The sequence below is a fragment of the Phyllobacterium zundukense genome (assembly GCF_025452195.1).
GTDB lineage: Bacteria > Pseudomonadota > Alphaproteobacteria > Rhizobiales > Rhizobiaceae > Phyllobacterium > Phyllobacterium zundukense_A.
On the sequence record NZ_CP104973.1, the window covers coordinates 2,988,977 to 3,045,807 of the forward strand.

Consider the following 56,831-nt stretch of genomic DNA (forward strand, 5'->3'; position numbering starts at 1 on the left):
TTGACCTTGGTATTCTGTCACGCAAGGGATCGCTTTATCTGACACGGCCGACATTGTTTGTTTACGTTGCAGCGCGCGAGGCACTGGTGAGCGGCGCAAGCGAACTCTTCGATCTGGTTTCGAAGGGCATCATCCGCATAGAGATCGGTCAGACCTACGCGCTGAAGGACGTTGCAACGGCTCATCGCGATCTGGAAGGACGGAGAACCACCGGCACGACAGTGCTCATTCCTTAAGCCACCGTCGCTGATGCCCGAATATTGTGCGCAAATGACCGCTACCGTACGTTTTGCACTTTCCAAATTTGGTGAGGCTGACATAGGATCGAAAAACGGTCTTGGCCGCGGGGAATTATGACAGGCATAACGACAATAAATGGCTCCGAAATACCGCTCCTGGAAGCTAGCAAGCTCACCAAAGTTTTCGGCACACTCAAGGCTTGTGATGCGATTAATCTGAAAATCGGGACCGGCGAAATTCATGCGCTCCTGGGCGAGAACGGCGCGGGCAAATCCACCCTCGTCAAAATGTTGTTCGGTGCATTGCAGCCAACCGCAGGGGACATCGCATGGAAGGGTGAGACTGTTACCGTGATCAGCCCCGCTATGGGAAGAGCGCTGGGTATCGGTATGGTTTTCCAGCATTTTTCTTTGTTCGATGCGCTCACCGCTGCGGAGAATATTGCCCTGTCGCTGGACGAGAAGTCGCCACTCGACACGATCGCCGCACGTGCCCGCGAAATCGGCCAGACCTATGGCTTGCCGGTCGATCCTGACGCACTTGTCGGTGATCTTTCGGTTGGCGAACGGCAACGTATCGAGATCATTCGCTGCCTGTTGCAAAACCCTGATCTGATCATCCTGGACGAGCCGACATCAGTGCTCACGCCGCAGGAAGCCGATCTTCTGTTTGTGACACTGGAGCGTTTGCGCTCGGAAGGAAAATCCATCCTTTACATCAGTCACAGGCTGGAGGAAGTGCGCAGACTTTGCGACCGCGCAACGGTACTCAGGCACGGAAAGGTTGTCGGCCAATGTGATCCACGTACGCAGACTGCAGCTTCATTGGCGCGGATGATGGTCGGCAATGACATCCATGTCATTGAAAGGCTTCCGGCAGAATGGACGGAGCGGATACCGCTTATTGAGGTGAACGGCCTGTCGCAGAGGCCGCGCGGGCCGTTCTCGGTGGCGCTTCATGATATTTCTCTGTCGATCAATGGCGGAGAAATTCTCGGTATTGCCGGGGTTGCCGGCAATGGCCAAGGTGAACTCTTCGAGGCGATTTCCGGCGAAGTATTGCAAGAACGCCCTCAAGTTGTGCGCATTCGCGGCACAGATGCCGGCAGAATCGGCATATCGGCCCGGCGCAGGCTTGGCGCGGCTTTTGTGCCCGAGGAGAGGCTCGGACACGGCGCAGTACCCGACATGTCTTTAACCAATAATTTGCTGCTGTCGCGCCATTCAACGGATCGTAAAATGTTCCTGACCGGCGGCGTGCTGAAGCTTGTATCGGAATCCAGCCTTGCATCTGCGGCGAAACGTATCGTCACGCAGATGGATGTACGCAAGAGTGCAGAAAATCCCGATGCATCAGCTCTTTCCGGCGGCAACCTGCAGAAGTTTCTCATCGGTCGGGAACTTGATCGCAACCCGTCCGTGATAGTCGTCAACCAGCCGACATGGGGCGTCGACGCCGGCGCGGCAGCGCATATCCGCCAGGCATTGGTCGACCTTGCCCGCAGTGGATCGGCTGTGATCGTGATCAGCCAGGATCTCGACGAACTGTTCGAAATCTCCGACCGCATCGCGGCGATGGTGCATGGCCGTCTTTCCGAATCTGTGCCAATCGAGGCAATGACGATGGAACGCGTTGGTTTGATGATGGGCGGCGCCGACGCTACGGCGGGGGCCGCATGATGCGGATCGAAATCGTCAAACGTCCGCAGCACTCAGCTTTGTTCAGCGCCCTGTCGCCATTCATCGCGCTGTTCCTGACGTTGATTGCTGGCGCGATCCTGTTTTCCATACTCGGCAAGAACCCGATTTCGGCACATTATTCGTATTTTATCGAGCCGTTGACCGAGGTCTGGTCGATCCATGAATTGCTGGTGAAAGCAGCGCCGTTGATCCTCATTGCGGTAGGGCTTTCCGTTTGTTTTCTTTCCAACAATTGGAATATTGGCGCCGAGGGACAGTTCATCGCAGGCGGTATTGCCGGCTCGATCCTGCCGGTGGTTTTCCCGGACTTTCACGGCTGGTACGTATTGCCAGTTATGCTCCTGTTAGGAATGGCGGGAGGGATGGCCTACGCGACAATACCGGCATTTCTGAAAGTCCGCTTCAATACGAACGAGATTCTCACCAGCCTGATGCTGGTTTACGTCGCGCAGCTCTTTCTAGACTGGTTGGTGCGGGGCCCGTGGCGCAATCCTCAAGGGTATAATTTCCCCGAGACGGTACAGTTCAGCGATAGCGCCATCCTGCCGGCGATATGGCCAGATTCGGGCCGGGCGCACTGGGGTTTTGCTCTCGCCATAATCGCTGCGGTGGTTGTGTGGTTCATGCTGTCACGCACGTTGAATGGCTTCGAGATCAAGGTGCTTGGCCGTAGTTCCAGGGCAGGGCGGTTTGCCGGTTTCAGCGCCGGCCGGCTGACCTTTTTTGCTTTTCTGGTATCGGGAGCGTTGGCGGGACTGGCGGGTATCGCCGAGGTCTCGGGCGCCGTGGGGCAGCTGCGGACGAGCATTTCACCGGGTTATGGATTCACTGCAATCATCGTCGCATTCCTCGGAAGGCTCAATCCGTTGGGGATAATTGCCGCGGGACTGGTCTTGGCTTTGTCTTATTTGGGAGGCGAGGCAGCACAGATTTCATTGGGTATTTCGGAAAAATCGGCGCGTATCTTCCAAGGCATCATCCTGTTTTTTGTCCTCGCCAGTGACAGTCTGATTTATTATCGCATCCGGATTGTGTCGCGCTTGAGCGACACAGCGTTGAAGGGCGCGTGATGACAATGTTCGAGGCCATACTTCTGACAGTGGCAACAGCGGCGACACCGCTGCTCATTGCCGCGTTGGGCGAACTCGTCGTCGAGCGCTCCGGTGTGCTCAATCTGGGTGTTGAAGGCATGATGGTCATGGGCGCCGTGACCGGGTTTGCGGTCGCGCAATACACCGGTTCGGCCTGGCTAGGCATGTTCGCGGCGATCCTCGCCGGAGCTGCCTTTTCATTGCTGTTCGGTTTCCTGACCCTGACGCTGATCACCAATCAGGTGGCGACCGGCCTCGCACTCACGCTGCTTGGCCTTGGCGCTTCGGCCATGATTGGTGAAAGCTTTGTCGGCCTTCCGGGTGTGAGAATGGATTCTCTATATATACAAGGGCTTACGGACATCCCTTATGTCGGCAAGGTCCTGTTTGGACAGGACCCCATTTTTTACATTTCCATCCTGCTGACGATTGGCGTGGCATGGTTTCTGTTCAGGACGCGTGCAGGTTTGACGTTGCGCGCGGTCGGCGACAATCACACATCGGCGCACGCTCTGGGTGTACCTGTCGTTCGCATCCGCTACCTTGCCGTGGTTTTCGGCGGTGCCTGTGCTGGCCTTGCCGGCGCACAGCTCTCGCTCGTCTACGTGCCGCAATGGGTGGAGAACATGACTTCGGGCAGGGGCTGGATTGCGCTGGCATTGGTGGTTTTCGCGTCGTGGCGGCCGTGGCGGATCCTCGCCGGAGCCTATCTTTTTGGTGCGGTAACCATCGGCCAGCTGCATGCGCAGGCGCTCGGCATCGGCGTTCCTTCGCAACTGATGTCGTCGCTTCCCTATCTTGCAACGATCATCGTGCTGGTGCTGATTTCGCGCAACAAGCGTCTGACATTGATGAATACGCCGACATCGCTCGGCAAACCCTTCGTACCTGATCGCTAGGATACGGCACAAAGACAGTTTGAACGATTTAACAGAAGAGGTGAACGCAAATGAAAAAACTGATGATGGCGCTAATGGTAGCCGCCAGCTTTGCCGTGGCGGGGCCCGCCCTGGCCGCCGACAAATTGAAGGTCGGCTTTATTTATATCGGACCGCCGGGTGACTTCGGCTGGACTTACCAGCATGATCAAGGCCGCAAGGAGCTTGAGAAAGAGCTGGGCGACAAGGTTGAGACAACCTTTCTCGAAAACGTACCTGAAGGTGCCGATGCGGAACGCTCCATCGAGCGGCTTGCTCGAGCTGGCAACAAGCTGATCTTCACCACGTCGTTCGGCTATATGGACGCGACAATCAAGGTTGCGCAGAAGTTTCCGGACGTCAGATTCGAACATGCGACGGGCTACAAGACCGCTGAAAACGTCTCGGTCTATAATTCGCGGTTCTACGAAGGCCGCTATGTGCAGGGCGTGATTGCTGCAAAAATGTCCAAGACCGGCGTCGCCGGTTACATCGGGTCGTTTCCCATTCCCGAGGTTGTCCAAGGCATTAATTCGTTCATCCTGGGTGCTCAAACCGTCAATCCGAACTTCAAGATCAAGGTGATCTGGGCGAACTCATGGTTTGACCCGGCCAAGGAAGCTGATGCCGCCAAGGCGCTGATCGATCAGGGTGTGGATATCATCACGCAGCATACGGATTCGACTGCCGCGATGCAGGTTGCGGCAGAACGCAAGATCAAGGCTTTTGGCCAGGCTTCAGACATGATCAAGTTTGGCCCGGAAACACAGCTGACATCGATCGTCGACAATTGGGGTCCGTACTATATCGAGCGCGCCAAGGCGGTGCTGGATGGAACGTGGAAATCGCATAATGTGTTCGAAGGCATGAAGGAAGGGCTCGTCGTGATGGCGCCCTACACGAACATGCCGGATGATGTGAAGAAGCTTGCCGAAGAAACGCAGGCCAAGATCACCTCGGGCGAACTCAAGCCTTTCACCGGCCCAATCAAGAAGCAGGATGGTTCTGAGTGGCTGAAAGCCGGAGAGACGGCTGACGACAAGACCATTCTGAGCATGAACTTCTACGTCGCCGGTGTGGACGACAAGCTGCCGAAATGAGGACCAGCGAAGGGTCGTGAAAAGGAAAGGGCGCCTCTGGCGCCCTTTTTGCTGTCACTATTGAGTGGATCACTCCGCTTCGTCGGCAGACCCCGCATTCAACAGCCCATAACGTTCTGCGCCGATTGAATTCAGCAGATCGATCTGGGTCTCCAGGAAGTCGACATGACCTTCCTCGTCCTTGAGCAGTTCGTCGAACAATTCCTTGGAGACATAATCGCCAAGCTGGTCGCAAATCTCTCGGGAAAGCTTGTAGGATTTCACAGCGTCGTACTCACCGGCGAGGTCCGCCTCGAGCACTTCCTTGACGTTCTGGCCAATGCGCAGCGCGCCGACGGACTGCAGATTTGGATGACCCTCGAGGAAGATGATGCGCTGGATGATCTTGTCGGCGTGATGCATCTCTTCGATGGATTCCGCGCGTTCCTTCTTGGCCAGCTTCGTGAAGCCCCAATCGTCCAGAAGGCGATAATGCAGCCAATATTGATTGACGGCGCCTAATTCGAGAAACAACGCCTCGTTAAGCCGCTCGATGACCTTTGGTTCGCCCTTCATGTCGTGAACTCCCGTATTCGTGACGCAGAGACCGGACACGGTCGATGAACGAAACTGCATCAGAATCGTCTGAACCGTGCCGGAGATGATATTCTTCCGTCACCTTTATGATGGTTTCAACGACATTTGGGAAGCAACCGCAGCAGCGGCCGCGTTTCTTCATGGCATGGTAAACTTTGGCGGGAACAACGAGCTGCCAAGGGTCAGCATCAAGAAGTTCAATAATGGAACTCTCGATCTCTTTTTGAGTAATTATGTTGCAATGGCAAACTAGCATTTTGTATAGGCGCCGTACTCACAAGAACACAAATCCCCGACATCTAATGCCGCAGAGGCACCTAAGCTTGAATCAATTGCTGATCCGACTGCGTTCTGTACGCTAGACCCACAAAATACTATCCCGAAACCGGGTGATACTTTCGAACCAGACAATGGTTCCTCCAATCGCAAGGGTTCAAGGCCCAAACATTAAAGGTCATGCGTTCATCCAACGCTCCGGCTATAAAGCCGGTTTGTTGAGAACCTGTCAAATGCATATGGTGATATTATGTCATGATTTCAATAAGTTAGAATAATTCTAAACTAGGCAAATAACATAACCATTTCAATCATGTTTGGCTTTCCGGTTAGATTGAAAGCAAAAAAATAGTGCCGGTTCAACGTGTGTCAAAACGTCTCATAAGCTTCTGATGGACACGGCGAGGCCGCGGGTTCACAGTTTTTCGCAACTGCGAACAACCAATTCGCAACGCAGGGTGCAGAAAAGCATCCCGGAATCGGCACTTCCTGCATGAGGTTCGATGCTTCTTGGGCGAGAGTCGCGCGTTTTCGTTGAGAACGCGACCGGAAAAGACCGCTCAATTCAAAGAATCGTTGCGTTTTTTGGATCGGCGAAAATCACGGCAACTGCCGTACTGTGCAGTACGGCAAACTCGCTTCAGCTGGCGGTCGCGAGGCGCGGGGTGAGTATGTCGATCCCCAGCAGACTACGCACATCGCGCTTATCGACAATGTCCTCGATCGTGAACTGGGCAAGCACCTCGAAGAATGCATTGAGTGCCTTGCGCAATGCTGCATTCAATCCACAGCTATCGATCAGCGGGCAATCGGCGGCATCGTTTTCGAAGCACTCCGCCATTGCGAAGTTCTCTTCGGTCACGCGCACTACGTCGAAGAGGGTAATCTCCTTGGCCGGTTTGCCAAGCTTCACGCCGCCATTGCGACCGCGGACAGTTTCAATGAAACCATTCTCGACCAACGGCTGGAGGATCTTGAACAGGAAAAGTTCGGAAACCGTATAGGCTTGGGCAATTTCACCGATTCTGCTGAGATTGCCGTCATTGGCGGCGCAGTACATAAGAATTCGGATGGCATAGTTCGTCTGTCTGGTCAGTCGCATGGGAATATCTCTTTCAACCTGAAAACCAGGCCTGCATATTCAATCTGGGCGCAGTTTAGAATTATTCTTGATAAAGTAAACGATAATATGAAAGCCAGTTTCATATTATCCGGATCACGCCTGACCGGCAATCCGATTTATCGAACGACAACCACTATAGAGGCGGTGATGAGGGCGATTGCACATAGCAACAAGAGACCGTAGACCCGAGGCTTGTCAAAAAGGACCGCGAAACCGGCGGACCAAACCACCACAGCGGCACCGAGAGCATAGAGAAAGCCTGCTTTGTGGGCCCATGCAATATTGACGGCCATCAGACCGCCGATGATAAGGGCGCCAAATACGACCATCAGAGCCAGGGCGTATTTCTCAAAATTATCCATTCGGGGCAGCTCACTCTCAGCACGCATAACAGAATGTCCGTAACCTGATGAATGATCAGGCAGATAGTGAGCCCTACATAGACTGTTCGCACCCCGGAAAGCAACCTGAGACACTGCCGCACGGCACTTGGATCGGGGCATGTGTGCTATAGGCAACAAAAAAGGCCGGGATTTCCCGACCTTTCGAATTCGCCTCAACGCCAGTGCCAGTACATCCGTGGTCAAAGGCGGAGACGAATTTCTAACGGGTATATATGAGGCGCGCCCCAGGATTTCAAGACTTGGTCTTTAACGCCGATAAGCGCTCAACCCTGCCAGGAGACCTATGCCGGCGACGGCAGATACGATGGCTACTGCGGTCATCGGGTTCTCCTTGGCTTTCTCACTGACCATGTGCGCTTCCTCGCCAACAAATCGTGCTGCTTTTCGGCTGTTCTTCTTCACCGCTTCATATGCAGAGCTGCCGCCATTTTCATAAAGCTCATAGCCGTGCTCGGAAAGCGATTTGCTGATTGTTGCCAGCTGCTTGCGCAACGCAGCGACCTGATTTTCCAGATCCTTTTCAGCCATAGCCTGAACTTTGGTTGTATTCGTTGCCATTTCAGTAATCCTTTCCTTGAGTGGAGAAAGGGGGAACGTCGTGTATGGCGTTTTGTTCCGATTGCACGCCGTGCGCGCTACTTCCAACAGCCGTTTCGCTGGCCATTAAGATTGTGCGAATCGATATCTATGCTGGCGGAAAAATCGTTCTTCACCAGATAGACCGCCGTTTCCGGCTTGATCCTGATCTTGTTCCAGCCGGTACAGCTTGACGCGTTTTGCGGCGCTTCGCTCATCCAGCGCATTGCGCCACAACCAGACATCCCAAGGATGCAAGGCAGCAGGAAAGCCAGAGCCAATCTCTTCATAGTTCTATTCTTCCGATGCGGCTTGATAGAGCCGATCGAAAATGCGCCAAGGCGGGCTGCAAATGGTGCTTTCCTGTGCTCCGACGCTCACGTACCCAACGTGCGCTCCGCTTCGGTGCTCGCAAATCACCATTTTCGCCACGCCCTGACGAATTTTCAGTCAGGCTCCAAGAGTTGCTGTTGAATGGCGCCGGACAGTCATCGCACATTTTTCATGATCATGTCATTGAACTTTCGTTCAAACCTAGTCGTCATTGCTGGCGTTCAGCTGCTGCGGCGTCAAGCCTTCCTCGGTTGGCTTGGCAGTCAGTGATTGCGCCAGGATCAACCTGCTGGACTTGAGCAGGGGCGCATTGGCCGCTCGCACCCTGGCGAGGCGGGGATTATTCTCGTGGGCCGTCACTGCCGCTTCATTTGCATAGAGCTCGTTGACCATGACCTTGTTGGCAATCGGTGTTCCATTGCGCTCGATGGGTTTGATAACCTCGAACCGCAGACAACCGGGTTCCTCCTCCAGGGTCTTGCGGGCATGCTCCCGGATGAGCGCAATGAATTCGGCTTCGCGGCCTTCATGCGTTTCGAATTCAACGATAATCGTCAATGCGGTCATAGAAATTCCACTCCCAGCTTTGCAACGAGGTCTAACAGCCGTCAATCGACAAATCCAGACAGACATTAGGTCGTGACCTCATAAATCTAATGGAGATAACGCCTGTTTCATAAAATGTTTTCATCTCGCCTTGATGATGCGAGAGTGAAAACGCAACCTGAAGAGAGGCGGACCAAATGAGAACCATCCTGTCGATCGTTGCCGTACTTCTAATACTTATGGGAGCAATCTGGGCGCTTCAGGGTCTCAGTATTCTCGGCGGTAGTTTCATGGTCGGTCAAACACGATGGCTCAGCATAGGGCTGCTGACTATCGCGATTGGCGCGGGACTTCTTTATTATGCCAGGATCAGGACTCATTAATATGGTCGACATGGCGCCTGAAACGGCAGGAAGATGCAAGGAGAGCTGCGAAGGGCGGGGTCTTCCCCCGGCTACTTTGTCGCAAAGGCTCGACAATGGATAAACATTGCCATCGCCTTCGCTCCTCGTATCCGAACGAAAAGCCTCATACCATGTCGACCAGATTAATGAGTTCTGGCCCTAGGAGGCAACGATCCCGATGAAATCGGAACCTCTCGTATTCGCCAGCGTTGTTTTTTTATCGTGGTCGCAGCAATTGCGATCTGATTGTCGCTGAACGACAAGCTGAAAATGAAAGGAAGCTCCCATGAAAAAAGCCTTTGATATACGTATGGCGAGGGGAGCTTGAGATGGCCAACATCGTTTTGAACAAAAAGACCTGGATTATCGTCGCCGATGGGGAAAAGGCACTGTTTCTCCGCAATAAAAACGATATGAAGCATGTCCAACTCAGCACCATCCACGAAATGCATCACTCGAATCCCGCGACACGAGAACAGGGGAGCGACAGGCCAGGGCGTTTCAGTGACGGACCAAGCCCGCACCGCAGTGCTGTCGAGGACACGGACTGGCATGAGATTTCCAAGAAACGATTTGCCAAGGAAGTTGCCGACGCACTCTATGGTTACGCACATAAGGGAGGTTTCGAACGGCTGGTTGTGATCGCTCCACCGACGGTGCTCGGCGAAATGCGTCAGGAGTTTCACAAGGAAGTTTCCGACAGGATCGTCAGCGAAATCCCGAAAACGCTGACCAATCACCCAATCTCCGATATCCAGTCAATCCTGACGGAGAGTTAGAGCCTCGGGCCCCGGCGCAATGAATGGCTGGAGAGGCGATTAGTCGGCTAAGCTGGTGTTATGGACACTTTACAGTACACAAGCAAAACCCCTGCCGGACCGGTAGGGGTTTCGCAAGTTGAGGCTTGATTTGGCTCTAACAAACTGGACTCTGGATAAGAATATCGCGCATCGTTTCAGTGCGGCGCAGGCTCAAGGTACCGCTACACTCAACCTACAGAAATACTAGCACATATCGCGAAAATTTCAAGGTTCAGATGGCAAAAGTCTATCTTAAATTTGCCTTGTTGCGTTCGTTATCTTCCTCAAGCCGTTTAATTCTTGCCTCCAAAGCATTGATTGCCTTGAAGACAGCCACGCCCATACTTTTGAAATCACCGCTATGAATGGCTGCTTCGATCGCATGTTTGGCATCTTCAATCGACATTGTTTTCTCCACTCACGATTGCTGTTCAGCTCATGCAGAAAACCCAATCCTCAAGGGGCATGAGGATTGGGTCATGTTGGCTTTGTGGGTTAAGCCAAGACTGGTTTGGGACCAGTCATATAGAAATGTTTCAAGTGTACGATGGTTCCGGTAGCCTGCAAGATTATTAGGACCGGGATTACCAGGAGGCGGGGAACTATGATGGCAGCAGATTGAAAAGGACCGCCACATGAAACCCAAAGGCGGTCACAAACAGTACGACACCCAAATCGCGCCGTCTCGTGGAATGGCGAACACCCTCGGGCGAATTGCGCGTGCTGGTGTAATCTGTTGAAGCCATCGGTACTGTCCTCGCTGTTGACCGATATCTTGGGTTATTCCATACACGATTAACACGATAGAGATTACAATTCTCGCTGCCGAACAGGTAAAGTTTTGCGCTAAGGCAAGAATACGCGAAACAATTTTCCTTAAGCTGTGCGATTACGAAAACGGGACGACTCTGTCGATAGTTGCGGATGAAATCCGGAGCTCGCATCCGTTGAAATCGATTTCTGGAAATCTGCGAAAATCGCAAAACAAAATCGCCAAATGCGGCCAACCGGAGCAAAGAGTGGTCTGGTTCGAGGTGCGGCTGATGTGTTGCAATGCAGAACGAGAGTCTTCCTTCGGATCCCGGCGGTTCGCGACAATCCAATGAACGAGGAAATGAATGTCCATTTTTCCAAGCGTGGCGCGTTTGGCCCACCAGGAGCTGACCGTAGACGCCGACCTGTTCAAGGATTCGATGCGGCACCTGGCGGCGGCTGTGAGCGTCATTACAGTTGGACGTGGCGACGAACGCACGGGGTTCACTGCGACGTCGGTCTCTTCATTGGCTATAGATCCGCCCTCGGTGATCGTCAGCATCAATCGCGCGTCTTCATCCTGGCCGGTCCTGCAGCGGCATGGCAGCTTCTGCGTCAATATGCTGGCACACGATCAGCGTCATGTGGCCGACAGTTTTTCTGGAAGAGATGGTCGAAAGGCTGCGGAACGCTATCAAGGTGCAGATTGGCGGGAGCTCAGCACAGGGACGATGGCGCTGGTCGATGCGCTGGCGGTGCTCGATTGCGAACTCGACGATGTCATTGAGCGGCATTCGCACGGCATCGTGATCGGCAGGGTCAGGGCGGTGACGCTGCGCCACAATGCCGAACCGTTGATCTATTGGCGCGGCGCCTATCGCCAGATCAGGTCGTTGGGGTAAAATCAGGTCACGATGGCAGTGATCGAGGCCGCGATCAGCGCTACCGACACAAATAAAATCAATCCGTAAAGCCGGGGCTGATCGAAAATCACGGCGAAGCCAAGGAAAAATGCAGCGCATGCGGAAGCCAGCGCGAAAAGAAAAGCAGGTTTGTCAGTGGTAGTAATCGCGAAGGCCATCAGCCCGGCAATGATGAGTGCACCGAAGACGATGAAGATCCAGGTCGCGAAGGTTTCGTAGCGGTCCATCGTGTGCTCTCCGGTCAGTCCATGCGCTTCTATTTCGATTACAACGGAATATCAACAGGCAGTCAAATCCGGAAACAAGAGTGCCAACTTTGGACTCGATCTGTTCTGATCGGAGCCAAAACTCGTAATACAAAAAGAATATTTTGTTAACGAATGCCAAGATTAAAGTCTTCCGGTGTACAAAAGTGAGGCCAATTTACCACACTGATAAAGTTCAGTGCGCTCAGATTAATCCATGGGTTGCACGCCCTTCGATGTGAAACTAGCTTGCACTTGCCGATATCGTTGTTTGGTCGCGGGGACTGCTTTGGGTAATTGGCAATCCCTTATCATATGATCGCTATAGGGGGAATTACATGAAGTCGTCCAAGCTTTCCGCACGTATCTTCTGGCTGTCTTCTGTTTCCTTCATAACACTCTCCATAACCAATCAACCCGCATCTGCGGCTTGCAACCTCGTCCCTACAGCAGGAAACGATGTTTATATTTGCGACAGCGGTACCGGCGGACCCTTGACGGATACAGGCGGGAACAACTCGCTTACACTTCCTACGGGAGGCACGGGTACGATCACGGGGCCGGTCACATTCGGTGCCGGCGTCGATACCGTCATAATCAATTCCGGCACAATCAACGGTAATCTCATTGAGGGCGGGGGCAACGATAGTCTTCAGGTGAATGGCGGTACCGTCAACGGCACAATTTTCCAGAACGCCGGCGTCGACGATTTCGTCATGACCGGCGGCGTGGTTCAAAGAGTGGAGCAGGGCAGCGAGCTCGACACGGCGACAGTCAGCGGCGGCCGGATTATCGGCCAGTTCTTTGCCGGTGATTTCTTCACGATGACGGGCGGGCAGATCGGCGAAGTCAATCTCGAGCAGGCCAACAATGAAATGCGCATGTCCGGCGGTATCGTCGACAGCTTTGTCATTGCGACGCAGGGACGTGATCTTTTCATCCTTACTGGCGGCCAGATTGGTGGATTCGTCAACCTTGGCAGTGGCGACAACCGAATCTTTATCAGCGGCGGCTCAATCGGCAGCACCGTGACGACGACGGGCGGCAATGACCAGTTTACCTGGGATGCGGCAGGCACGATCGCAGGAGCGATCAACCTCGGCGCTGGCAACGACACTGGCACATTGCAGAGTCTGACGGATGCGACGCTTTCCACCACACCATCGATCAACGGCGAAGGCGGCACGGACACGCTGACTTTTGCCAATACGACAGCAACCACGTCCGGCCGTTATGTGAATTGGGAAAACGTCGCGCTCACGGACAGTTCCGCCTTTACGCTCGACAGCAATTTCGTGGTTGGTGACAGCGGAACGGGAACCGGCAGCTTTTCGATCGATGGTACGAGCACGCTGCTCGCGGGCAACGGCGTCAATGCTGCCATCGCGCCTTTTGCGGCAGGGCAACTCGCCAATGTGACCAATGCAGGGACGATCGATCTCACCAATGGTTCGAGTGGCGCAACCGATACATTTACAGTTCTTGGCAATTATACGGGCAGTGGCGGTACAATCCGGTTGCAGACGGTCCTTGGTGACGATTCATCACCGTCCGATAAACTTGTGATCTCGGGCGGAACAGCGACTGGTACGACAGCACTGGCTATCACCAATCTCGGCGGCGCGGGCGCGGCGACAACGGGCGACGGCATTCTGGTCGTGGAGGCCGTCAATGGTGCAACCACTGACTTCACTGCTTTCGGCCTCGCCAATCCCGTTGCAGCGGGCGCCTACGAATATGCGCTTTTCAGAAGCGGCTTTTCAGCGGGAAGTGCCGAGAACTGGTATCTGGCCTCGACGATAACAGTTCCCGAGTTGCCCGCACCTGGCGCTCCGGCTCAGCCTGCGCCCCAGGCCGCGCCTCCCATTTTTGAACCGCCCTTGCCGGGTGAGCCTCAATCCGAGCCCGTTATAGTCCCGCCGACGCCCGGCGCGGCGCCACCGACCCCCGGTGCGACGCCGGTACAGGCAGCGCCTGGCGAATCCATTCCTCTCTATCGCGTCGAGGTACCTGTCTATTCAGTTGTTCCTCCCGCCGCGCGCCAAACCGCACTGGCAACGCTCGGGACATTCCACGAAAGACGGGGCGAGCAGGGTGTTGTCAATTCGCGCGAGAACTTCTCCGCCGCGTGGGGCCGCGCCTTCGGGCAATCGACCGAGCAGAGCTGGGATGGCACCGTTGATCCATCCATTGATGGAAACCTCTACGGCATACAGGCCGGTCTCGATATTCTCGGCTGGGAGCACGATAACGGACATCGGGATATAGCCGGCCTGTTCTTCGGCTATTCGAGATCTAGATGCGGATGTCAAAGGTCAGGCGGTTGGCTGGAATAATTTGAGCGTCGGTAGCCTCAATCTTGATACGACGAGCTTCGGCGGTTACTGGACGCATATCGGCCCTGGTGGATGGTATCTGGACGGCGTCTTGATGGGATCGTGGTTCGGCGGCGATGCGACCTCCGATCGTGGTACCGGTATCGATATCGACGGCACGGGCTTTACCGCATCGCTGGAAGGCGGCTATCCAATTCCGCTGTCAGAGAGCTGGACCATCGAACCCCAGGCACAGATCATATGGCAGAACGTCTCGCTGGACGATCAATCGGACGCCTTTTCCGATGTCGGATTTGACAATGATGACGGCTTCACGGGCCGGCTCGGTTTCCGGGTGCAGGGAAAATATCAGACCTCGGCCGGTTTGTTCCAGCCCTACGTCAAGGCCAATCTGTGGCACGGTTTCAGCACCACGGACTCAGTGGTCTTCGGGCCGGATGCAATCACCACCGAAAGTGAGTCGACCTCGCTGGAACTCGGCGCGGGTATCGTGCACGACTTTACCGAAAAGGTCAGCGCGTTTGCCGTGGCGGATTACACGTTCGATGTCGAGGGTGCCGAACAGAAGATGTTCGAGGGCAATATCGGCCTGACCGTCAAGTGGTGATCAGGATCTAGTCCGCGCGGACAAATCGCAAAAAGCCAACAGGACCAGTCTTGTTGGCTTTTTTGCTGTCCGACGGATGGTGGATCCCGTCACTCACTGGCACTTCGTCAAAATCGAAAGGGCTGATCCCCTCGAGACAGGCAACATTGACGCAGTATTCCTCCGGATTTGATGGTGCGTGTAGATACCGCATTCCGAACAGAAGTAATGTTTGGCCGTCATCGTGTTGAATTGATAGACGCTAAGCTTCTCTTCACCAGCCAGAATATCAGATCACCGACTTTGGCCGATACGGCCACAGCACCACGCATCCGGCAAAGGCTGCAGGTGCAACGGCGTGCTGTGTGGAGACCATTCGATAGTCTGACATGGAAGCGTACTGATCCACAGTGGCAGGCGCCGTCAATTTCGCTGATATCGATATCCATTGTCCGCTCCTGAATGTTGGTTGTCGAATTCTTGGCAACGAGGACCAGATGTATCAAATCAGAGCGTTGAATCCGCCTCAATTCAGATCAGAATATGGTACATTGTTCCCCGATGCGAACGCCTTGGTTCGCTAAAGAACGGGCACTGTCAGCGCCCCGCTGGCAATCCCAAAGAGGGAGTGAAAACAATGAAGGCAATATTGATTGCAATCGGATTTCTCGCCGCCACCAGCCTGTCTGCTTTCGCTGCAGAACCTGCGAAAAAGATGGGCGACATGTGGACCACGGAGGAGGGCATGACCCTTTACACATTCGACAAGGACAAGGACGGCAAATCGAACTGCGATGAAAAATGCCTGAAGAACTGGCCGGCATTCCATGCCAGCAAAGGGGCCAAGGCCGAAGGCGAATGGACGCTGGTCAAGGACACGACGGGCAAGGAAATGTGGGCCTATGAAGGCAAGCCGCTTTATACGTACGTCAAGGACAAGAAAGCCGGGGATATGACCGGAGATGGCGTCGGCGGTGTCTGGCACGTTGCCAAGTGAAACCACAGCAGGATGTTTTATGAAGGCGGCTTCCGGGCCGCCTTTTCTATTGCGCCTGCATGATTGAAACGTCGCAAACATTCGCCAACCATGATGATTTTGACTAGGATGCCGGATGGCGCGTTCCGCGTCTTTCGGAGGAAGACATCATGATCCTCAAGTCATTGGCCTATTCTCTTGTCCTGCTACTCGCGTTGGCTGGTTCAGACGTGCAGGCTGCCGAGCGCTGGGAAAAGCTACCCCCGCCGGCACCAATGCCCGCGGCCGAGAAAAGCGGCATGGCTCCAGTCAACGGCATCGAAATGTACTATGCCGTCTATGGCAAAGGTGCGCCTGTGCTTCTCATACATGGCGGTCTTGGCTATGCCGACATCTGGGGTGCGCAAGTGGCCGACCTTGCAAAAGACCATATGGTCATTGTTGCAGACAGCCGCGGCCATGGGCGATCGACCCGCAACGCCGACCCTTTCAGCTACGATTTGATGTCGTCCGATTATCTGGCGCTTCTCGACTTCCTCAAAGTTGACAAGACGGCGCTGGTCGGATGGAGTGACGGCGGTATAATCGGGCTCGATATCGCCATGAACCACCCCGAGAGGCTGACGAAGCTGTTTGCGCAGGCAGCCAACTCCAAGGTGGATGGCCTTAATCCGGATGTCATGAAAAACAAGACGTTCTCGGCTTATATTGATAAGTCAGGCGAGGTTTACAAGAAGATTTCCCCGACGCCGGACCAATATGATGCCTTCGTCGAGCAGATCAGTGCCATGTGGGCTAGCCAGCCCAACTGGAGTGACGACGATCTGAAGAAGATCAAGACGCCAGTGGCGATCGTTCTTGGCGATCATGACGAAGCCATTACCCGAGAGCATACGGAATACATGGCAACGACGATTCCGGGAGCAAAATTGGTCATCCTCGATAACGCCAGTCATTTCGCCATGCTTCAGGACCCGGAAGGTTACAACAAAGCCGTGCGTGACTTCATCGACAACTGATCCAGCAGGTCGCGGATGTTAAATGCCGATTCGTTGAGCGCGCAAAACTGGTGGCAAATTTCGCCACCAGTTGAAACTCAGGCGATTAATTGACAAGTTCGACTTCACTCGGCCGCCATGGCTTGGTGAAGAACGCCTCGAGCGGGCCGTAGAGGCGCAGGCACGTCAATTCGCCGCCACGATCGCTGGCGGCTGCCACATCCCTTCGCCCGCCGGCAGTATGGAGGGCGCTTCGCTCTTCGGCCAGTATAGGCGCATGACGAGATAGATTGTGTCATTGGGCGCTGGTAGCCAATTGGCTTCCTTGTCCACGCCGGGGCTGTCTTTCTGGATATAGAGGGTGAGCGAACCATCCGCGTTCTTCTTCATACCCGGCAGCATCGGCGAGTTGATGAGGTAGCGATTGATCGGGTTCTTGATCAGAAGCTGGCTCTTGCCGTCATACATCGTCACCGACCAGAAGGAGTTCACCGGCGGGAGTTGCCCGGCGGGAAACGTGATGGTGTAGTTGTGCTTGCTGCCGTCGAGCGGCGCACCGGTCGCATCCGTTCGGGTATAGGGGTACATGGCTTCTACGGCATCGTTGCCCAAGAGACCGCCCTTGGCAGCGCCTGCCCGCATCACCCAATCGCCATCGTAGAAACCCTCGTCGCCAAAGAACGAGCCGACGTTCCAGCCGTTGATGTTTTTGTTTCCGCTGGCCAGCCATTTGTCGACCTTGTCATCACCCTGCTTCATGGCCACCAGGATTTCGGCTTTATGTTCGAGCGATAGATCCTTGAACTCGAAGGTCTTGCCGGGACCGATGCCAATCTTCGCAAGTTTCGCGCGAATCGCCCTGTCCCTTGACGTCTCGGGGACGAATTCCAGAGCTGCGTCGAGATATTGAAAGAAGTTGTCCTTGATCCCGGCAGTGGTGGCAGGAAGGAACTCGATCTTGGGCGCGGCGGGTGCGGCGGGTTGTTTAAGGAAGCCAGAAAGCGGTTGCGCCTTGTAGCCGGCCTGAATTTTCTCAACGTTCGGCATATCTTTGGGGTCAAAGAGTTGGGTGCGGATAAGTGCGAGTGGGAACGGCGTCGTTGATTGAAAGATCTTCTTGACCCCAACGGGCGTGTCACCTTTCCAATCGGGACCGACCACCAGGTAGTCGCCCTGGTCGCTCCCAGTGGCGCGCGTGCCGATATAGCCAAAATTGTACGTATTGCCGTCGATGAGCTGGACGGAGTAGTAGCGCTTCGGATCGACCACCGGTACCGAAAGGACCACCGGCTCCGCCCGCAGGTCTAGCCAGACGAACGAGTAAGGGGTGTCGCTGTTCGGCGTAATGACTGCCGTATCCTCGGGAGTGGCAACATGGTGCTGATTGTTGATTTCGTTGAACGGTGCCTTGAACTGGCCGGAGTTTTTGTCAACGGCGAACTCGTGCATTACGGCATAATTCATCACGAGCGGCAGGCCGTAGATGAAGCCTTCCTCGGCGATGTCCTTGGCCTCGATGATGCCGGGGTAGCTCTGCGCCATCAGCAGGCTTGGCCTTGCAATCACGGCGCGCCCGCGGCGATCACCGCGGCGGAGCGAAGTAATTCTCGTTTCGTCAACATTTGTCGTACCCCCAGGATGAGTTGTCAAATTCGTGCGTGTCAGGGTTGTCTGCTTAAGTTTGGCGCTTGCAGGCGGGCGCTTGTCTTCCTCATTTTGGAAACAGGAATGTTACGGCCAGACGTGCGCCAAAACCGTCAGGGCCGTTGGCAGGGCTCTCGGCCCAATAACGCACACCTGCGGTCAACTGAATTGGCTGCTTGTTGACCTTCACCAGCTTTGAGACCGTGAAGTTGATGGGAACGGACCAGTCTTCCGTCTCCCAATTGTAGGTGCTCTCCGTGTTAAGCGCGAAGGTCCACGCTTTCGGTGTCGTGTAGGAAATGAAGGGTTGCAGGAACGTCGAGTTCACGTCCTGACGATCCTCATCACCCGCGAACGACCAGATGTGGTTGGCCAATGCACCATAGGTCCAGTGGCCGGATTGCTTGAGGACAACGGCCGTCGGTCCGGCGCCCCACTTCTCGCCGCCAAGCAAATCGTCCGTTGCGGTCGGCAGAAGGAAGACAGGTCCCACGCCCCAGACAATGCCTGAAGCGGTTGGTTTCTTCGGCGAGAAGAACAAGCTTTGCGTCGTATCCCCCAGACCGAACTGATCTCCGGATGGCCCGGCAATGTCATTCTGCCAGACGATCGGCACGATGGTGCGAGAGATGATATTCCAGTCCTCGTTCAGGGTGAACGGAATGACAGGTTGCACATTGATGGTGTATTTGCTGCCATCATCCGGGCCGTAGCCGCCATCATAGTTGCCTTGAAATGGTACGCTGATGAGCGAAGCAATGGGATTGGAAAGCTTTTTGGCCAGCTCCTCGGCACTCTCCTGAGCATGCACGCAAGACATGGACGCAAGGACCGCAATTGAAGCGGACACAAATGCATCACGACGTATGGCCATAGCTGTGTTCCCCAAAACAGTTTCACGACGTCTGATCGGCGACAGGGTTCCCCACGCTCCCGCATTTCAGATGGTCGCAAGACCTTCTGACGGAAAGAAGTACGTTACTGTAACATCGGGCATGCGGCCGCCCGCGCACCGTGATCCAACAGCGTGTGAATCAACTCCAACGTTTTCAGACCGGTTTCGCGCCATCGCTAAGGCGCTATCGAGCGTTTGTGAAATGGTGGTTTCCGCCGATCATGACTCATTGCCGCCGCTCTAGTCTGGCCACATCGCTTTTCTGACGGTTCCGTGACCGGGCGCATGACATTCTTCCGAGGGCAAATGCACAGAATGCCTTCCAGTCGCTGTGGAATAATCCCCGGCTTTTATAGAAGCTTATGCGAGCGCGGTTCGCACGCCTTCAGCCAAATCGTTCAATTTATCCGCTGTGTTACGGCCGATAAGCATGTAACCATGGGTCCGATCCGACCAATAGACGACGTTCATGCCGTGCCGCCGCTCGGTTTGCGGCGAACGCGGTCCACTCGACGATTGAACGATGCACAGAGCCATTGGTCCGTGCTCGGGATCAAGATATGCGATCTGCCCAAGCGGCTTGCCATCATACTGCAGAACCTGCGCGCGTTTGAGCGGGATGCCCGGCAACGACACTGCCTGCAGGGGAAGGGAGAGGCCGATCGCGTCACCGACGTTCTGTAATTGCACGCTCTGCGATTGCTCATCGCTGTCGAGATTGGCGAGTGTATCGGGCGTGTAAAGCGACAGGTATTCGGCAACGACTGCCCGCCAGTCGTCATCATGATCACTGGAAGCTTGCTTGAACGCCATGAAGCCCCGATCGGCAGCGACGCCGACGAAGACGAGCCCGATGGCTGCGGCCATGAAACCGCGGCGGGTCAGGCCCCTTGAAGCCGGCTCGTCGGTGATCGACGCAGGGAGTCCGGCCAGAATAGCTTCCAGCTTCGCCGTCGGGGCGTTTTCGAGCAGCGGCTGGAACGCATCGTAAAAGGCCATTTCACTGCGCGAGAGGAATTCATATCGCGCGGCGACAGCCTCATCGATCTTGATCAGCCTATCGATCCTTGCGCGATCCTCGCCATTGAGTTCGCCATCGAGAAACGCGACCAACATCTCATCGGAGGGCATTTCGGCATGTTTCAGATCAACCATCATTTCCCTCCTTCCATCTGTTTGGCCTTCACATCGGGATCGGCGTGTTCGGCGAGTTTGGCACGGGCCGTTGCCAGGCGGCTCATGACCGTGCCGATTGGTACGTCCAGGACCTCCGCGACCTCGCGATAGGACAGACCCTCGACATAGGCAAGAAACACGGTCGTCCGTTGCGCCTCAGGTAATTCATTGACCTGGCGCAAGACCTGATTGGCCATGACATGCGTTTCGGTTTCGTGCTCGCCGTCGAAGGAAAGTGTTACGTCGGCATCGACGAAACCGTTACCCATGCGAATGCGGCGCGACCGGACCTCATTGAGCCAGATCGAATGCATGATCGAGAACAGCCACCGGTCAAGCCTTGTTCCGCTCATGAACTGACTTGCCCGCTCCAGCGCGCGAACACACGTCGCCTGCACGAGATCGTCTGCAACGTCGCGCTGGCGGGACAGTACGATACCGTACCGCCAGAGCCGGCCAAGATACTGGGCAAGGCTCGCCCGGATTTCATGTTCGCTCGCGATGATTGCCTCCGTCCAGACAAGTCCACTGCGGACATCCGGTGCTGACGACGCTTCTGGTGTCGCCCGACTATAAGCAGAAAGCTGGCGATGAGCGATGGTCACCTTGATCCCTTCTTTGTGAACAAATCAAACCGCTTTCAGCCGGGCGACAGCCGCGTCAGATCTTTGAAGGCTTTTCAATCGCCTCATGAAGATCGCGATATTCCTCGCACGTGGTTCCACAGATCGACTTGATCGTCATCAACTGGTCCTTGGCGAGATCGAGTTGACCCTTGATGACATAGGCTTCGCCGAGATATTCGCGAACCTTTGCGTATTTCGGATCGAGCGCGAGCGACTTTTTGTACCAGGAGATGCCTTCATCGGTACGGCCGAGCTTGCGCGTGGCATAGCCGCGATAGTTGAGCGCTTCCTTGGTGTTTGGATCCTTCAACGTATCGAGCATTTCCAGTGCTTCCTGGTAGCGTCCGGCCTTGGCCAGAGTATAGGCGTACTCGGTGCGATCCTTGTCCGGAACGGCGCTGCTGGTCTTCTTGACGCATTTTTTGGCCTTGGAATCCCAGACCTGGCCCTTGGGACAGGTGGGCGTCGTGGCAGCATCGTCGCTACCGCCGCCGCCAGCGGCAAAAGCCGGCATGGAAAAAGCAGCGAGGACGAAGCTGGCGCCAAGCAGGGCCGATGTAATCGAATGTTTCATGAGTTCTATCTCCGAATGACAATCTGACATGTGGAGAACACGCCGTACGGCGATTTATTCGGAGATAAGGCCGAATATTTCGAGGCGGCTGATCGGGAAGCGAATCGGCCTGCAGCAAGCACTAAACAGTGTTGCCGCAATTGGTTTTCTACAAGCGGCCAAAAACCGGAATTGTTTACTCATATCGGCAAGAATTTTGAGTCCCGGTACGTTCTGCTTGGGGGAGCCAGGATTTATGCTTGACGAAAATATCTGACACTAAAAGCGTAACTTAAAATGGACAGACAAGTGGAGCCAGTTGATAAGCACAGCGGACAGTTCTTGCAATCATTAGTTGCAGAACCCGAAGCTCGATCAACCGCGCCGTCGCGTCGAAAGCCGCAGCTCCGCTCTCCAGTTGACTTGGCGAAGCAGCGCGTTGCAGCCGCGAGGCTTGCCGCGGACAATAGTTTGCTTCGTGCAAAGGCGGCTCCGAAACCGCACGAGATTACCAATCCTGCCTTCATAGCTCTGTTTGAGGCCCATCAGCGGGATCGGGAAGTGCTGTTCGCGGCGATGAGAGCGCTCGAGAAGGAACAAAGCGGTAGCGTTTCGCACGCGCGCTGAGTAGGGTCAGGGCATCTAAAGTCGGGAAATCATCCAATGTCGGAACTCAAGATCAGGACCCGCGCAGTAGGCGCGACGTCCGTGCTCCAGCCCAAGGAGCTGCCGCTCGTCACATCGGAGACGGGAGGCGAGATCGGCGTTGTTACCTCGGTTTCCGAACCCGGCTTCAGCCCGATCGATTTGCTGTATAGTTCACTGTCGGCGTGTATTGCATTGAGCGCACGCATTGCCGCCAGCCGCCTCGGCGTTGCCGACAGGCTCGGCGAAGTCCGGGTGCACGTAACGGGCGAAAAGGCGCATGACGGGCCGTCGCGCATTGCCCGCTTCGATATTTCCATCGAGATCGATGGCGAGCTCGATAGCGCAACGAAGCATGAGATCGTCGAGGCTGCTGAAGAAATCTGTACCGTCAGCAATACGTTGCGCGGCAATGCCGATTTTGTCACCAAGCTAGCGGACTGAAGCGGCGTCAGGCCTTCCTTGCGTGGCCGGAGACTTCAGCCCCGGCGTTCCATGGCAATTCGAGAAAACGAAGAGCAGACACGACGCCGATAAGGCCGACGACGAAGAATGCCACGCGAAAATCCATCAATGATGTGGTGACATTGCCGTGAACGATTTGCGACAAGTTGAGGACCATGGCCGCGATGGCAACGCCAAGCAGCATCGACATCTGTTGAAGCATGCTGGAAAGGGTCGACGCAGAACTACGCTGTGAAGCGTTGATGTCTGCGAAGGTCAATGTGTTGAGCGCCGTGAACTGCATCGAACGCGACAGGCCCGCAATGAGCAGAAGCGCAAAAGAGATGATCTCGGGCGTTTCGGCGGATAGGAGCGAACAGGCGGCGAGGGACAGCGCTGCGATCAGACCGTTGAAGCAAAGGATCGAGCGAAAGCCAAACCGCCTGAGTAGCGGCGTGGTGACGACCTTCATGCCAAGATTGCCAACGAAATAGACCAGGATGAAAGTGCCCGTCCTGATGGCGCTGAAGCCGAAGCCAACCTGAAACAGCAGCGGCAACAGGAACGGCGCCGAGTTGATCGAGACGCGGCCTGCTGTTCCGGAGGCTGCCGTGGCGATGGCAAAAGTGTGGATCCTGAAAACTGACAGATCGAGCAGAGGGTTTTTTACGCGCAGAAAATGTCTGGCCGCCATGACCGACAACAGCGAACCGCCCACAAGCATTGCGACGGCGATGTAGAACGCGTGGATGCCATGGGTGAAGGATTCAAGGCTGGAGAGGACAAGCGCCAAACCGGCCGCAGAGAGCGCGAAACCTTTCATGTCAAACTTCGGAACCGATATTTCACGCTGGTCCGGAACAAATTTGAGGACCAGCAGAACACCAAGGATACCGAGCGGTATATTTATGAGAAAGTTCCAGTGCCAGCTAAAATAGGTGGTGATGAAGCTGCCAAGGACAGGGCCGATGACCGGCGCGAACAGCGCAGGCCATGTGATGAGCGCGATAGCGGAGACAAGCTCGGACTTCTCCGCATTGCGCAGCACGATCATACGTCCGACCGGCGTCATCAGGGCGCTGCCCACGCCCTGAACGGCACGCGCGCCGACGAACTGCCAAAGCGTTTCCGACAGACCGCAGACAAGCGAGGCGATCGTAAAAATAGCGATGGCAGCAATGAAGACATTGCGAGCGCCGAAGCGATCGCCCATCCAGCCGGAAATAGGGATGAAGACCGCCATCGACAGCATGTAGACGGTGATGCCGATGCTCATCGCCACGGGCTCGATGCCGAATGACAGCGCCATCTGGGGCAGGGAGGTTGTGATGATCGTCCCGTCCAGCATCTGCATGAAGAAGGCGACTGCAACAACGAGAGCGACAAGGCGCGGTTGCCGCGCTGTGACGGCTGTTTCCTCGCCGTCCGATAGTGCAGTCGTCATTTCATAACCTCAGTATATTTCATGCGGGATGGCCACGACGCTGTGCAGCCAGATATCAAAGTGCCGGGCCCGCAATTCAGGCCCGGCAACCGGATTTGTCAACGTGCTCGCGGATTATTGATTGGCGTCGAGTTCCTTGTAGGCAGCGTCGAGATAGCTGGTATCGACCCATTTACCGTAATCGATCGTTCCTTTCAGAAGCTTTGCCTCTGCCATGAACTTCTCTTCTTCCTTGAGCGAATTGAGCGCTTCGTCGGTGATCTTCGGGTCCTGATAGAACACACCATTCTTGTAGGTCTTGCGAACGGATTTTTCCGAGGACTTTGTTTCATCGACAAAAATCTTGATCGTGTCTTCCGGGTGTGCGTCGGCCCAGCGCGAAATCTGGATATCGACCTTCAGCAGGCGTTTGACCAGATCTGGATATTTCTCCGCAAAGGCGCCATTGACCGAAATGACGTTCGGCACGGCCCATTCGGGGTGCTCCGATCCATCGAGAAGAATGCGTGCCTGACCGGTGTCGACGAGTTTTGCCGCCGTGCTGTCCGTTTCCACGATTGCGTCGATGTCACCACGCAACAGTGCAGGGCCTGACGCCTCGAATGGCAGATTGAGCGATTCAACGTCGTCGGTCTTCAAGCCGGCGGCTTTCAGCGCCTTGCTGAAATTCGAGTGACGCACTGTGCCGGCGAGATATGCAACCTTCTTGCCCTTCAAGTCGGCGACGGTTTTCAGCGGCGAGTTCGTCGGAACGATGATTGCCGAGCCGCCTGTTTTGACGAAACTGGAGATACCTATCAGCTTGACATCGGCGCCCGATGCAGCGACGCGCAGGGCAGGGTTGTTGCCGGTGTAGGTGACCTCTATAGCGCCGGTGGCAAGGGCGGTTGTTGCCTCGGAACCACCACCGGTGAAGGTCACAAGTTCAACCTTGATGCCATCCTTGGCAAATTCCTTTTCCAGCCAGCCATCATGCTGGGCGAGAATGAATTTCAGGTGACCGGGTGCGGTACTGCCGATGCGAATGACATCCGGCTTTTCCTGTGCGATGGCGGGCAGGGCGAAGCTTGTCAAACCCAGCAGCGAGGCGGCGATGGTCTTTATCAGGGTCCGGCGCAAAACGCCGTTGTTTGAAATTGTCATAATATGGGTTCCTTCGTTGGCGTTTAGCAGAGGTTTCAGTGCGGTGAGGTGTCGGATTGGCCCTTCCACGAGGTCGCCCAACGCTCAAACCAGACCAGCAGGTAATTCACGATCAGGCCGATGAGTGTCATGGTGAGAATGCCGGCATACATATCGCCGGTTTCCATCATCAGCTGCGATTGCTGGATGAGGTAACCCAGGCCAGATTTGGCAGCGAGCATCTCGGCGCCGATAACCGCGAAGATGGAAGATTTCACCGCGAGACGCGCGCCGGCAACGATGGAGGGAATGCTCGCCGGAAGGATGACTTTGCGGAACAGATCCACATCTGATGTTCCCATCGAACGGGCCGCTTTCAACAGCAGCGGATCGACCGCCTTGACGCCGCTGATCGTGTTCACCAGCAGGAAGAACACCGACGAGTAGAAGGTGATCGCAATCTTGGACGCTTCGCCTATACCGAGAAGCAGGATGAAGACCGGCAGCAAGGCAAACTGCGATGTGTTGCGGAGGGTTTGAACCAGCAGATCGGAGACCTTTTCGAAAAGTGAATAACGCCCCATCAAAAACCCGAGCGGAACAGCGACAATTGTCGCCAATCCAAAGCCGATCGCTGCCCGCTGCAGGCTGATGCCGATATGCTTGGCGAGGACGCCACTTTCGGCCAGGCCGATCCATGAGCGGCAGACATCGCTGAGCGGAGGAAAGAAGATGGGATTGAGCCAGCCGAGACGCGGTGCGATTTCCCACAACAGGAAAAACAGGATGAGCAAGGGCAGGCCATAGCTGAATGTGCCGTCACCGCGCGCCGTCTTGTGCCTGCGGGTAGGCCGGGTAGCACTGGTCGATGCAATTGATGGCAGCCTGATGCCAATGCCGGGTTTTTCACTGATATAGGCCATGTTTCCGTTCCCTGGATCTTTAGTTGGCGTAGGCAGGCGACAGCGCCCAATCCTTTTGCGCCTTGTTGACTTCATCACGCAGTGCTTCCCAAACGCGGGCGCGATGTGCGTTGAATTCCGTGCTGGATCGAATGTCGCCATCGCGCGGGCGCGGCAGATCGATATCGATGATTTCCTTCACCGTGCCGGGACGGGCGGTCATCACAACGATGCGGTCGGCGAGATAAATCGCCTCGTCGATGGAGTGCGTGACGAAGATCACGGTCGTGTTGATCTTCTCCCAGATCTTCAGGAGTTCGCTCTGCAGGATTTCGCGCGTCTGCGCATCGAGCGCTGCGAATGGTTCATCCATAAGCAGCACTTCGGGATTGCTCGCCAAGGCGCGGGCGATGGCCACACGCTGCTGCATTCCGCCGGAAAGCTGATTGGGATAGCGATCCTCGAAGCCGGACAGTCCGAACAGAGCAAGGAAATATCGCGCGCGGTCGCTGCGTTCGCGCTTTGGTACGCCACGCACTTCCAAGGCATATTCGATGTTCGACAGGGCGGTGCGCCAAGGGAAGAGCGCATATTGCTGGAACACATAACCAGTCTTGGGATCGGGCCTGGTGATGGTGGTGCCATCCAGTTGCACGATGCCCTTGCTCGCCTGTGTCAACCCGCCGGTGATATCGAGCAGGACAGATTTGCCGCTGCCGCTCGGACCAACCAGCGTGATGAACTCGCCCTTGCGGATGTTCAGATCGACGCCATCGAGGACAGTGATGCGATCGGTCTCCTCACCGTCGACAGTCACATATTGACCCGGCTTGAGCTGGAAGGTTTTTCTGATACCGGAGACGACAATTCGGTCCATCTGTATTCTCCTTCAAACCGCCGCGACGCGAATGCGGTGCGTCGGATCATGTTCGGTTCCGCCAGCCTTGCCGCGTTTCCAGCCGAGCGCGCGCGCATAACTGCCAAACAGATTGCGTTGCTCGACCTCGGCTTCTGTGATCGGAAAGTGGCCTTCCGCGCGATGCGCGACGTACAACGCATCGACGGGACAATAGATTTCGCAGAGGTAGCAGGTCTGGCAATCGTCTTGGCGCGCTATGATCGGCGCCGAATCCGGCACCGCGTCAAACACATTCGCGGGGCAAACCTTCACACAGATATCGCATTCAATACAACGGCTTGCGGAGACAATCTCAATCATGACGCGATCCCCTCGCGACTGATTTGCGCTTCGCCAATACTGATCGCATCGACACCGCTGACGAGGATACGGCGGGCAAATGCCGGATCATTACCGGGGCGGTCTGCCCGCCGGTGCATACCGCGGCTTTCATTGCGCGCGAGTGCGGACGCCAGCGACCAGCGCGCCGAAGCGGTGATTGATGCGGTTTCGCGACTGCGCACGCGGTCCACGCCCTCGGCGTGGAGATGCTGACGCACATCATTCCAAATGCTCTCCAGCCTCTCGCTGCTGGTGTGCAAGGTTGTACCATCGCGAAAATAATTCTTTTCGAGAGGGATGACCTCGGCGCGAACAGCTTCGATGATTTCAGCGGTGCGCAGGTCCGCACGAGCGTTTCCGGCCGGTCGCAGTCCCGCTTCGCCGAGGGGTTTCGATACGGAACGGAAGGCTTTCCGTGCCGATTTACGCGCGTGGGTTGAAGCACCTTTGCCTGACCACCAGCCGCTGGCGATCGCCCAGGACGAATTGACAGCTCCGCCGCCCGACACTGCCCCTGTCATGTTCTCGCGGCTGGCTGCGTCGCCGGCCACGTAGAGTCCGGGGACTCCGGTGCCGCAATCGGCGGTAGCGAGCATGATGCCGCCGGTGCCTCGTACCGTGCCTTCGGCCCGCAACGTGATGCGAAACAGCTCTGTGAAGGGATCGATACCGGCACGGTCATGTGGCACGAAGCAATTGGGCTGGCCCCGGCGCAGCCAATCCTGCAAGGCGGGCTCGGCATGGTCGAGACGGGCAAAAACCGGACCGTCAATCAGCGCCTTCGCAATATCCCTCTCGCGCTCGCCGATGCCGTTGGAAACCTGTTCACCGTTTGCGTCGAGAAGAGGCGAGCCATCCTCGCGGTAGAATGTAGCCCACCTGTAGGGCAGGCCTTTGTTGAGCGACGTTTCATAGGGGGCAAGCGTGTACTTCCCGGTGAACTCCATACCGGAAAGATGCGCGCCGGCTTCCGCAGCCATCAGGTAGCCATCGCCAGTGAGGCCGGTTGCGCCGAGGATACGCTCGTGGAAAGCACAACCGCCTGTGGCGAGCACAACGGCTTTTGCCTCTACACTCCAGTCGCGGTTGCGCTGCCGGTCTACGCCGGAAGCGCCTGTGATCGCATCACCATTCGACAGAAGTTCAAGGGCAGGGTGGTGATCGAGCACGGTGACACCGGCCTCCAGCACCCGCCGTCGCATGAAACGCATGTAATCCGGGCCGCGAAGATTGGCGATGTAGAGCCGGCCATCATCTTCGTGCGGAAACAGGTAACCCCACTCGGAAAGTTTCACCAGATTTTCGTAAGCCTGATCGACGCAGCGCAGCATCCAGCGCTGATCGGCAAGCCCGCCGGTGCGCTGCCAGCGCCGCTCGACAGCCTGGCCACGATTTTCACCCGGCGGTACGCACCAGGTTCCGGTGTTGGACGGAGCCGTGGCGCCGCTCGTGCCAAGATAACCCTTGTCAGCGAGGACAACACGAGCTCCGTCTTCTGCAGCCGCCAGCGCCGCCCATGCGCCGGAAGGACCGCCGCCAAGCACCAGCACATCCGCTTGCAAATGCAGCGGATCATTGCCGGTGGATTTTAAACGATCAGATGACATGCGTTCTCCGGTAGTCGAAGCCGAAACGTCAAACCCTTGCCGGGTCTGACCGTTGTTTCGGAATTCTCAAGCAGCGTGAGAGAGCGAGGACGGCTCATTGCCTTCCAGCCATTTGATGTTGCAGCCGATGGATGCGACCTGCTTGTCAGATGGCTTCTGGCCGAGAAGCACAGCATCGACAGCGGCTCTGATATCCGCGCCTGTTACCGGCCTGCCGTTGCCAGGACGCGCATCATCGAACTGACCGTGATAGGCGAGACGGCGCTCCGCATCGAAGAGAAACAGATCGGGCGTACAGGCGGCGCGGTAGGCCTTGGCAACGGTCTGTGACCCGTCCTTCAGATATGGAAATGAATAGCCGAAGTTGGCGGCTTCCTCGCCGATGCGCGCAAGCGTTTCCTCCGGATGCGCCTTCGCGTCATTGCTGTTGATGGCGACGATCTGCAATCCCTTCGGCGCATATTCGAGCGCAAACTGTGCCAGCGCTTCCCGCAGCAACACAACGAACGGACAACGGTTGGAGATGAAAGCGACGAGCAAAGCGGGCTTTTCGGAGAAGCTCGAAAGCTCGTAAAGTTTTCCTTCCGCATCCGGCAAGATGAAGTCAGCGGCTTTTGTGCCGAGCGTAATGGCGTTTGATTCTGTCTTAGGCATTGTGCGCTCCCATTGATCAAAATGTGTCGGCAGAGCTCGTAGGGCTGCCTGACGCCAATACTCTACTGAATTGGTAGTGTATGAAGAGGCATATTATTTTGGAGATGGCGGATTTTTGAAAATTCTTGTCCTCCCGGCACCGGACCCGATTGAAATGAGAGACCAGAAAAGAGGCGCGGGCCGAATTTTTGGCCCGGAGTTGTGAGCTGAGGCCTTTTTGTCGCGCCATGCAGAAAAGCGAAAAGACATATGGCCATAGCCAGCGTCGAGGATTATATCCCGCTCATCCAAGCCAACAGTGCTTACTATCTGCGGTTGCCTCCACTGGATCCGACCGTGCCATCGAGAGCTATTCCAGCGATGTCAGACCAGACTTGTCAGGTCGCTACCGGCCAGCCGAGCGCTCCCATCGGAGCGACTCAAAACCCGGCTCCAAATTTTCGATTAATCGCTCTGATCATCGCCAGCGCCATGTTCATGGAGCAACTCGATGCAACAGTCCTTGCGACCGCGCTGCCGACAATGGCGCGCGATTTCGGCGTCAGCCCGCCATCGATGAGTATCGCGCTGACATCGTATCTCCTGAGCCTGGCGATCTTTATTCCTGCCAGCGGCCGGGTGGCAGACCGGTTTGGATCCCGTACGGTTTTTCGCACGGCGATTGCTGTGTTCACACTTGGGTCGATTCTCTGTGCCCAAGCGCCGAACCTCACATTTCTGGTGGTTGCAAGGCTGATCCAGGGGCTTGGCGGCGCCATGATGATGCCGGTCGGGCGTCTCGTCCTGATGCGAAGCGTCCAGCGCAAGGACTTCGTTGCGGCCATGTCATGGCTGCTTGTGCCCGCGCTTATCGGCCCGATCCTCGGACCGCCAGTTGGCGGCTTGATCGTCACCTATCTCGATTGGCGCTGGATATTCTATATCAATGTTCCCATCGGCATTCTCGGGTTCATCCTGGTTTCAATATACATCGAGGAGTTCAAGGGTGAATCGAAGGGCAAGTTCGACACCTTCGGACTGTTTCTTTCCGGCGTATCGCTGGGTTCCCTGCTGTTCGGATTCGAAATGTCCAGTCGAAGCGGCGAGGCGGGGACGTCCATTCTTCTCATCGCTATCGGACTTGTCTTCGGTGCAGCCTACCTGCGTCACGCGCGCAATCACCCGTCACCGATCCTCGATTTTTCCCTGATGCGGGTTCCAAGTTTCAAGGAGTCGGTCATGGCCGGTTCGCTGACCCGCATCACGCAGGGCGCACAACCATTTCTATTGCCGCTCATGCTGCAACTGCAGTTCGGGCTTTCGGCCGCTTCGGCTGGTGGCATCGTGGTTGCAACGGCGCTTGGATCGATGCTGATGAAGGCGACAGCCGGCAAAATCCTGAGACGATACGGTTTCCGCAACAGCCTGACTGTCATCGGCTGGATTTCAACGCTTGGCTACGCGCTTTGTGCGTTCTTTCGTCCGGATTGGCCAATCTGGCTCATCTTCACGATCCTGTTCTTTTGCGGGTTCTTCATGTCGTTCCAGTTCACCGCCTACAATATTGTCGCCTATGACCAGATCGATCGCGAGCGGATGAGTTCGGCAACGAGCTTCTATACGACCTTCCAGCAACTGATGCTTTCGCTCGGTATCTGCGTCGGCGCACTGGCCCTGAACACCTCGATGCTTGTGCAAGATCACACGGACCCCAAGCTTGGCGACTTTTCCGTGGCGTTTCTAGTGGTCACGGCAATCTCGCTCACCGCGACGATCTGGAACAGGCGTTTCTCGCCCAACGCGGGTTCTGACATTAGCGGCCATCAGGCATAGGTGCGGCGGGGTCAGTCGAGCCGCATCACACAATATCTGCGCCGCGCAATTATCCGAATTGAATTTCAGTCGGCAAGGCGCCATTCTCCCGATTAACGAGGAGTCTTTTCAGCAATGCGAACAATAATGTCCCTGGCTTTCGTGATGGTTGTTTCAACCGCCGCGTCCACATATGGGTGTGGGGCAGCGGCGGCAGCGGATTGCGGCAGCATGGCTTCGCCAGGCCTTGACTGGAGTGAATGCAACAAGAAAAGCATCATCATTCCGGGGAGCAATCTGGAAGGAGCCAATCTGACCGGAACCGATTTCAATGCAACGGATCTGGGCAATTCCAACGTCAACTCAGCAAATTTCGAAAAGGCCAGCTTGATGCGGGCGTCCTTGGCGGGTGCCAAAGCCGAGAATGCCAATTTTACCAGGGTTGAAGCCTATCGATCAAATTTCACCAATGTTTCTGCCGATGGCGCATCTTTCGCCAGTGCGGAATTTCAGCGCGGCGATTTCAGCGGAGCAAGCCTGAAGAAAGCAAACTTTGAGAAGGCAGAGCTTGGGCGGGCAAATTTCCAAAAGGCAATATTGACAGACGCACGGTTTTTCCTCGCGAACCTTTCGCGCGCTGACCTGACAGGGGCCACGATGGGAGGCAAGCCAGTGTTCGAAGGTGCATTCATGTTCCGCACCAGAGTAGAGGGGGTGGACTTGTCCGGTGCGCAAGGCCTGCAACAGTCACAAATCGATCTTGCGTGTGGCGACACGTCAACGAAGCTACCGGCCGGATTGTCTACTCCCGGCAGTTGGCCCTGCACGGCCGATTAAGAAGCCACCTAGAGCTGATCATTGTACGGTTCTTTGGTCTCCGCAACGAGTTTGGTCAATTCCGAGAAGGACCAAGGTTTTTCTGCTCCGGTATCGTTGGCGATCTGGAGGATCCTGATAGGAAAGCAAACAGCGTCCCGGTTGGACGGCGACAGGTCTTCGGCAAAACGATTATCTCCATGGGCAGTCGCCTCGGCTTTCTGAAACGCGACGTCCAACTCGTCTTGCGAAACAAGCCCCTTGGCCACGAGCAACCGGTTTATCGACGCAATGGCGAGACAGAGACCTTCGATCTGCAGATTGGCTGCGTTCATAGCTGACGTCCTTCTGGTTGAATTCGCTCAACGTCTGGAAGCGCTGTTCGATCCAATTTAGAGGAATTAATCGTAACCCCATTGCCCGTGATGACAGGTGAGGCCCAGGTAGCCCGTTTTGGTGGACTATACTGAGCCTCGTGTCAGGATACTTTTTGGAACTTGTCCAATGCCATCCTGGCAGAGATACAACGCGCAACGATCCCGATGGTTCCAAAATTTTATGAAATTTGCCCATAAGTGCCGCACTCAAAAAAGGACCCTCCACAAGAGGGAGGGTCAGGTGCAGGAGCGGCCCCCGTCGCCCCTAACAGCGTTCTATTTGCTGAACGACGCTTTAAGAAATTTCCTCAAACAGGGCGTTGATTTTGTAAATCGCTTCTGCCCGGTTCGTCGCCCGAACCTTTCTTAGGATATTGCGCATGTGAACTTTCACCGTGTTTGGAGCAAGCCCGAGGGCATAGGCAATCGTCTTGTTTGCTTTTCCCTGCCGCAGGACGTCAATGACCTGATGTTCCCGTCGTGTGAACATTTCCAGACGCTTGGACTGATGCCGTCTGGCCCCGAAGATGCGTTGAATATCGTTCAGGTTTTCAGCCGCGACGAAAACACCTCCTGCCAACGCCATCGATATTGCTTCAACGCACACTGATATTCCGGCGTTGCCCGGAAGGTAACCACGTGCACCTTGCTGGAGAACGCCCAGGATTTGCTGCAGTCCGCATAGTTCTGCCTGCACAATAACCGGGACTTTCGGAAATCTGCGAACAAGCGCCCCGATTTCCAGCACGATGGAGTTATCCATGAATCGGGAGTCGCCCACGCATAGAAGGATGACCGAAAATGCCTCCGCTTCATATGTCTCTATATCTTCGACAGAGCTATATGTGGCCATGCGCAGTCCAAGCCCATTGGATAGAAGTCCTCGCGAAAGGTGCTCTCGAGCAATGGTACGTCCGTCAATAATGGCAAGGGTCCGTTGTGGACGGAGTTCTGTCGATGCAATGTGGAACGCTGCACGGCGGGCCGCCGCATGCCGATTGTAAACGGCATGATCGGCTTCCGGTATTCGTTCATACATAATTCCTGACATTTTCTTATCCCCAGTTTCTCATTGACACAGGTTCGCAACATTGAATTTCAATTGCACCACGTTTGACTGTTGCTGGTTCGCGCGCGGCTGATGCGCGCCATGCGTTCGATCAAGAGTTGTATTGCACCGTAGGAGAGTTCCATTTCACCCCTCTTACTTTGCAGTGCACCGATGGCTGCCAGGCGTTTAACCGTTTGATCGTTTATTCGCCGGATGGTTTCGCCCTGTGACAGGCGTTTCAGTGCTTCCCAGTCGTCTGTCGATAGCTCACTCATTAGAACCATGTTCGTCGAGCTCCATGAATTGTCCGGCGATACCTTGCTGCCGTTACGATCTCATCGAAAATAGCGGGAACTGCCGCGGCAGGTCCGCTGCGAACGGGATTGTCCCTTCGGGTCATTGACAATCGGACACGGTTGAAAAGCAGGCTTGTGCACCGGAGCCAGGATCGAAAGATGAATAATACGGATCTCCTGCTCCACTGTTGCTTTCAGCCTCGTGTAAGAAAGGCGAAGACCGGTCGGCAATCTCGGTCGCTTGATCAATCTGGCAAACGATGACCACCGGTATTTTCTTGTAAGAATTGTTGACATCGGTTTTCCCTCCTGCAGACTTTGATCTCCGGATCGATTGGATTGCCGGAGCATTGAGAGAATATTACCGGGGGGGCGTCTCCAGAGCGCTGTCTGACCGTCAAGGCACCGTCAAAAATGCAGGGCAAAACGTAAAAAAGACCCGCGAACGGGTCCTTTTGGGTGTTTTTGTCGAGCTCGCGTCAACTGTTCAGCACTGCACCGACGGCCTTGGCTGCATTGAGCAGTCCCGCTCCAAAAAAGTACCTGGGATCGATGACATCTTCGTGGTCCCCATTCATGCAGTCAGGTGTCAGAGTACGAATACCCGGACCGACATTGCTGCTTCGGCTGGACGCTTCCTCGAGGATGGACTTGACAGCTATCCCGTCTAATTTACCTGATCCACCGTGAACGGCACGATGGGCCCGTTGAACGAGAGCTGCAACGCCCCCGACCAAGGCTGCAGCTCCAGACGTGCCGCCAAAGCTGGTGTAGTAACCACCCCCAACGCCGGGATTATTTGCGGAGGGGAGCAGTGTGGACCAAGGGGCCTTTCCCTCATCATAACCAAAAACTCCTGGAAGGTCCGTGCTCAATAGACTGAGGTGGGAATAGCAATATTCTTTCCCGGTATCCGGGCTATACTGATGCTTGGCGATCAAGGGCGATAGACGATTGATCCGCAGTTGATGGCGATTGAACACCTCGCCATCATCAGAAGGCGCAACGAGAGTCAGGCCTTCGCCATAGTTGCTGTAGCCGGACCGGAAACCTTCAACCGTGACTGCACCGACGGCGATAATCCCGTTGTCGGGAGCTGCGAGGCTCGCTGGATAGATTAGCTGGCTTTCGCCGCTATTGCCGGCAGCGCAAATCACCGGAATCTTTCGGCTCACACCGATAATCAGCTGTTTCAGGATATTCCACATGCGGTCCGGGTTGGAGGCCGGCTGCGTTGCCTTGGGCTCGAGTTCCCCGGGTCCCTGTTCCGCCAAGGCGATACGCGCAAACAGATCCGCAGCATCACGATTGGCCCAGCGCTCCAGGTCGGCCTTCAATTCGTTCTTCGGCTCAATGGCGCTTCGTTTCGGATCGGGTATGCCGCGGGGCATGACGATAACGTCAACGTTCTGCGAATATGCATAAAGGAACGCAGCTATGAACTGCACAGCATTTTCTTCGAACGACGTCGTAATGTTAACGAGGCGCGAAACAGGATCAGCACCAAAGTAAGGTAACAGGTTGGGATTCTTGTTGGGATGGGTCTCGGTCGAGATCGGAATTCGTAAAGATGTCTTCTGGTGGAGATGGGTGTGTGCCGCCCTCCGATGGCAAGGCGGCAGGCTCGGCCACAATCAAACCGGCGCATGCGGTGCCATGAGCTGCGAACATGGTGTTCGAATCCAGTATCCGGCGCACGACGCCGTACGAGGCAGCATACTCCGCCACAATGTCGTCCAGATATTCCTTGTCATCAACCGATAGTCCGAGGTTTCCGAGTCCGGATATATCCAGTTCGGTGAAAAATGCCTCTTTCTCCTCCTTGTACGTACTGTCTGTATCGTCGAGGATGTCCAACGCACGCGCACCGTATCTGTGCGTTGCCAGGTCGATGGAAGCAGTTTGATCGATTCGAGTTGTCAGGTTCGGATGATCTGGAGATATCCCGACATCAATGAGAGCCACTCGCGCGGGTGAAACCGTAGCCACGTTGGCAATGGTGTCCCAGACTGAACCGGAAATAACAGGAGAAGGCGTGGCGCGCAGGGCACTCTCATTATTGGATGGTATCGGACCACTCGAGGATCCGAAGTCCGCGGTAATCACGCCCAAAGCAGCCAAATGCCAGAGATAATAATAGCCGGCGGGTGCAGGCTTTGTGTTGTCGGATTGGAGGAGCGCCATCTGTAACCTCATTTACACTCTAGAGTAATCACTGAAGCTGAATGCACCTTCTTCACACCCATTCCTTGTGCACCGCATTATACGTCGCGGCGAACGCATCTCTCAGATAGGGAGCGAATCGGCGGGCCAGATCACGTCCTGCTTTCGTATCGCTCGGATAATGAAGGCCGGCCCATTCACGATTTTCTGCGACATTTTGGGCAATTCGCGCCAATTCCTCGGTCGCGGGATGCTCGGGAAGGATGGTGTTGAATGCAAACACAATGGAAAAGGCTTGGAATGCATGATTGCTTTGGAAGGATTCGTGCGCTGGAACTGGCAGGAGCGGCCGCAGGCGCGGTTCAAACTGACTGGGCCGCAACCGATTGAACTTATTTTTGTAAATCAGCCCAACATACTCGCACGCGGTCAGGATATTCTGGAAAAGCCCCTCGGTCTGTTCGAACCCGGCTATGTTCTCGATATAGAGAGGTCGTGTAAACTCGGCGACCGATAGCGAGGCTTCCTGTTGAATATCCGGGAGTCGTCTGGCTCGCTCGCGGTCGCGCTTCTGCATCGACAGAAGAACTTTGGTTTCAAGGCGGCTGAAATCCGGCCCCGGTGGCGGAGTAATGTCGAGCATTTCCCACGTGAACCGGGCGGCAGCCGTAAAGGCGTTCCGGGAAGGTTGCTGGTGCAGCCTGCGCAACTGGAACGACGGTATCAATTGTGCATTGCCGGTGCTGATTCCGCCGAATGAGGTTTTGTTCTTGTTTTTGTTCTTGTTCAGCGAGGACTTGTTCAACACCGTCTTGTTGGCAACACCGCCGCTCCCGAAAGCGGCTCCCGCAAGCGGCGTCTGCGGGCTAGCGACACCGGCCCCATCTGCTGCAGGCTGGCCCGATTGCGGGTCAATTGTGACGAACGGCAAAGGAGGGCAGGGCGATACGTGATCGGCATCGACCTCAAATCGAAAACTGTTCAGGAACTGTATCAGCGGTGATTGCTTAGCAACGTCGACCATTTCGCGTATCCTTCATCTTCGAACCGAATTTTGATTGAGGAAGAACTACCGGAGCTTGACACCGGCTTTGGTAAGCCCGGCGATCAGCATTTTGCCTCCCCCAGTTTTCAACAGCGGGTAGCGATTGTCCTTGAGGGACTCGATCGAGAAATTCGGTTCGACAGCCTCGAGGCGTTCTACATACCTTCCCGCCAATTCCATCTCATCCCGATGTGCATGGCTTGCCGCCATATAGCGCAGGAGGGAATTGAAATCCGGACGCATCCTAAGCGCGTCTTCACCAGCAGCAATGGCGGCTGCGTGATCGCCGGCCAGAGCCGCACTGATGCACTTCGTCGTGTCGAAATAATATTTGTGCACGCTGTAGAACCCCAGGTTCTGGACCCAGTTAGCCATGGCCATCGCCTTTTCAGGCTGCCCAGCGTAACAATGCAACATGGAGTAAAGATCCCAACCGAGTGGTTGAGCGGGATTGATCCTTATCGCTCTCTCGAACAGTCCGGCCGCATAGTCGTATTCGCAGAATAAGAATGAATGGACGTGCCCAACGAGAGCGAGCGCAACGGAATTGTTGACATCCAGCTCCAATGCCTTGCGGGCGTAGAATTCGGCTTCTTCGATTATTGTCGAGTCATAGGGGCTGAAACGCTGCCCAACACGAAAGGTCCTGATAAAGGCAAGCCATGCATAGACAGAGGAAGAGGGCCGATCAGCAGCAATTTTATGAAGGATGCGTTCCGCTCTATCGAGATCCTCCCGGGACAATCGAAAAATAGAGTTGACCGCCTCGACCAAAGTTGTTTCGCGCTCCAGTTTCCCGCCTTCAGCACGGAAGAGAAAGCTGCCATGGACTTCATCGATCAGATGATTGATGAGCGCATGCAACTGATTGCTTTCACCTCTCTCGAGCAGTCGCTGATCGACTACGCAACTATCTTTCCAGATCAGACTATGATCGGCCAAACGCAGAATACTCGCCACGATAAGGACAGTTTGACTGGTGAGCGTCAGTTCCAGCTGTATGCCGATGGGCGTTGCCAGTGCGATTTCGCTGCCCAGTCCAACATCGTTCGACGAATTCGCCCAAGGTCCTCCGCCGAAGGAAAAGTCAGTGACACGGATATCGGTTCCCTCAACGAGTGACTTTGCGATGAGACTCGTAACCTCCGATGCCAGAATCGGCCCATTTTCGCCTTGTCCGGCGATGCGCGAGGGCAAGATCGCGACCACCCATTGTCTCGAACTGACGTTGGAACCCGAGCCACCAGCCGTATCGTCCGATGGCCCATTTGCAGTCCCATCATCCTTACCCCGATTGCTGGCCGTCAAAGGAACGAGGGGAGTTGGTGCCCGCTGTTCACGCGCAAACTCCAGCTTTGGTTCGAATTTATGCTGAAGCTGCCCTTCATCGTAACGACGCTGCCACACCTGACGCTCCAGTGTCAGCCACTCCTCGAATTCTGGGTCTCTGACGTCGACGCCTTCGAGAAAATGTTCGGCTGCGACTTCGTCATCTCCCGCTATGTGGCCCTCGGCAAGGATTTCATCGATATCCAGCCGTATGCAGTCCATGCGAAGCGAGACGGTGTTTTTGTCAGCCACGAGGATATCGCGTGCATTACCCAGACATTTACGGATATCGAGTAATGCCTGGCGAAGACTGGCGGAAGCCTGGTCCTCCGGCCGGTCGCTCCAAAGTTTGTCACGGAGCCATACTCTTGAACGTGATCCCCTAAGGGAGACAGCCAGCATAGCTAGGATCGCTTGAGACTTCTGGGATTTTGGCGTCAGAACCTTCCCCTCCGGATCAGTGATCGCGAAGGGTCCAATAAGGTACATGCGATAAGCCGCTTCGCTCTGCTGACTGCGGTCCATCAGAGTTAGTCCCCGAGGAGCCTCGTAAGTTGCTTTATCTTGTTTACGCTTAGGCTCCCGTTCCAAGTTTGGCACAAAAAGCAACTTTGGCAACATATCTGCGTCTATTGGCAGCCCTCGCGGGTAAACAGGAACGCTTATTCCCGGGAAGTTGTACACTATTCTGCTCCCAATTTGGAGCCAGATGGGCTGGCTGGATTACAGGGACATACAACCCGTGTGTCATTCCAGCGTGAAACCAGCGTGAATTATGGTCAAAAAAATAGGTAGGTGCAGATTTTCGGAACACTCCTGAACGGCCGGTCCGGCGCGAACCGGCTATGCCTACGGACCTTCGACGACAAAGCGCTATGATCGGCCGAAATAGGCGTTCGCAACCGTCTCGGCATCGCCATCCATTTTGATTTTTCCGTGTTCAAGCCAGACGATCCGGGTGCAGTTCTTGACAAGCAGGTCTTTAGAATGGCTGGCGATAATCAAGATCTTGGTTTTGTTGACGAGCTCGTGCAGGCGTTCGTTTGCTTTGTGCTGAAATCCTTCATCGCCCGCGGCCAGCCATTCATCCATGATCAGGATTTCCGGTTGTATGACGGTCGAGATGGAAAATGCCAGGCGAAGTTGCATACCCGTCGAGTATGTCCTCACGGGCATGTCGAGAAAACTACCCAACTCCGAGAATTCCTCGATTTCTGCCTGCTTCTCGGCCATTTGCCGTTTGGTGAACCCTAGGAGAGCGCCGCGAATTCCGATGTTTTCGCGACCCGTCGCCTCGGCATCGATTCCCAGCGAAATATTGATCAAGGATGTGCATTTTCCTTGAATCGATATGCGTCCGCCCGAAGGATAATAAACACCGCTCATCACCCGCAGAAGCGTGGTCTTTCCAGAGCCGTTGTGACCTATCAGCCCCAGCCTGTCGCCATCATTGAGAGAGATATTGATCGATTCCAGCCCTCTGATGACGACATGACCGTCAGCGTTGGACCCAATCGTGCCTCCGGTTGCCAGGCTCATCACCTGGTTCTTGAGAGACCTGCTTTTTGCATTGTAGATGGGAAAATCTACAGTGACATCTTCGAGAGTCATTGAAGTCATGATCACCTTCGCGAATTCGTTGGGCTGTTTTTATAACCAATAGGTAACGCGTGAGCGAAAGCGGTTGAGGAAGAGGAGAGCAGCGGTCCATCCGGCAAGTGCCATGACGACGACGACGCCCCAATTGAGAAGCGTACCAGTCCCGCCAAGCAAGGGATCTCTGATGACGCTGATGAGATGATAGAAGGGGTTGAAATCAAGTATCAAAATTGATTTGTCGGCGGGTAGTTGATGGGGTTGCCACATGATCGGTGTAACGTACATACCAACTTGCATGATGTTCTGTATGATTTGTGTCAAATCGCGATAGCGAGTGCATATCACCGACAGGATAACCATCATCCACAGCATATTCAGAGAAACCAGAAAGAATGCTGGAATAACAAGCAAGGCATTGAAGCTTATAAATTTCCCGAATATCAAAAGAACTACGGGAAAAATGACGATATTATGGAATAATATTATCGAGTTTCTCCACCATGTCCTGAGGATGTATGTGAAAAACGGCAACGGCAGTTGAAGCATTGTTTCCGTATTGGAAATGAAGCTTAGGCAGCCCTCATTGATCAACTGGGAATAGTAGCCCCACATTATCAGGCCGACACAGATGAACGGCAGGAACTCGGACATCGGCGACCTGAAAATCGTTCCAAAAATGAGACCCAGTGCACCGATGAGAACACCCATGTTGATAGTGAGCCAGAAAGCTCCCACACTCGATCTGCGATAGCGCTGCGCCACATCTTGCCAACCGAGAAGCGCAGCGAGACGGAAATTACCCACCGCGGCCGTGACGTCTTCCCACGCGGTTATCTTTTGGGAGTTCGCTATCGTCATGGGCATGTGGTCTTTCTCTGGATCGTAACAGGGTGGTGTTGAACGATGGGCTATATACTTAATGCCCCGGGGGTTCTATGCGGCATCAAGTTCCACCAACAACAACGAAAAGTGGCGGTAGCATGAAGAGGGCAGTCTCTGAAAGCCCTCAAGCACTCGATAATAGCGGGAAGGCCGTCATGCGGCCGTGTTTGGCGCGGGATGCATTCAATTGATACGCTTCCTTGCGCCGGGAGTTTTGGCTTACAGGACGGAATTCACTGGCGGGCAGGGTGCCGTTGCCGGCGGCGCCTCGGGTGAGTTGGGCCTGACCTTGGTCCCGGTGAGGGGCTTGTCGGCGGCGATCAACCGGAACAGTTTCTTGGCCGGTCCCTGAAGCCATTCCACCCGGCCGGGGTAGGTCGAGGAGTAGCGCCATGGCGTGATGACGAAGTGAACCTTGTCGGACGACAGCCTGCGGGTAGCAAGCGCGAGGTCCAACATCACGCCGAGCGTAAGGCCGGGGTCGGCGGTGATAGACTTGGTAGCAGTGTTGAGGAAGCCGAACAGCCGCACCGGGTTGATCAGAGTCCAGCTGCTCAGCGTCTTCTTCGCCATGGCCGCCACGAAATCCTGCTGGCGCTGGATGCGGCCGATGTCGGACCTGTCGCCAATACTATGGCGGGTCCGGACGTACCCCAACGCCTGTTCTCCAAGCAGCGTTTGCCACCCGGTGGGCAGGTCTAACTGGACGTATTCGTCGCGGATAGGCTCAGGGATGCAGAGGTCCACTCCGCCAATCGCATCCACCATGCCCTTGAAACCGATGAAATCAACCGTGACGAAATGGTCGATATGGATGCCAGTGAGCGTTTCCACGGTCTTCCAGGTGCAGCCGATACCGCCGGAGCTGAATGACGAGTTTATCATGCCGATGCGCCGTTGCTGACCCGGCCGCCTTTCCCGGGAGCGGCAGGGTGGAAGCTCCACCAGCGAGTCGCGCGGAAAGCTGATCACGGCCGCCTCGTTGCGCGTGGGGGACATGTGCACAAGCATAATAATGTCCGCACGTTTCCCGGCGTACTTGTCGTCTCTCTGGTCCGACCCGACGACCAGGATGTTAAGCGCAGCGGTCGGTGCCTTGGCCGGGCGGGCGTCGCCGAGATCCTCGCGGGTGACTTCGATTTGCCTGACATTGCTGGTGAGCTTCGCGTAAATGGCGGCAGGCAGGGCCAGCCCGACGATGATGACAATGAATGGCCACCGCAGGTAGGGGCGGCGTTGGGGCTTGTCCCCGGTTGCCGGCTGCTCGTCGATCAACCCACCGCTCACATGTTTCTCCGGGATGGGTTGGACGATAACCGCCACTGGCGGGGCCTGCCCGAACCCGATATATCCTGCCAGAAAAGATTCTATTCATACTCATCCAGAACGCAAGAGGCGACGCAGCCATAGCTCGACAGCAGGCGGTTACAGCTCGTCCAGGCCATCGTTGGCAAGAGACATCGAACTCAACGCCGATGCATAAACCGTATGGAGACGAGGCAGCCTTCCTAGTTCAAAAACGGATTGGAAACTAACAGCGCTCTGTGTGAAATGGCGGAGGGGGTGGGATTCGAACCCACGGTAGGCTCTCACCTACGCCGGTTTTCAAGACCGGTGCCTTAAACCGCTCGGCCACCCCTCCAACCTGTTGAAAAAACTTGATGATCTGGTTCATGATCATTTCGGCAATAAGCGGTTTGCTACCGAATGTTTATTCGGAGGCCTTTATAGCCTTTCGGATTGCAGCGTCAACCTGTTCTGCTGCGTTCGCCTGCATTCATTGTTGTTGATCTCAGTTGGCTCCAGTTGCAGCGCGCAACTGCTTGATCAGCTCGGCTAGTTGCGGGTCGTCCGGGCGCTGCCGAGCCAGTGCATCGGCATATCTCAACGTTTCGGGATAGCGGCGAAGCTTCAGCCCATACTGGATGGCCGTGCCAAGAAGACTGGCATCGGTTTCTCCACCTGCAACCGCAAGATCAAGCAACGCGAGGGCTTCCCCGGTACGCCCGGCCGAATCCAGCGCAATGGCGAGCGTTGTCTTGTACCGGCTGTTGCCGGGGTCAAGCCGGACAGCCTCATCCAGTTCCCCGATCGCTTCTGGCAGGGCTTTCTGGCGAACGAGCGACAGAGCGTGTCCATAGCGGAGATCAGCCTGATCGGGTGACGCCGCGATCGCCTCGGCATAGGCCTGTTCGGACTTTTCGTTCTGGCCCGTCGCGCGGTAGAGTTCGGCTAGGTTGATGCGTGCACCTGAAAGCGCCGGATCGAGGTCGATTGCCTGGCGAAACGCTTGTTCGGCCTCGCCCGCGCGTTGCTGACCAAAAAGAAAGGTGCCAAAATTGTTCTGTGTCTCCGCAACGTCGGCATTGGCCTGGACATAGACACGCAGATCTTCGACGGCTGTGTCGAAGTTCTTTCTCGCATCGCCAAGCAAATCGAGGGAGGGGGTGCTGCCGAGAGCGGTAACAGCGGCAACGCGCACGGCGCGCGTGTCGTCGGCAAGAAGCCGCCCTATTGCATCCAGCCGTTGTTCCGGTGGCAGATTAGCGGCCCCCTCTGCTGCCCCAAGCCGGACGAGTGGCTCCGGATCTTCCGCTGCCGCTCTTATGTCGGCAGCGATGTTTTGTCCGCCGACGCGGCTCATCGCGGCCACCGCGCTGCCTCGGACGATGCCCGCCTGTTCGCCGTCGGCGACGATCTTGCGCAATGCCTCGATCGATTGCGGATGGTTCTGTGCCGCGCCCGCAAAAGCATGTGCAGTTGTTTTGCGCTCACGCCAGGCCTTGCCATACCACACGTCCATGGTGTCGGCCGCCCAGGCGTTGCTCTTTTCCTGGTGGCAGGTGGTGCAAGCGTTCGGCGTGCCATAAGCGGCCGACAGGTCAGGACGCGGCACGACGAAAGAGTGGTCGCGCCGCGGGTCGACCTTCATATAGGTACGCTCAGGCATATGGCAATTGGTGCACTGCGACCCCGATGACCCCGTCGCATGACGCGTGTGGGCGGGGGTGTCGAAATCGCCGCCCGGATTGAACTTCACAAAGCGCTCCGGTGGCAATTTCGTATGACATTGGGTGCACAAGGCATTGCCCTGCGCCTTGAGTTTGGCTTCATGTTGCGTATGGCAATCGAGGCAGGTGACACCTGCTGTTGCCATCTTGCTCTGTTGGAAAGAGCCGTACTCGAATACCTCGTCGAGTATCTGCCCGTCAGGGAAATAGAGGTCAGGCCGGAGTAGCGCCGGGGAGAATTGGTCGAGAAACGGCCGTCCGGCCTGTTGGCCGCCGAGAAGCTTGGTCCGTCGCGAGTGACAGCCAAAGCAAGCGCTCGCATCAGGCTTCGAAAGTCCTGGATCGGGGCCTATGGTCGTCAGGGCAGGCTGCTGCCTAGCCTCCGCCCACTCGACATGTTTCGCGCCGGCGCCATGACAGGACTGGCAGCCGATGCTGGTCGCGACATAAGTTGACCGGTATTCCTTCGTCGCTGGCTGGAAGTTGATCTGGGGATCGGTTGAATGACAGTCGATGCAGGTCCGGTTCCAGCGGTAGAACGGGCCCGTCCAGTGATAGGTGGAACCCGGTTTTGCCGGCTTGCCTTCGCCCAGCCAGAGCCATCGCTGTTTTTCCGTGTCCCAGGCAATGTCGAGCGCCTGCAGCTTGCCACCGCCGGTATCGGCGAGATATTGCTGCAGCGGTTCGTAGGCAAAAGTATACTTGACCTCGAATTCTGCCTGCTGGCCGTCAGCGCCCTCGGTGCGGACAAAGAAGCGCTTGTCTCGCTGAAAAAACGTTGAAACAAGGCCATCGTGCTCGAAGCGGGCTTTGTTGAAATCCGCCCGCACTGTCTTGTCGTTGGCGATGGCCATCGCCTTGGCGTGATTCTGATTTGGCAAATGCCGCGGCCTCATTGGAGTGGCATAATGTGCAGGTTTTCTCGTCTACGAATCCCTCATGTATGGAGATCAGCGAATCAGTATTGGAAGCAGGGACATTCTCGGCGGCAATAGCCTGCCCGACGAATACGAGCAGAAAGGTAAGCGAAAATGCCGTCCAAAGCGCGGTATGACGAGCGCGCAACCGGATCTTTCGCATTTCAGTCAGCACAACGTTACCCGCACCCGCATCCAATCGTTTATCCGGCTGTCCGTCCTATTTCTCTGGAAAAATCTGCTTCCAGTCGGCCTTCATGTCCACGACGGTCCACTGGTTCACGGCAGCAGCATCGAGCGCCGTATCGAGGCGGCCGAATTCCGTATTCCGGTCGTAGGCATATTCGCGCTCGGCATCGGTGTGGTGTACGATCATGCCGAAAGCGGGCTTGTCGCCCAGGGTCGTCCACTGCAGCATCTCGAGATCGCCATCGGAATTGCCGAACGCGGCGATCGGGCGACGGCCTATGTGCTCGTTGATACCAACAGGCTTGCCGGCCTTGTCGTCGATGAAGTTGACTTGCGGCAGCCGCATCAGGGTCGGGGATCCGTCCTTCATCTCAAACTGCGTCTTGATCGATGAGCCGACGACCTGCTCGGGCGGAACGCCATAGACCTTTTCGGTCCAGGGCCGCATCAACTCGATGCCACCACCCGATACGATGAAGGTCTTGAAGCCATTGGCGCGCAGATAGGCGAGCAGTTCGAGCATCGGCTGATAGACCAGCTCGGTGTAAGGCTTCTTGAAGCGCGGGTCTCGCGCGGTTGCAATCCAGTCGGTGACGATCTTCTGGAACTCCTCGCTGGTCATTCCGGCATGGGTCGCCATGATGAGCTCCAACAGCCCCTTTTCGCCGGCTGCGGCAAGGGTCTTCATGTCCCCTTCGAGCACTGCCCTGAATGGCTGCGTTTCCTTCCATTCCGGATGCGATGCGGCCTCGGCCTTTACCCGGTCGAGAGCGAAGGCGAGCTGGGTGTACATCGGATGCTCGACCCACAAGGTGCCATCATTGTCGAACACGGCGATGCGTTCCGGTTCCGCCACGAAGTCGGTTGAGCCTTCCTTGGTCACCTTCTCGACGAAAGCGACGATGGCCGCCTTTGGTGCCGTGTCGTTCCATGACGGCAGGGGATCGTTTTGCGCCAACGCCGGGACAGCGACAAGAAGGATGGCCGCGATACCCAGCGCTGCAACGCAGGCAACTTTGGCAAGATAAGCTTTGAACATGATGAAATCCTCCAATGCCATCTACGCGTGTCCATACGCGCAAGCGGATTGAGCGAGAGGCCCCCCGGCTCGGCCGGGGGGTATTTCAGTATCAATTGCCGGTTGGCAGTGGAATAGTAACGCCTTCCTTCGCGAGCGAGTCCCGCACCCACTCGAACTTCTGATAATTCGAAAGCGTGATGGGTCCTGTGTAGCCGACGCTCTGCATCTTGCGGGGCGGATACTCAACATAAGTTTTCATGATTTTCTGAAGTTCCTCGCCCATGACCACACCCATCCAGGTCCGCTCGGCGAAGTTGTTCATGAAGATATCATAGCGTTCCTGCGGGTCCTGCCACAGGTCGAACACCTGGGGTACCGTGGCGACATACTTTTCCGCGCCCTTCCAGCCGAGGTTCGAATCGACTGCCAGTCCGCCGGTCGAGGCTCCGTCATCGCCACGAAGATTGAACGCGAACTTGTAGTTGTTAACGCGAATAGCGCCGGGTGAAAGCTCGTTCTCGGTGAAATAGAACCAGGATTTGCGTGGCGATGGACCCGAGCTGGTCAGCACAGGTGTCATGTCAAAGCTATCGAAGATAATTGGCTTGTCTTCGCGGTCCTTGTCGGGCAATGGCACACCAGCGACCGAGGCAAACGTAGCCATGAGGTCTAAACCGCCAAGGAGCTCGTGGTTCTTTGTGTTGGGCTTGACCTTGCCAGGCCATACGGCGATCGCCGGAACGCGATTGCCACCCTCACGCAAGGTGCCCTTGGTACCGCGGAGAGGCGTGTATCCGGCATCCGGATAGACATCCTGCCACGCGCCGTTGTCAGTGGTGTAGAAAACCAGCGTGTTCCGGTCCATGCCTGTCTCACGCAGCTTGTCCATGATCCGGCCGATGCGGGTGTCGAGTTCGACAACCGAATCCGCATATTTGCTCTTCGACAGTGATTTCAGCTGAAACTCGGGCGCCGGCATGTTCGGCTGATGGACCTTCATGAAGTTGACGTTTATGAAGAAAGGTTCGTCCGGCTTCTGTGATGCTGCATCAAGGAATTCAATCGCTGCCTTCTCGACGTAACTGTCGAAGAACGGGATGCCGACGACGCCTTCCTTGCCGTCGATCGTCGGGGTATCGACATATTGGCCGTTGACCTTGAATTCCTCTGTCACCGGACCACCGGCCTTGCCGGACAGCGCACCCTTCGTCACCTTCTGAAACATTGCACGGAGCGAAGGATCCATGTCGGGGAACCAGGTCGGGTCCGCGTATGTATAGGCATTGAGGTGATAGAGGCCGGCATATTTCATCTCGTCGTAGCCCTGGGCATTGGGCAGGGCATAATCGGCTTCACCAAGATGCCATTTGCCGGTGAAGTAAGTGTGGTAGCCGCCGCGCTTGAGCACGGAGGCAAGCGTCCATTCGGCCGCCGGCAGGCCTCCGCCTTGACCCTGGAACGCTACTGTCGTCATGCCGCTACGATTCGGAATGCGGCCCGTCTGCATGGCGGCACGGCCAGGTGTGCAACTTGGTTGTGCGTAGAACGAAAAGAAGGTCATGCCCTCGCTCGCCAGTTTGTCGATGCTCGGCGTTGGCATGCCCCGTCCTTCGCCGCCGCCATAAGGACCGAGGTCGCCATAGCCAGTGTCGTCGGACACGATGAACAGGATGTTGGGCTTCTTTTGCGCGTCCTGCGCCTCGGCGGGTGCGAGCACACCGCATAACATCGTCCCGGCTACCAAAGCACCAAGACTGAACTTCAGGGTTCTCCCGGTCATTTTTAGCTTCTCCGTTTGACATTGCGTATTCATTTTTGACGAGATCACGGAGGCCGCGTTCGGCGGCCTGAAACGTCCCTCCCGGCTGTACGAAACAGCGATCCGAGCAATGCTGATTGGGTGTTCGATGGTGAGCAGATTTACGCAAATTCGCAGCCGTGAGGTGTCCTCCGTTTAAACGCCGACTAAGTATTTTACTCGAAGTTATGTCTGCTACTTCAAATTATTCTTGGATCAGCTGCCGGTGAAGTACGTAACAGTTACAAACACGGACGTTGCCGGCAGGCCCTTAAAGTTTTAATTGTTCAACTTCTGTACGGACGTCAGGAGCTATTCCGGTTGCCGGAATCTTCCGAAGAAGCGCCATCGTCCAATCCCTTGGCGCGCTCCCTGTCGAGCCTGCCAAACTCCGTCATGATGCTTACGAGCACGCTGCCCGTCCACCCGAAGGTGAACAAACCGGATATCGCTATGACTGGTCCGAGCAACCGCCACTGATCAGGCAATCGGATGGTACCTTCGCCGAGTGTGGTGTAGTTTTCCAATACGAAATAATAGCTGTCCCGCATCGAGGGAATTAAACCTCGCGCAGAAATCGGAATGGCCCAGATAAGGGTCTCGGCAAAATGCAACGTTGCAAGGGACGCGATGGTGACCGCCAGCAGCAGGTTTAGTCGCCAATGTGGCGTGCTTCTTGTCATATGAATCCAGGATCTGCTGAAGCGTCGATTTATGACTCTGATGCCCGCGCCGTGGACGAAAATGACAATGATCAATATCAGCGTGCCAACCGCAATTTCCAGAACAGGCGTGGTGGTTGAAAGTTCGTCCATCCTTTTGTCCTTATGAGCTCAAGAAGAGTTGCAGCCCCGGTTCTATCCGCCCGGGTGGTGATGAACCAGACTACTCGCAACGTTCGGTCCAATCAGTCCCAAGTCAATTGTCAGGTGCGAAGTTCGGGCGTCGAATGTTCTTCGGACAGCCTCCCTGTAACTGTTACGTACTTCACTTCTTCGGTCTGCAACGAACCTATGGGGTTTCAGTGTATCGCTCGAAACCGCCCAACGTTGTTTCCAACGGATCGAACAATAGGAGTTGCGAATGACTTTTTTCCATAGGATTCTTGGGTGTGCCGCCGTGTTCATTCCTTTTGATGCAGGTGCGCAATCCACCCAGATTGGAATGCTCGCCTGCGATGTGTCCAAAGGGATAGGTATGTTTGTCGTGGAGAAGCAAAAGCTTTCCTGCACATTCAAGCAGGACAAAGGCGGTAACACCGACAATTACACCGGATCAATCGACGAATTTGGCATTGCAATCGGAGAAGTTGCATCGGGGCATCTGGTCTGGGGTGTCGTTGCAGCGACGAGTGGACTTCCAGCGGGAGCGCTCGCAGGTACCTATGCCGGTGTCGGGGCAAACGCCTCGGTCGGGCCCGGCGCGGGTGCTAACATACTTGTGGGCGGCACGGGCAGAGCATTTTCCTTGCAGCCCGTTTCGGTGGAGGGCCAGGAGGGCATCAACTTCGCCGGAGGGGTTACGACTGTCACTCTAAATCCGGCACCTTGATTGGTCATGGGCGCATCCAGCCGGGCGGCGGAGAAGGTTTGTTGGGAAAGCCGGGGGACAGGCGCAGGCGCAATATCGGAACGGCAACAGATCGTCCGTCTGCCAATATAAAGCGTAAAATGCCTTGATTGTGCCGACATGAACGGGCAATCGTGCGCTGAAAATTGTTTTTACGTGGATTTGACCCTGTGATTCCTTCCTCCGTCCGGCAGATGCTTCTGGCGATTTATACGGTTTTGATTCTCGCCTGCGCGGTACATGCGGCGGCAGCGCAAGCGCCTGCGCAAGCTCCTGTTACGGGCATTGTCGCGGAACAGCGCCCGGCAATCGATGCCGTGAAGAAGCAAATCGCAGACTATGCCCAACAAATGGAGAAGGCCGACACCGACGCAGCATTGGCGGATCTGCGCCTCAATCTGGAGGCCAGCGCCAAAAAACTGTTGGACATCGGCGTGTCATTCAGACCGCGTGTCACGGAAATCAATTCGCGGCTGGATCAGCTCGGTCCTCCACCAGCCCAAGGCCAGCCGCCTGAAGCGCAGATCGTCACCGATGAGCGGGCGAAGCTGATCACCGAGAAGGCCGAAATCAATGCCGTCCTCGGCGAGACCGAGGATCAGTTGATCGCGGCCAACAAGATGATTGAGCGAACCGTCGATGCACGGCGTGAATTGTTCACCAACACGCTTTCGCAGCGCGTCAACATCAATTATTCGCTCGGTAGCGAAGTCGCCGAAGCCTACGGCCAGGAAATCCGAACGATGAATCAGGTTGTTTCATCCTGGTGGCGGTTCGTCGTTTCTTTCAAATGGCAATCCATGCTGGCCGCTGCCTTTTTTGCGGCGATTGCAGCGCTCGTTTTGCTGATAGGCGGTCAGCGGACACTCGGCCATCTTTATCTGCGTGACGCGACTATTGAATCGCCATCCTATCTCAGCCGCCTCGCTGTCGCGTTCTGGTCGACGCTCATGCGGTCGCTGACGGTGGTTGTCTTCCTTGTCACGACCTACTTATTCCTCAATTACTTCAACGTGTTGCGACCAGATATTGCATCACTTATCTATATGCTGTTTTGCGTTATCGGCATCGTGTATTTTGTTCACGCCCTGGCCCAGGCGGTGATCTGTCCGGGAGCACCAAACTGGCGTCTGGTGCGCATAGCGCCGCGGCCAGGCCGTATCCTGATGGTGCTGATCACGGCCACAGCAACAATCACCGGGCTGGACTACATCGCCGATACAGTCAATCAGATCGCTGGTTCGCCATTGTCGTTGACTGTCGCAAAGAGTCTCTTTGCTACCGTTCTGATGGGCCTGCTCATCATCGCCATGGGGTCATTGCGGCCGCTGGAAGACGAAGAAACCGGCAACATCAAGCCATGGCCGAGGGCTATGCGCGTGTTTCTCTATACGATCGGCCTTGTGCCTATCGTCGCGGCGCTTCTGGGCTATATCGGTCTGGCACGCTTCGTGTCCCAGCAGATCGTTATCAATGGCGCCGTGGTCGTCACGATGTACCTCGGTTTCCTGACAGCGCGCGCGGTATCCGATGAGAATGCACTCACGGGAACGAAGCTTGGACGGGCAGTACAGAACCGTTTTGGTATGGATGAGACTGCTCTGGACCAGCTCGGTCTGGTGTTGAGTATCGTCATCAATATCTTGGTTCTAGCGCTGGGCATTCCGATAATCCTTCTGCTGTGGGGATTCCAGTGGAGCGAAATGTCAGCTTGGTTCGTCGCAATCGCGACGGGCTTCCAGATCGGTTCGGTCAATATTTCACTGGTTTCGATTGCAATCGGCGTTCTGTTGTTCGCGCTGTTCTACGGGTTTACGCGCTGGTTCCAGGGGTGGCTCGACAATCGGGTCATGGCGCGCGGCAGGCTCGATTCAGGCGTACGCAATTCGATCCGCACCGCTGTTGGCTACCTTGGCCTCGGCATAGCAGGCGTCATCGGCATTTCAGCGGCCGGCATCAACCTTTCCAGTCTGGCCTTGGTCGCCGGCGGTCTGTCGCTCGGTATCGGTTTCGGTATGCAGGCGATCGTCTCGAACTTTGTTTCCGGTCTTATCCTGCTGGCAGAACGACCCTTCAAGGTCGGCGACTGGATCGAGACCGGCGGCGTCGGCGGCATTGTCAAGAAGATCAGCGTCCGGGCAACGGAGGTCGAAACCTTTCAGCGTCAGTCCCTCATCATTCCAAACTCATCTTTTATCAACGGCAGTGTCGGCAATTGGACGCATCGCAACAAGCTTGGCCGCGTCGATATCCCGATTGGCGTTTCGCATAAGGTCGACCCCCGCCGTGTGCATGCCATCCTGACGGAAATAGCCCGCGGTCACCCGCTTGTCTTGAAGAACCCGGAACCGTTTGTCGCGTTTAGTGCAATCAGCGAGTCAGTCATGCAATTCGAGATGCGCGTCCATCTCGCGGATCTATCCAACTCCGGCACTGTTCAGAACGAAATCCGCTTCACTTTGATCGACCGTTTTGCCGAGGAGGGGATCGAGATCCCTTATCCGCAACGGGATGTGAATCTGCACCTCGAAGATGCCGATTCCATCGTCGAGATGCTGACAGACCGGGTAAGGGACAAGCTCGCCAGTGAGGCAAAGAAGATCAAACACTGAACAACTCCTGGTATGAGTCCGCCCTACACAAAAAGTGAACCAATCCCAAACACATACCGCTGGTGGCGTTCAAGATGGCGGTAATAGAGAGCAGACGCCAGATATTGTTAAGCTGGTATCAATCTATCGGTGGCATTTATAGACTTGGTGCGGCTGCCATGATGGGTCTCGGGGTTGCGCCAGCATTCTGATCTGTCTATCAAATTACAAAATCCTTGGGGGCGGCCCGCGCGGCCGGCGGTTTGCATTGTCAAAAGCCAAAGCTTTTCGCGTTGTGGGAGTAGTTGCACTGGGCGCCCTTATGGCAGCGTGTGCATCATCGCCGCAGGTCAAAGTCGCCAAACGAACCCATGGCAAGGAATATTTCGCCGAAGCAGAATATGGTGTGAAGGCCAGTCCACGCGTCGTCACCGATTTCCGCAATATGCCGCGGGGCGGAGGGCGTAACCAGACCGGCCGAGCATATCAGGTCGCAGGTAAATGGTACTACCCCAGGGAAGAGCCGGGTTATGTCCGCAAGGGCAGGGCCTCCTGGTATGGTTCCGCCTTCCATGGCCGGCTGACTGCCAATGGCGAAGTATACGACATGAATCACCTTTCGGCTGCGCATCCCACCATGCCTTTGCCGAGTTATGCCCGTGTTACCAACCTGACCAACGGCAGTTCAGTTATCGTCCGCGTCAATGATCGCGGTCCTTACCACAGCAATCGCCTGATTGATCTTTCACAAAAGGCGGCCCAACTCCTCGACTATCATGATACCGGCACAGCCAATGTGAAGGTCGAATATGTCGGGCGTGCACCGTTGGAAGGGCGCGATGATAATTACCTGATGGCTTCCTATCGCGGCTCCGGCGCACCGGATCCTATCGGGCAGCCAGCTTCGGGCGTGATGATCGCCATGAATGGGCCGACGCCGACGCAGCATACACCTGTGGCAATTCCAGGCATGGCGCTGCCTCAGCCAGCCGGTATCCAGGTGGCGAGCCTCGGCAGCCAACCGATGTCGCTGAACGATCAGGCGGTTCACCTCGCAGCACCGCAACAGGCAATGGCTCCGATGGACAATTCGGGGCTTTCCTTCAACATGGATATCGTTCCGGTTCTACCGCTGATCGGGCCATATATCGATGACAAGCCGACGATCCTCATCGGCTCGCTCAAGGGTGGCAAGCAGGTGTCTCCGTTCGTCAGCTCCTATGCCAGCGAGCGCGTCGCAAGTGCGGACAGCACTGTGCAGGCCGCAAACAGCCTGCTTTCGCCAGAGGCTGTTTCGACCGCGTGGAAGGGCATGAGCGACATGCCGCGAGCCGCCGGTGGTTCGGGCGAATATATCGATGTCGGCCTGTTTGCCAGCAAAGCAGAAGCCCGACGGGTGATGTCCGCGCTTACTCCGCTTGGCAAGGTGGAACTGTCCGAAATTGCCAGCCCTGAGGGGCCGCGTCTCGCCCTGATCGCGCGGGCCAGCGCTGGAAAGAACCCCGACACTCTGCTTCAGGCGGCGTGGAAGGCTGGTGCCGTCGATGCATTCGTCGTCCGTGATGACGACAATTGATATCGAACGGCTTGGACGTTCTCTGACTGCGCCACTTCGTATTCTTGCTCTTGGCGTGGCCATGGCTCTCGCTTCAGCTAGCGCGCTGAACGCCCAGGATGCGCTGTTTGATACCAAGGCCAAGCAGGCGCTGATGGTCGAGGACCAGACCGGCACGATTCTTTATGCAAAATCACCTGACACACTGATCGAGCCGGCGGCGCTTGCCAAGCTGATGACCATGGAAGTGGTCTTCCATGCGCTCAAGACAGGAGAGATTACGCCATCGACACAGTATACCGTGAGCGAAAATGCCTGGCGAACAGGCGGGGCACCATCGGGTGGTTCAACCATGTTCGCCAAGCTGAAATCCTCCGTCAGCGTTGGCGACTTGATCCAGGGTGTCATTGTGCAATCGGCCAATGATGGCTGTATTATCCTCGCCGAGGGCATTGCCGGCTCGGAACAGAAATTCGCCGAGATGATGAACGCCCGGGCGAAGGAAATTGGCCTGAAGAGCTCGACCTTCACCAACTCGACCGGCCTACCTGATCCGAAGCAAAGGGTTTCGCTGACAGATCTCGTCACTCTGGCGCGGCATATCAAACACGAATATCCCGAATATTACCGAACCTATGCGCAGGATAATTTCACCTGGAACAATATCTTCCAGCGCAATCGCAACCCGCTGCTGCGTCTCGATATTGGCGCCGACGGGATGGGTACCGGCTACACCGAACAGTCCGGCTACGGTATTGTTGGCGCCGCGGAGCGGAACGGACGGCGTTATTTCGTTGCGCTCAGCGGCCTTGCCAGTGACAAGGAACGCGCCGAGGAGGCCAAGCGCATCTTCGAATGGGCCTATCAGGCCTTCGAGGAGGTTGACATCTTCGCGGAAGGCGAAACGGTTGGCGAAGCCAGTGTATTTGGCGGGGTCAAATCCACCGTCGCACTTAAAGCGCATGAGAAAATCAGCATTCTCATCCCGGTCGCCAACCGCGACCGTCTAAAGGCGCACGTGGTCTACCAAGGGCCATTGGCGGCGCCGCTGAAACCCGATCAGCCGGTCGGCACATTGCGGATATGGATCGGCGACGCGCTCGTCCAGGAAACGCCGGTGTACACGGCGGAAGCGATTGAGAATGGTGATCTGAAAAAGCGTTCGCTCGACGCCGTGTTCGAATTGACGACAGGTTGGGTCCGGCGACTCGATTTCTAAGACAATCCCGCCTCGACCTTTTTATTTTCGAGCGTTAGAACCATCTCAAAGACAAAGTGACTTCGCATCGAAAGACAGCTGATAGCGTGCAAGGACTATTCATCACATTTGAGGGCGGCGAGGGCGCAGGCAAATCCACGCAGATTGGCCGGTTGGCGGATCATTTGCGCGCCAGTGGCGATGATGTGCTGGTAACGCGCGAGCCAGGCGGTTCGCCGGGTGCGGAAGCCGTGCGCCATGTCATATTGAGCGGCGCCGCCGAACCTTTCGGCCCGGCGATGGAAGCCTTGCTGTTTGCTGCGGCGCGCAACGACCATGTGGAGCAAGTTATACGTCAAGCGCTTAAGGCCGGCCGGATGGTGCTCTGCGACCGCTATATCGACTCCAGCCGCGTCTATCAGGGTGTGACCGGCAATCTCGATCCAGATTTGATGCGAGCTATTGAACGCGCCGCCATCAACGGTCTCCTGCCGGATATGACGATCATCCTTGACCTGCCGGCCGAGGTCGGTCTGCAACGCGCCCATGCACGGCGTGGGGCAGGGACTGCCGACCGTTTCGAAAAGGAAACAATCGATCTGCACCGCAAGCGCCGTGACGCCTATCTTGCCATTGCGACCGCAGAACCCGAGCGCTGCAAGGTGATCGCTGCCAATCGCCCGGCCGATGAGATTGCAGCTGACATTACCGCACTCGTCGACCGGTTGAAGATCAGCCGCGGCATGAACGCCAAGCAAGGCACCGAGGTGACGAAATGAGCGACGCCGTCCTCGACGTGCCGGCAGCCCACGATACCATCGATGGTGTTCACGCGCCTTCCGCCAATCCCGCGCTGTTCGGTCACGCCGGGATAAGGTCTTTCCTCGCGCAATCCTATCAGTCCGGTCAGATGCATCACGCATTATTGTTCGAGGGTGCGCAGGGTGTCGGCAAGGCTACTTTGGCGTTTCATTTGGCCGGTCACATGTTGAAATATCCTGCGGAACGCGAGGCACCACTGACGCTTGCGCAGCCGAATTTTACAGTGGCACCGTATCGGCAACTTGCAAGCGGAACGCATCTGTCCGTGCTGCATATCAGCCGCCCGATAGATGCCAAGACCGGCAAGTTCAAGACCGGCATCACGGTTGATGAGATCAGGCGGGTCGCGCATTTCCTCAACCGTACCTCCCATGATGGCGCGTGGCGTATCGTCATTGTCGATCCGGCAGATGACATGAACCGCAATGCCGCCAATGCGTTACTGAAGACTCTTGAAGAACCGCCGCAGCGGACTCTGTTCATTCTGATCTCGCATTCTTCTGGCAGGCTGCTGCCGACAATCCGCTCGCGCTGCCAGTCGATCCGTTTCGAACCGCTTGAACGCCAAGATCTGCTTGCTGCTCTAGCCGCGATCAAGCTCGACACCGCACAGTTGCCCGATGGGGATTCGCTCATCGCCCATGCGGAGGGCAGTGTTCGGAAAGCCGCCTTGTTGCTGGCATTTGGCGGGCTGGAAATTTCGGAGGCGACCGATGCTATCCTGAGCAATCCCGTGTTCGACGTGCCCAAGGCCCAGGCGCTGGCAACGGCGCTGTCAGGACGCGACGCCGAGATTCAGTACGATCTCTTTCTCGATGATCTGTTGGGGCGCATAGCAGTGAAGGCGCGGCTCAGCGCGGAGCAGGGCGATGGTTCGCAGGCGAACCGCTGGTCTGGTCTCTGGCAGGACATGCAGAACGAGGCGAGGGAAGCCGCTGCTTTCAATCTCGACCGCA

The 56,831-nt window shown here is 55.9% G+C and carries 55 protein-coding genes, 1 tRNA gene and 3 pseudogenes (2 of these 59 running past the window's edge); 21 read left to right on the plus strand and 38 right to left on the minus strand.

The features are described 5' to 3' along the window. The 5 genes from N8E88_RS26990 to N8E88_RS27010 form a co-directional block, all read left to right on the plus strand. Positions 1–236, plus strand: the end of a protein-coding gene (locus N8E88_RS26990; protein ID WP_262295648.1) for a quinone oxidoreductase family protein. 742 nt of this gene lie to the left of the window's left edge; only the last 236 of its 978 coding nucleotides appear in the window; its start codon lies beyond the left edge, outside the window; its stop codon occupies positions 234–236. 117 nt (positions 237–353) lie between these two features. Then, positions 354–1,919 (plus strand): ABC transporter ATP-binding protein, encoded by a 1,566-nt coding sequence (locus N8E88_RS26995; RefSeq protein WP_262293266.1) that lies wholly within the window; start codon positions 354–356, stop codon positions 1,917–1,919. After that, positions 1,919–3,010: an ABC transporter permease gene (locus N8E88_RS27000; protein ID WP_262295649.1), complete on the plus strand. Its 1,092-nt coding sequence runs from the start codon at positions 1,919–1,921 to the stop codon at positions 3,008–3,010. The genes N8E88_RS26995 and N8E88_RS27000 overlap by 1 nt, the downstream gene beginning before the upstream one ends. Next, positions 3,010–3,930, plus strand: a complete 921-nt coding sequence (locus N8E88_RS27005) for an ABC transporter permease (RefSeq protein WP_262293267.1) — start codon at positions 3,010–3,012, stop codon at positions 3,928–3,930. The genes N8E88_RS27000 and N8E88_RS27005 overlap by 1 nt, the downstream gene beginning before the upstream one ends. A gap of 50 nt (positions 3,931–3,980) precedes the next feature. Continuing rightward, positions 3,981–5,048, plus strand: a complete 1,068-nt coding sequence (locus N8E88_RS27010; protein ID WP_262293268.1) for a BMP family ABC transporter substrate-binding protein — start codon at positions 3,981–3,983, stop codon at positions 5,046–5,048. A gap of 69 nt (positions 5,049–5,117) precedes the next feature. Here the strand turns inward: N8E88_RS27010 and bfr are convergent, their stop codons facing one another. The 7 genes from bfr to N8E88_RS27045 form a co-directional block, all read right to left on the minus strand. Beyond that, the gene (gene bfr, locus N8E88_RS27015; protein ID WP_112527101.1) at positions 5,118–5,603 is read right to left on the minus strand and encodes a bacterioferritin; all 486 of its coding nucleotides are present in this window, start codon (positions 5,601–5,603) and stop codon (positions 5,118–5,120) included. Continuing rightward, a complete protein-coding gene (locus N8E88_RS27020; protein ID WP_262293269.1) occupies positions 5,569–5,880 on the minus strand; it encodes a (2Fe-2S)-binding protein in 312 nt (103 codons plus the stop codon). Before N8E88_RS27020 ends, bfr begins: the two co-directional genes overlap by 35 nt. 660 nt (positions 5,881–6,540) lie before the next feature. Then, complete coding sequence (gene rirA, locus N8E88_RS27025) at positions 6,541–7,002, minus strand: iron-responsive transcriptional regulator RirA (protein ID WP_262293270.1); 462 nt, start codon at positions 7,000–7,002, stop codon at positions 6,541–6,543. Between the two features lie 137 nt (positions 7,003–7,139). After that, a complete protein-coding gene (locus N8E88_RS27030) occupies positions 7,140–7,385 on the minus strand; it encodes a hypothetical protein (RefSeq protein WP_262295650.1) in 246 nt (81 codons plus the stop codon). A gap of 288 nt (positions 7,386–7,673) precedes the next feature. Continuing rightward, entirely contained in the window at positions 7,674–7,985 is a 312-nt protein-coding gene (locus N8E88_RS27035) for a hypothetical protein (RefSeq protein WP_262293271.1), read from the minus strand. A gap of 77 nt (positions 7,986–8,062) precedes the next feature. Next, positions 8,063–8,293: a hypothetical protein gene (locus N8E88_RS27040; protein WP_262293272.1), complete on the minus strand. Its 231-nt coding sequence runs from the start codon at positions 8,291–8,293 to the stop codon at positions 8,063–8,065. Positions 8,294–8,537: 244 nt separating this feature from the next. Further along, positions 8,538–8,903, minus strand: coding sequence for a putative quinol monooxygenase (locus N8E88_RS27045; RefSeq protein WP_262293273.1), 366 nt, complete (start codon positions 8,901–8,903; stop codon positions 8,538–8,540). A gap of 176 nt (positions 8,904–9,079) precedes the next feature. Between N8E88_RS27045 and N8E88_RS27050 the strand changes: the two genes are divergently transcribed. After that, positions 9,080–9,265 carry a hypothetical protein gene (locus N8E88_RS27050; protein ID WP_262293274.1) on the plus strand — a complete coding sequence of 62 codons (186 nt, stop codon included), beginning with the start codon at positions 9,080–9,082 and terminating at the stop codon, positions 9,263–9,265. Positions 9,266–9,615: 350 nt separating this feature from the next. Beyond that, positions 9,616–10,065: a baeRF12 domain-containing protein gene (locus N8E88_RS27055; RefSeq protein ID WP_262293275.1), complete on the plus strand. Its 450-nt coding sequence runs from the start codon at positions 9,616–9,618 to the stop codon at positions 10,063–10,065. A 268-nt stretch (positions 10,066–10,333) separates the two neighbouring features. On the opposite strand, the gene N8E88_RS27060 is transcribed toward N8E88_RS27055, so the two are convergent. Together N8E88_RS27060 and N8E88_RS27065 are read right to left on the minus strand one after the other, a co-directional pair. After that, the gene (locus N8E88_RS27060) at positions 10,334–10,492 is read right to left on the minus strand and encodes a hypothetical protein (RefSeq protein WP_262293276.1); all 159 of its coding nucleotides are present in this window, start codon (positions 10,490–10,492) and stop codon (positions 10,334–10,336) included. 196 nt (positions 10,493–10,688) lie between these two features. Beyond that, positions 10,689–10,832: a hypothetical protein gene (locus N8E88_RS27065; protein ID WP_262293277.1), complete on the minus strand. Its 144-nt coding sequence runs from the start codon at positions 10,830–10,832 to the stop codon at positions 10,689–10,691. Positions 10,833–11,204: 372 nt separating this feature from the next. On the opposite strand from N8E88_RS27065, the gene N8E88_RS27070 reads away from it, so the two are divergent. Continuing rightward, complete coding sequence (locus N8E88_RS27070; protein ID WP_262293278.1) at positions 11,205–11,741, plus strand: flavin reductase family protein; 537 nt, start codon at positions 11,205–11,207, stop codon at positions 11,739–11,741. Between the two features lie 2 nt (positions 11,742–11,743). Here the strand turns inward: N8E88_RS27070 and N8E88_RS27075 are convergent, their stop codons facing one another. Next, complete coding sequence (locus N8E88_RS27075; protein ID WP_114430138.1) at positions 11,744–11,989, minus strand: hypothetical protein; 246 nt, start codon at positions 11,987–11,989, stop codon at positions 11,744–11,746. Positions 11,990–12,345: 356 nt separating this feature from the next. On the opposite strand from N8E88_RS27075, the gene N8E88_RS31605 reads away from it, so the two are divergent. Both N8E88_RS31605 and N8E88_RS27085 read left to right on the plus strand, forming a co-directional pair. Further along, a complete protein-coding gene (locus N8E88_RS31605; RefSeq protein ID WP_315975265.1) occupies positions 12,346–14,343 on the plus strand; it encodes a pertactin-like passenger domain-containing protein in 1,998 nt (665 codons plus the stop codon). Between the two features lies 1 nt (position 14,344). Continuing rightward, on the plus strand, positions 14,345–14,950 hold the full coding sequence (locus N8E88_RS27085) for an autotransporter domain-containing protein (protein ID WP_262293279.1): 606 nt from the start codon (positions 14,345–14,347) through the stop codon (positions 14,948–14,950). A gap of 7 nt (positions 14,951–14,957) precedes the next feature. Here N8E88_RS27085 and N8E88_RS27090 read toward each other — a convergent pair. Then, positions 14,958–15,378, minus strand: a pseudogene (locus N8E88_RS27090) (GFA family protein). Between the two features lie 188 nt (positions 15,379–15,566). Here N8E88_RS27090 and N8E88_RS27095 point away from each other — a divergent pair. Together N8E88_RS27095 and N8E88_RS27100 are read left to right on the plus strand one after the other, a co-directional pair. Next, positions 15,567–15,926, plus strand: a complete 360-nt coding sequence (locus N8E88_RS27095; protein ID WP_262293280.1) for a COG4315 family predicted lipoprotein — start codon at positions 15,567–15,569, stop codon at positions 15,924–15,926. A 149-nt stretch (positions 15,927–16,075) separates the two neighbouring features. Then, complete coding sequence (locus N8E88_RS27100; protein ID WP_262293281.1) at positions 16,076–16,924, plus strand: alpha/beta fold hydrolase; 849 nt, start codon at positions 16,076–16,078, stop codon at positions 16,922–16,924. A gap of 165 nt (positions 16,925–17,089) precedes the next feature. On the opposite strand, the pseudogene N8E88_RS27105 reads toward N8E88_RS27100, so the two are convergent. The 5 genes and pseudogenes from N8E88_RS27105 to N8E88_RS27125 all read right to left on the minus strand — a co-directional run bounded on the left by N8E88_RS27105 (position 17,090) and on the right by N8E88_RS27125 (position 21,827). Continuing rightward, a pseudogene (locus tag N8E88_RS27105) lies at positions 17,090–18,525 on the minus strand (DUF1254 domain-containing protein). Between the two features lie 89 nt (positions 18,526–18,614). Then, positions 18,615–19,367 (minus strand): transporter family protein, encoded by a 753-nt coding sequence (locus tag N8E88_RS27110; protein WP_262295651.1) that lies wholly within the window; start codon positions 19,365–19,367, stop codon positions 18,615–18,617. 435 nt (positions 19,368–19,802) lie between these two features. Then, positions 19,803–20,600 carry an anti-sigma factor family protein gene (locus N8E88_RS27115; protein WP_262293282.1) on the minus strand — a complete coding sequence of 266 codons (798 nt, stop codon included), beginning with the start codon at positions 20,598–20,600 and terminating at the stop codon, positions 19,803–19,805. Then, the gene (locus tag N8E88_RS27120; RefSeq protein WP_410010621.1) at positions 20,597–21,223 is read right to left on the minus strand and encodes an RNA polymerase sigma factor; all 627 of its coding nucleotides are present in this window, start codon (positions 21,221–21,223) and stop codon (positions 20,597–20,599) included. Before N8E88_RS27120 ends, N8E88_RS27115 begins: the two co-directional genes overlap by 4 nt. Positions 21,224–21,278: 55 nt before the next feature. Further along, the gene (locus N8E88_RS27125) at positions 21,279–21,827 is read right to left on the minus strand and encodes a tetratricopeptide repeat protein (protein WP_410010706.1); all 549 of its coding nucleotides are present in this window, start codon (positions 21,825–21,827) and stop codon (positions 21,279–21,281) included. 633 nt (positions 21,828–22,460) lie between these two features. On the opposite strand from N8E88_RS27125, the gene N8E88_RS27130 reads away from it, so the two are divergent. Next, entirely contained in the window at positions 22,461–22,886 is a 426-nt protein-coding gene (locus tag N8E88_RS27130; RefSeq protein WP_262293284.1) for an OsmC family protein, read from the plus strand. A 7-nt stretch (positions 22,887–22,893) separates the two neighbouring features. On the opposite strand, the gene N8E88_RS27135 is transcribed toward N8E88_RS27130, so the two are convergent. The 7 genes from N8E88_RS27135 to N8E88_RS27165 all read right to left on the minus strand — a co-directional run bounded on the left by N8E88_RS27135 (position 22,894) and on the right by N8E88_RS27165 (position 29,855). After that, complete coding sequence (locus N8E88_RS27135; protein WP_262293285.1) at positions 22,894–24,330, minus strand: MFS transporter; 1,437 nt, start codon at positions 24,328–24,330, stop codon at positions 22,894–22,896. Between the two features lie 114 nt (positions 24,331–24,444). Beyond that, on the minus strand, positions 24,445–25,473 hold the full coding sequence (locus tag N8E88_RS27140) for an aliphatic sulfonate ABC transporter substrate-binding protein (protein WP_262293286.1): 1,029 nt from the start codon (positions 25,471–25,473) through the stop codon (positions 24,445–24,447). A gap of 35 nt (positions 25,474–25,508) precedes the next feature. Continuing rightward, a complete protein-coding gene (locus N8E88_RS27145; protein ID WP_262293287.1) occupies positions 25,509–26,375 on the minus strand; it encodes an ABC transporter permease in 867 nt (288 codons plus the stop codon). Between the two features lie 19 nt (positions 26,376–26,394). Next, positions 26,395–27,231 carry an ABC transporter ATP-binding protein gene (locus N8E88_RS27150; protein WP_262293288.1) on the minus strand — a complete coding sequence of 279 codons (837 nt, stop codon included), beginning with the start codon at positions 27,229–27,231 and terminating at the stop codon, positions 26,395–26,397. 12 nt (positions 27,232–27,243) lie between these two features. Beyond that, the gene (locus N8E88_RS27155; RefSeq protein ID WP_262293289.1) at positions 27,244–27,573 is read right to left on the minus strand and encodes a 4Fe-4S binding protein; all 330 of its coding nucleotides are present in this window, start codon (positions 27,571–27,573) and stop codon (positions 27,244–27,246) included. Further along, the gene (locus tag N8E88_RS27160; protein WP_262293290.1) at positions 27,570–29,201 is read right to left on the minus strand and encodes an FAD-dependent oxidoreductase; all 1,632 of its coding nucleotides are present in this window, start codon (positions 29,199–29,201) and stop codon (positions 27,570–27,572) included. Before N8E88_RS27160 ends, N8E88_RS27155 begins: the two co-directional genes overlap by 4 nt. Before the next feature lie 66 nt (positions 29,202–29,267). After that, positions 29,268–29,855, minus strand: a complete 588-nt coding sequence (locus tag N8E88_RS27165) for a thioredoxin family protein (protein WP_262293291.1) — start codon at positions 29,853–29,855, stop codon at positions 29,268–29,270. 360 nt (positions 29,856–30,215) lie between these two features. On the opposite strand from N8E88_RS27165, the gene N8E88_RS27170 reads away from it, so the two are divergent. Beyond that, a complete protein-coding gene (locus tag N8E88_RS27170; RefSeq protein WP_410010707.1) occupies positions 30,216–31,667 on the plus strand; it encodes a DHA2 family efflux MFS transporter permease subunit in 1,452 nt (483 codons plus the stop codon). A gap of 126 nt (positions 31,668–31,793) precedes the next feature. Continuing rightward, complete coding sequence (locus tag N8E88_RS27175) at positions 31,794–32,483, plus strand: pentapeptide repeat-containing protein (RefSeq protein WP_262295653.1); 690 nt, start codon at positions 31,794–31,796, stop codon at positions 32,481–32,483. An 8-nt stretch (positions 32,484–32,491) separates the two neighbouring features. On the opposite strand, the gene N8E88_RS27180 is transcribed toward N8E88_RS27175, so the two are convergent. The 15 genes and pseudogenes from N8E88_RS27180 to N8E88_RS27250 form a co-directional block, all read right to left on the minus strand. Beyond that, the gene (locus tag N8E88_RS27180; RefSeq protein WP_262293293.1) at positions 32,492–32,797 is read right to left on the minus strand and encodes a hypothetical protein; all 306 of its coding nucleotides are present in this window, start codon (positions 32,795–32,797) and stop codon (positions 32,492–32,494) included. A 337-nt stretch (positions 32,798–33,134) separates the two neighbouring features. Then, positions 33,135–33,890 carry a LuxR C-terminal-related transcriptional regulator gene (locus N8E88_RS27185; protein ID WP_262293294.1) on the minus strand — a complete coding sequence of 252 codons (756 nt, stop codon included), beginning with the start codon at positions 33,888–33,890 and terminating at the stop codon, positions 33,135–33,137. A gap of 47 nt (positions 33,891–33,937) precedes the next feature. Beyond that, a complete protein-coding gene (locus tag N8E88_RS27190) occupies positions 33,938–34,174 on the minus strand; it encodes a hypothetical protein (protein ID WP_262293295.1) in 237 nt (78 codons plus the stop codon). A 491-nt stretch (positions 34,175–34,665) separates the two neighbouring features. After that, the gene (locus N8E88_RS27195; protein ID WP_262293296.1) at positions 34,666–35,634 is read right to left on the minus strand and encodes a S8 family serine peptidase; all 969 of its coding nucleotides are present in this window, start codon (positions 35,632–35,634) and stop codon (positions 34,666–34,668) included. A gap of 49 nt (positions 35,635–35,683) precedes the next feature. Further along, the gene (locus N8E88_RS27200) at positions 35,684–36,370 is read right to left on the minus strand and encodes a hypothetical protein (protein ID WP_262293297.1); all 687 of its coding nucleotides are present in this window, start codon (positions 36,368–36,370) and stop codon (positions 35,684–35,686) included. Between the two features lie 52 nt (positions 36,371–36,422). After that, positions 36,423–37,373, minus strand: a complete 951-nt coding sequence (locus N8E88_RS27205; RefSeq protein WP_262293298.1) for a phosphatase PAP2 family protein — start codon at positions 37,371–37,373, stop codon at positions 36,423–36,425. 45 nt (positions 37,374–37,418) lie between these two features. Then, entirely contained in the window at positions 37,419–39,248 is a 1,830-nt protein-coding gene (locus N8E88_RS27210; RefSeq protein ID WP_262293299.1) for an SARP family transcriptional regulator, read from the minus strand. A 348-nt stretch (positions 39,249–39,596) separates the two neighbouring features. Beyond that, the gene (locus N8E88_RS27215) at positions 39,597–40,343 is read right to left on the minus strand and encodes an ABC transporter ATP-binding protein (protein ID WP_262293300.1); all 747 of its coding nucleotides are present in this window, start codon (positions 40,341–40,343) and stop codon (positions 39,597–39,599) included. Between the two features lie 30 nt (positions 40,344–40,373). Next, complete coding sequence (locus tag N8E88_RS27220) at positions 40,374–41,126, minus strand: ABC transporter permease (protein WP_262293301.1); 753 nt, start codon at positions 41,124–41,126, stop codon at positions 40,374–40,376. A 297-nt stretch (positions 41,127–41,423) separates the two neighbouring features. Next, positions 41,424–42,479, minus strand: coding sequence for an LCP family protein (locus N8E88_RS27225; protein ID WP_262293302.1), 1,056 nt, complete (start codon positions 42,477–42,479; stop codon positions 41,424–41,426). 277 nt (positions 42,480–42,756) lie between these two features. Further along, a tRNA-Ser gene (locus N8E88_RS27230) sits at positions 42,757–42,846 on the minus strand. A 150-nt stretch (positions 42,847–42,996) separates the two neighbouring features. Continuing rightward, positions 42,997–45,295, minus strand: a pseudogene (locus N8E88_RS27235) (tetratricopeptide repeat protein). A 57-nt stretch (positions 45,296–45,352) separates the two neighbouring features. Further along, positions 45,353–46,360 (minus strand): HAD family hydrolase, encoded by a 1,008-nt coding sequence (locus N8E88_RS27240; protein ID WP_262293303.1) that lies wholly within the window; start codon positions 46,358–46,360, stop codon positions 45,353–45,355. 91 nt (positions 46,361–46,451) lie between these two features. Next, the gene (locus N8E88_RS27245; protein ID WP_410010622.1) at positions 46,452–48,122 is read right to left on the minus strand and encodes an arylsulfatase; all 1,671 of its coding nucleotides are present in this window, start codon (positions 48,120–48,122) and stop codon (positions 46,452–46,454) included. 323 nt (positions 48,123–48,445) lie between these two features. Further along, positions 48,446–48,955 (minus strand): two pore domain potassium channel family protein, encoded by a 510-nt coding sequence (locus N8E88_RS27250; RefSeq protein WP_262293304.1) that lies wholly within the window; start codon positions 48,953–48,955, stop codon positions 48,446–48,448. A 268-nt stretch (positions 48,956–49,223) separates the two neighbouring features. Here N8E88_RS27250 and N8E88_RS27255 point away from each other — a divergent pair, with 268 nt between their 5' ends. The 6 genes from N8E88_RS27255 to N8E88_RS27280 form a co-directional block, all read left to right on the plus strand. Further along, on the plus strand, positions 49,224–49,691 hold the full coding sequence (locus N8E88_RS27255) for a DUF992 domain-containing protein (RefSeq protein ID WP_114430106.1): 468 nt from the start codon (positions 49,224–49,226) through the stop codon (positions 49,689–49,691). Positions 49,692–49,879: 188 nt separating this feature from the next. Beyond that, a complete protein-coding gene (locus tag N8E88_RS27260; RefSeq protein ID WP_262293305.1) occupies positions 49,880–52,321 on the plus strand; it encodes a mechanosensitive ion channel family protein in 2,442 nt (813 codons plus the stop codon). 301 nt (positions 52,322–52,622) lie between these two features. Then, positions 52,623–53,876 carry a septal ring lytic transglycosylase RlpA family protein gene (locus tag N8E88_RS31610; RefSeq protein WP_315975266.1) on the plus strand — a complete coding sequence of 418 codons (1,254 nt, stop codon included), beginning with the start codon at positions 52,623–52,625 and terminating at the stop codon, positions 53,874–53,876. 61 nt (positions 53,877–53,937) lie between these two features. Further along, the gene (locus N8E88_RS27270) at positions 53,938–55,074 is read left to right on the plus strand and encodes a D-alanyl-D-alanine carboxypeptidase family protein (RefSeq protein ID WP_262295655.1); all 1,137 of its coding nucleotides are present in this window, start codon (positions 53,938–53,940) and stop codon (positions 55,072–55,074) included. Positions 55,075–55,160: 86 nt separating this feature from the next. Beyond that, positions 55,161–55,832, plus strand: a complete 672-nt coding sequence (gene tmk / locus N8E88_RS27275) for a dTMP kinase (RefSeq protein WP_262293306.1) — start codon at positions 55,161–55,163, stop codon at positions 55,830–55,832. After that, a protein-coding gene (locus N8E88_RS27280) for a DNA polymerase III subunit delta' (RefSeq protein WP_262293307.1) crosses the window boundary here: on the plus strand, positions 55,829–56,831 show its 5' portion. The gene runs 56 nt beyond the window's last position; the window shows 1,003 of its 1,059 coding nt (coding positions 1–1,003); the start codon lies at positions 55,829–55,831; its stop codon lies beyond the right edge, outside the window. The genes tmk and N8E88_RS27280 overlap by 4 nt, the downstream gene beginning before the upstream one ends.

What these genes read in the sequence shown, in the direction of transcription:
- N8E88_RS26995 (WP_262293266.1), top strand. Translation starts at nt 354, where the DNA reads ATGACAGGCATAACGACAATAAATGGCTCCGAAATACCGCTCCTGGAA.
- N8E88_RS27000 (WP_262295649.1), top strand. Translation starts at nt 1,919, where the DNA reads ATGCGGATCGAAATCGTCAAACGTCCGCAGCACTCAGCTTTGTTCAGC.
- N8E88_RS27005 (WP_262293267.1), top strand. Translation starts at nt 3,010, where the DNA reads ATGACAATGTTCGAGGCCATACTTCTGACAGTGGCAACAGCGGCGACA.
- N8E88_RS27010 (WP_262293268.1), top strand. Translation starts at nt 3,981, where the DNA reads ATGAAAAAACTGATGATGGCGCTAATGGTAGCCGCCAGCTTTGCCGTG.
- bfr (WP_112527101.1), bottom strand. Translation starts at nt 5,603, where the DNA reads ATGAAGGGCGAACCAAAGGTCATCGAGCGGCTTAACGAGGCGTTGTTT.
- N8E88_RS27020 (WP_262293269.1), bottom strand. Translation starts at nt 5,880, where the DNA reads ATGCTAGTTTGCCATTGCAACATAATTACTCAAAAAGAGATCGAGAGT.
- rirA (WP_262293270.1), bottom strand. Translation starts at nt 7,002, where the DNA reads ATGCGACTGACCAGACAGACGAACTATGCCATCCGAATTCTTATGTAC.
- N8E88_RS27030 (WP_262295650.1), bottom strand. Translation starts at nt 7,385, where the DNA reads ATGGATAATTTTGAGAAATACGCCCTGGCTCTGATGGTCGTATTTGGC.
- N8E88_RS27035 (WP_262293271.1), bottom strand. Translation starts at nt 7,985, where the DNA reads ATGGCAACGAATACAACCAAAGTTCAGGCTATGGCTGAAAAGGATCTG.
- N8E88_RS27040 (WP_262293272.1), bottom strand. Translation starts at nt 8,293, where the DNA reads ATGAAGAGATTGGCTCTGGCTTTCCTGCTGCCTTGCATCCTTGGGATG.
- N8E88_RS27045 (WP_262293273.1), bottom strand. Translation starts at nt 8,903, where the DNA reads ATGACCGCATTGACGATTATCGTTGAATTCGAAACGCATGAAGGCCGC.
- N8E88_RS27050 (WP_262293274.1), top strand. Translation starts at nt 9,080, where the DNA reads ATGAGAACCATCCTGTCGATCGTTGCCGTACTTCTAATACTTATGGGA.
- N8E88_RS27055 (WP_262293275.1), top strand. Translation starts at nt 9,616, where the DNA reads ATGGCCAACATCGTTTTGAACAAAAAGACCTGGATTATCGTCGCCGAT.
- N8E88_RS27060 (WP_262293276.1), bottom strand. Translation starts at nt 10,492, where the DNA reads ATGTCGATTGAAGATGCCAAACATGCGATCGAAGCAGCCATTCATAGC.
- N8E88_RS27065 (WP_262293277.1), bottom strand. Translation starts at nt 10,832, where the DNA reads ATGGCTTCAACAGATTACACCAGCACGCGCAATTCGCCCGAGGGTGTT.
- N8E88_RS27070 (WP_262293278.1), top strand. Translation starts at nt 11,205, where the DNA reads ATGTCCATTTTTCCAAGCGTGGCGCGTTTGGCCCACCAGGAGCTGACC.
- N8E88_RS27075 (WP_114430138.1), bottom strand. Translation starts at nt 11,989, where the DNA reads ATGGACCGCTACGAAACCTTCGCGACCTGGATCTTCATCGTCTTCGGT.
- N8E88_RS31605 (WP_315975265.1), top strand. Translation starts at nt 12,346, where the DNA reads ATGAAGTCGTCCAAGCTTTCCGCACGTATCTTCTGGCTGTCTTCTGTT.
- N8E88_RS27095 (WP_262293280.1), top strand. Translation starts at nt 15,567, where the DNA reads ATGAAGGCAATATTGATTGCAATCGGATTTCTCGCCGCCACCAGCCTG.
- N8E88_RS27100 (WP_262293281.1), top strand. Translation starts at nt 16,076, where the DNA reads ATGATCCTCAAGTCATTGGCCTATTCTCTTGTCCTGCTACTCGCGTTG.
- N8E88_RS27110 (WP_262295651.1), bottom strand. Translation starts at nt 19,367, where the DNA reads ATGTCTTGCGTGCATGCTCAGGAGAGTGCCGAGGAGCTGGCCAAAAAG.
- N8E88_RS27115 (WP_262293282.1), bottom strand. Translation starts at nt 20,600, where the DNA reads ATGATGGTTGATCTGAAACATGCCGAAATGCCCTCCGATGAGATGTTG.
- N8E88_RS27130 (WP_262293284.1), top strand. Translation starts at nt 22,461, where the DNA reads ATGTCGGAACTCAAGATCAGGACCCGCGCAGTAGGCGCGACGTCCGTG.
- N8E88_RS27135 (WP_262293285.1), bottom strand. Translation starts at nt 24,330, where the DNA reads ATGACGACTGCACTATCGGACGGCGAGGAAACAGCCGTCACAGCGCGG.
- N8E88_RS27140 (WP_262293286.1), bottom strand. Translation starts at nt 25,473, where the DNA reads ATGACAATTTCAAACAACGGCGTTTTGCGCCGGACCCTGATAAAGACC.
- N8E88_RS27145 (WP_262293287.1), bottom strand. Translation starts at nt 26,375, where the DNA reads ATGGCCTATATCAGTGAAAAACCCGGCATTGGCATCAGGCTGCCATCA.
- N8E88_RS27150 (WP_262293288.1), bottom strand. Translation starts at nt 27,231, where the DNA reads ATGGACCGAATTGTCGTCTCCGGTATCAGAAAAACCTTCCAGCTCAAG.
- N8E88_RS27155 (WP_262293289.1), bottom strand. Translation starts at nt 27,573, where the DNA reads ATGATTGAGATTGTCTCCGCAAGCCGTTGTATTGAATGCGATATCTGT.
- N8E88_RS27160 (WP_262293290.1), bottom strand. Translation starts at nt 29,201, where the DNA reads ATGTCATCTGATCGTTTAAAATCCACCGGCAATGATCCGCTGCATTTG.
- N8E88_RS27165 (WP_262293291.1), bottom strand. Translation starts at nt 29,855, where the DNA reads ATGCCTAAGACAGAATCAAACGCCATTACGCTCGGCACAAAAGCCGCT.
- N8E88_RS27170 (WP_410010707.1), top strand. Translation starts at nt 30,216, where the DNA reads ATGTCAGACCAGACTTGTCAGGTCGCTACCGGCCAGCCGAGCGCTCCC.
- N8E88_RS27175 (WP_262295653.1), top strand. Translation starts at nt 31,794, where the DNA reads ATGTCCCTGGCTTTCGTGATGGTTGTTTCAACCGCCGCGTCCACATAT.
- N8E88_RS27180 (WP_262293293.1), bottom strand. Translation starts at nt 32,797, where the DNA reads ATGAACGCAGCCAATCTGCAGATCGAAGGTCTCTGTCTCGCCATTGCG.
- N8E88_RS27185 (WP_262293294.1), bottom strand. Translation starts at nt 33,890, where the DNA reads ATGTCAGGAATTATGTATGAACGAATACCGGAAGCCGATCATGCCGTT.
- N8E88_RS27190 (WP_262293295.1), bottom strand. Translation starts at nt 34,174, where the DNA reads ATGGTTCTAATGAGTGAGCTATCGACAGACGACTGGGAAGCACTGAAA.
- N8E88_RS27200 (WP_262293297.1), bottom strand. Translation starts at nt 36,370, where the DNA reads ATGGCGCTCCTCCAATCCGACAACACAAAGCCTGCACCCGCCGGCTAT.
- N8E88_RS27205 (WP_262293298.1), bottom strand. Translation starts at nt 37,373, where the DNA reads ATGGTCGACGTTGCTAAGCAATCACCGCTGATACAGTTCCTGAACAGT.
- N8E88_RS27210 (WP_262293299.1), bottom strand. Translation starts at nt 39,248, where the DNA reads ATGGACCGCAGTCAGCAGAGCGAAGCGGCTTATCGCATGTACCTTATT.
- N8E88_RS27215 (WP_262293300.1), bottom strand. Translation starts at nt 40,343, where the DNA reads ATGACTTCAATGACTCTCGAAGATGTCACTGTAGATTTTCCCATCTAC.
- N8E88_RS27240 (WP_262293303.1), bottom strand. Translation starts at nt 46,360, where the DNA reads ATGTTCAAAGCTTATCTTGCCAAAGTTGCCTGCGTTGCAGCGCTGGGT.
- N8E88_RS27245 (WP_410010622.1), bottom strand. Translation starts at nt 48,122, where the DNA reads ATGACCGGGAGAACCCTGAAGTTCAGTCTTGGTGCTTTGGTAGCCGGG.
- N8E88_RS27250 (WP_262293304.1), bottom strand. Translation starts at nt 48,955, where the DNA reads ATGGACGAACTTTCAACCACCACGCCTGTTCTGGAAATTGCGGTTGGC.
- N8E88_RS27255 (WP_114430106.1), top strand. Translation starts at nt 49,224, where the DNA reads ATGACTTTTTTCCATAGGATTCTTGGGTGTGCCGCCGTGTTCATTCCT.
- N8E88_RS31610 (WP_315975266.1), top strand. Translation starts at nt 52,623, where the DNA reads ATGGCAGCGTGTGCATCATCGCCGCAGGTCAAAGTCGCCAAACGAACC.
- N8E88_RS27270 (WP_262295655.1), top strand. Translation starts at nt 53,938, where the DNA reads ATGGCTCTCGCTTCAGCTAGCGCGCTGAACGCCCAGGATGCGCTGTTT.